Annotated in this window: 52 protein-coding genes and 9 tRNA genes (2 of these 61 only partly in view); 24 read left to right on the forward strand and 37 right to left on the reverse strand. The window is 46.4% G+C overall.

The window, feature by feature from the left end; all coding sequences use genetic code 11:
• The 4 genes from yegD to OM978_RS14075 form a co-directional block, all read left to right on the forward strand.
• A protein-coding gene (gene yegD / locus OM978_RS14060; RefSeq protein ID WP_264342839.1) for a molecular chaperone crosses the window boundary here: on the forward strand, positions 1-527 show its 3' portion. Its footprint begins 778 nt before the window's first position; 527 of the gene's 1,305 nt are visible here — the last part of the coding sequence; its start codon lies beyond the left edge, outside the window; it ends in the stop codon at positions 525-527.
• 165 nt (positions 528-692) lie between these two features.
• Complete coding sequence (locus OM978_RS14065; RefSeq protein WP_264342840.1) at positions 693-2,156, forward strand: DEAD/DEAH box helicase; 1,464 nt, start codon at positions 693-695, stop codon at positions 2,154-2,156.
• A 29-nt stretch (positions 2,157-2,185) separates the two neighbouring features.
• Positions 2,186-2,872: a pseudouridine synthase gene (locus OM978_RS14070; protein WP_264342842.1), complete on the forward strand. Its 687-nt coding sequence runs from the start codon at positions 2,186-2,188 to the stop codon at positions 2,870-2,872.
• Between the two features lie 68 nt (positions 2,873-2,940).
• Positions 2,941-3,354 carry a hypothetical protein gene (locus tag OM978_RS14075; protein ID WP_264342843.1) on the forward strand — a complete coding sequence of 138 codons (414 nt, stop codon included), beginning with the start codon at positions 2,941-2,943 and terminating at the stop codon, positions 3,352-3,354.
• Positions 3,355-3,370: 16 nt separating this feature from the next.
• Here OM978_RS14075 and OM978_RS14080 read toward each other — a convergent pair whose 3' ends face one another.
• Positions 3,371-4,558 (reverse strand): MFS transporter, encoded by a 1,188-nt coding sequence (locus tag OM978_RS14080; RefSeq protein ID WP_264342844.1) that lies wholly within the window; start codon positions 4,556-4,558, stop codon positions 3,371-3,373.
• Between the two features lie 176 nt (positions 4,559-4,734).
• On the opposite strand from OM978_RS14080, the gene OM978_RS14085 reads away from it, so the two are divergent.
• Positions 4,735-6,606, forward strand: coding sequence for a DUF885 domain-containing protein (locus OM978_RS14085; protein WP_264342845.1), 1,872 nt, complete (start codon positions 4,735-4,737; stop codon positions 6,604-6,606).
• Between the two features lie 56 nt (positions 6,607-6,662).
• On the opposite strand, the gene OM978_RS14090 is transcribed toward OM978_RS14085, so the two are convergent.
• A complete protein-coding gene (locus OM978_RS14090; RefSeq protein WP_264342847.1) occupies positions 6,663-7,976 on the reverse strand; it encodes a hemolysin family protein in 1,314 nt (437 codons plus the stop codon).
• A 150-nt stretch (positions 7,977-8,126) separates the two neighbouring features.
• Between OM978_RS14090 and OM978_RS14095 the strand changes: the two genes are divergently transcribed.
• The 3 genes from OM978_RS14095 (at position 8,127) to OM978_RS14105 (ending at position 10,063) form a co-directional block, all read left to right on the forward strand.
• On the forward strand, positions 8,127-8,912 hold the full coding sequence (locus tag OM978_RS14095; protein WP_264342849.1) for a CLCA_X family protein: 786 nt from the start codon (positions 8,127-8,129) through the stop codon (positions 8,910-8,912).
• Positions 8,913-9,004: 92 nt separating this feature from the next.
• A complete protein-coding gene (locus tag OM978_RS14100) occupies positions 9,005-9,262 on the forward strand; it encodes a hypothetical protein (protein WP_264342850.1) in 258 nt (85 codons plus the stop codon).
• Positions 9,263-9,367: 105 nt separating this feature from the next.
• Entirely contained in the window at positions 9,368-10,063 is a 696-nt protein-coding gene (locus OM978_RS14105) for a 2OG-Fe(II) oxygenase (RefSeq protein WP_264342851.1), read from the forward strand.
• A 386-nt stretch (positions 10,064-10,449) separates the two neighbouring features.
• Here the strand turns inward: OM978_RS14105 and OM978_RS14110 are convergent.
• From OM978_RS14110 to OM978_RS14200, 19 genes are all read right to left on the reverse strand, one after another.
• Positions 10,450-10,539: transfer RNA gene (locus tag OM978_RS14110), tRNA-Ser, on the reverse strand.
• Positions 10,540-10,644: 105 nt separating this feature from the next.
• Positions 10,645-11,703, reverse strand: a complete 1,059-nt coding sequence (gene nadA / locus OM978_RS14115) for a quinolinate synthase NadA (RefSeq protein ID WP_233009499.1) — start codon at positions 11,701-11,703, stop codon at positions 10,645-10,647.
• A 78-nt stretch (positions 11,704-11,781) separates the two neighbouring features.
• Positions 11,782-11,857 (reverse strand) — tRNA-Lys (locus OM978_RS14120).
• Positions 11,858-11,878: 21 nt separating this feature from the next.
• Positions 11,879-11,954: transfer RNA gene (locus OM978_RS14125), tRNA-Lys, on the reverse strand.
• 17 nt (positions 11,955-11,971) lie between these two features.
• A tRNA-Lys gene (locus OM978_RS14130) sits at positions 11,972-12,047 on the reverse strand.
• Between the two features lie 27 nt (positions 12,048-12,074).
• Positions 12,075-12,150, reverse strand: a tRNA-Lys gene (locus tag OM978_RS14135).
• Between the two features lie 325 nt (positions 12,151-12,475).
• Positions 12,476-13,336, reverse strand: a complete 861-nt coding sequence (gene ybgF, locus OM978_RS14140) for a tol-pal system protein YbgF (RefSeq protein ID WP_264342852.1) — start codon at positions 13,334-13,336, stop codon at positions 12,476-12,478.
• A gap of 21 nt (positions 13,337-13,357) precedes the next feature.
• Positions 13,358-13,864 carry a peptidoglycan-associated lipoprotein Pal gene (gene pal, locus OM978_RS14145; RefSeq protein ID WP_046520642.1) on the reverse strand — a complete coding sequence of 169 codons (507 nt, stop codon included), beginning with the start codon at positions 13,862-13,864 and terminating at the stop codon, positions 13,358-13,360.
• A gap of 42 nt (positions 13,865-13,906) precedes the next feature.
• Positions 13,907-15,256, reverse strand: a complete 1,350-nt coding sequence (tolB, locus tag OM978_RS14150) for a Tol-Pal system beta propeller repeat protein TolB (RefSeq protein ID WP_264342854.1) — start codon at positions 15,254-15,256, stop codon at positions 13,907-13,909.
• Between the two features lie 4 nt (positions 15,257-15,260).
• Positions 15,261-16,106 carry a cell envelope integrity protein TolA gene (gene tolA / locus OM978_RS14155; RefSeq protein WP_264342855.1) on the reverse strand — a complete coding sequence of 282 codons (846 nt, stop codon included), beginning with the start codon at positions 16,104-16,106 and terminating at the stop codon, positions 15,261-15,263.
• 61 nt (positions 16,107-16,167) lie between these two features.
• Positions 16,168-16,599 (reverse strand): protein TolR, encoded by a 432-nt coding sequence (gene tolR, locus OM978_RS14160; protein ID WP_046520639.1) that lies wholly within the window; start codon positions 16,597-16,599, stop codon positions 16,168-16,170.
• The gene (gene tolQ, locus OM978_RS14165; protein ID WP_319633873.1) at positions 16,599-17,219 is read right to left on the reverse strand and encodes a protein TolQ; all 621 of its coding nucleotides are present in this window, start codon (positions 17,217-17,219) and stop codon (positions 16,599-16,601) included. The genes tolR and tolQ overlap by 1 nt, the downstream gene beginning before the upstream one ends.
• A 37-nt stretch (positions 17,220-17,256) precedes the next feature.
• Entirely contained in the window at positions 17,257-17,682 is a 426-nt protein-coding gene (gene ybgC / locus OM978_RS14170) for a tol-pal system-associated acyl-CoA thioesterase (RefSeq protein WP_413690723.1), read from the reverse strand.
• A 901-nt stretch (positions 17,683-18,583) separates the two neighbouring features.
• Complete coding sequence (ruvB, locus tag OM978_RS14175) at positions 18,584-19,594, reverse strand: Holliday junction branch migration DNA helicase RuvB (RefSeq protein ID WP_233009493.1); 1,011 nt, start codon at positions 19,592-19,594, stop codon at positions 18,584-18,586.
• A 23-nt stretch (positions 19,595-19,617) separates the two neighbouring features.
• On the reverse strand, positions 19,618-20,241 hold the full coding sequence (ruvA, locus tag OM978_RS14180) for a Holliday junction branch migration protein RuvA (protein WP_127024496.1): 624 nt from the start codon (positions 20,239-20,241) through the stop codon (positions 19,618-19,620).
• Between the two features lie 26 nt (positions 20,242-20,267).
• Positions 20,268-20,789 carry a crossover junction endodeoxyribonuclease RuvC gene (ruvC, locus tag OM978_RS14185; protein WP_046520634.1) on the reverse strand — a complete coding sequence of 174 codons (522 nt, stop codon included), beginning with the start codon at positions 20,787-20,789 and terminating at the stop codon, positions 20,268-20,270.
• The gene (locus tag OM978_RS14190; RefSeq protein ID WP_264342860.1) at positions 20,789-21,529 is read right to left on the reverse strand and encodes a YebC/PmpR family DNA-binding transcriptional regulator; all 741 of its coding nucleotides are present in this window, start codon (positions 21,527-21,529) and stop codon (positions 20,789-20,791) included. The genes ruvC and OM978_RS14190 overlap by 1 nt, the downstream gene beginning before the upstream one ends.
• 100 nt (positions 21,530-21,629) lie before the next feature.
• Positions 21,630-23,405: an aspartate--tRNA ligase gene (aspS, locus tag OM978_RS14195; RefSeq protein WP_264342861.1), complete on the reverse strand. Its 1,776-nt coding sequence runs from the start codon at positions 23,403-23,405 to the stop codon at positions 21,630-21,632.
• Between the two features lie 152 nt (positions 23,406-23,557).
• A complete protein-coding gene (locus OM978_RS14200; RefSeq protein ID WP_264342862.1) occupies positions 23,558-26,377 on the reverse strand; it encodes a transporter substrate-binding domain-containing protein in 2,820 nt (939 codons plus the stop codon).
• Between the two features lie 96 nt (positions 26,378-26,473).
• Here OM978_RS14200 and OM978_RS14205 point away from each other — a divergent pair, with 96 nt between their 5' ends.
• The 8 genes from OM978_RS14205 to OM978_RS14240 all read left to right on the forward strand — a co-directional run bounded on the left by OM978_RS14205 (position 26,474) and on the right by OM978_RS14240 (position 32,960).
• On the forward strand, positions 26,474-27,313 hold the full coding sequence (locus tag OM978_RS14205; protein ID WP_264342864.1) for a DUF72 domain-containing protein: 840 nt from the start codon (positions 26,474-26,476) through the stop codon (positions 27,311-27,313).
• Between the two features lie 64 nt (positions 27,314-27,377).
• A complete protein-coding gene (gene cmoA, locus OM978_RS14210; protein ID WP_264342865.1) occupies positions 27,378-28,118 on the forward strand; it encodes a carboxy-S-adenosyl-L-methionine synthase CmoA in 741 nt (246 codons plus the stop codon).
• The gene (cmoB, locus tag OM978_RS14215) at positions 28,115-29,080 is read left to right on the forward strand and encodes a tRNA 5-methoxyuridine(34)/uridine 5-oxyacetic acid(34) synthase CmoB (protein WP_264342867.1); all 966 of its coding nucleotides are present in this window, start codon (positions 28,115-28,117) and stop codon (positions 29,078-29,080) included. The genes cmoA and cmoB overlap by 4 nt, the downstream gene beginning before the upstream one ends.
• 15 nt (positions 29,081-29,095) lie before the next feature.
• Positions 29,096-29,986 carry a LysR family transcriptional regulator gene (locus OM978_RS14220; protein WP_264342869.1) on the forward strand — a complete coding sequence of 297 codons (891 nt, stop codon included), beginning with the start codon at positions 29,096-29,098 and terminating at the stop codon, positions 29,984-29,986.
• Between the two features lie 15 nt (positions 29,987-30,001).
• The gene (locus OM978_RS14225) at positions 30,002-30,409 is read left to right on the forward strand and encodes a hypothetical protein (protein WP_264342871.1); all 408 of its coding nucleotides are present in this window, start codon (positions 30,002-30,004) and stop codon (positions 30,407-30,409) included.
• Between the two features lie 130 nt (positions 30,410-30,539).
• Positions 30,540-31,583, forward strand: coding sequence for a phosphoribosylformylglycinamidine cyclo-ligase (purM, locus tag OM978_RS14230; protein ID WP_264342872.1), 1,044 nt, complete (start codon positions 30,540-30,542; stop codon positions 31,581-31,583).
• 8 nt (positions 31,584-31,591) lie between these two features.
• Positions 31,592-32,242 (forward strand): phosphoribosylglycinamide formyltransferase, encoded by a 651-nt coding sequence (gene purN / locus OM978_RS14235; protein WP_264342873.1) that lies wholly within the window; start codon positions 31,592-31,594, stop codon positions 32,240-32,242.
• Positions 32,223-32,960, forward strand: coding sequence for a DUF3108 domain-containing protein (locus tag OM978_RS14240; protein ID WP_264342874.1), 738 nt, complete (start codon positions 32,223-32,225; stop codon positions 32,958-32,960). The genes purN and OM978_RS14240 overlap by 20 nt, the downstream gene beginning before the upstream one ends.
• A gap of 27 nt (positions 32,961-32,987) precedes the next feature.
• Here OM978_RS14240 and OM978_RS14245 read toward each other — a convergent pair whose 3' ends face one another.
• Complete coding sequence (locus OM978_RS14245; protein WP_264342875.1) at positions 32,988-33,752, reverse strand: class II glutamine amidotransferase; 765 nt, start codon at positions 33,750-33,752, stop codon at positions 32,988-32,990.
• A 160-nt stretch (positions 33,753-33,912) separates the two neighbouring features.
• Between OM978_RS14245 and fadE the strand changes: the two genes are divergently transcribed.
• Positions 33,913-36,375 carry an acyl-CoA dehydrogenase FadE gene (gene fadE / locus OM978_RS14250; protein WP_264342876.1) on the forward strand — a complete coding sequence of 821 codons (2,463 nt, stop codon included), beginning with the start codon at positions 33,913-33,915 and terminating at the stop codon, positions 36,373-36,375.
• 222 nt (positions 36,376-36,597) lie between these two features.
• On the opposite strand, the gene OM978_RS14255 is transcribed toward fadE, so the two are convergent.
• The 4 genes from OM978_RS14255 to OM978_RS14270 all read right to left on the reverse strand — a co-directional run bounded on the left by OM978_RS14255 (position 36,598) and on the right by OM978_RS14270 (position 36,987).
• Positions 36,598-36,674, reverse strand: a tRNA-Pro gene (locus OM978_RS14255).
• A gap of 20 nt (positions 36,675-36,694) precedes the next feature.
• Positions 36,695-36,770 (reverse strand) — tRNA-His (locus OM978_RS14260).
• A gap of 34 nt (positions 36,771-36,804) precedes the next feature.
• Positions 36,805-36,881 (reverse strand) — tRNA-Arg (locus OM978_RS14265).
• Between the two features lie 29 nt (positions 36,882-36,910).
• Positions 36,911-36,987 (reverse strand) — tRNA-Pro (locus tag OM978_RS14270).
• Positions 36,988-37,230: 243 nt separating this feature from the next.
• Here OM978_RS14270 and folD point away from each other — a divergent pair.
• Positions 37,231-38,088 (forward strand): bifunctional methylenetetrahydrofolate dehydrogenase/methenyltetrahydrofolate cyclohydrolase FolD, encoded by an 858-nt coding sequence (gene folD, locus OM978_RS14275; RefSeq protein ID WP_127024535.1) that lies wholly within the window; start codon positions 37,231-37,233, stop codon positions 38,086-38,088.
• Positions 38,089-38,152: 64 nt separating this feature from the next.
• On the opposite strand, the gene cysS is transcribed toward folD, so the two are convergent.
• On the reverse strand, positions 38,153-39,532 hold the full coding sequence (cysS, locus tag OM978_RS14280) for a cysteine--tRNA ligase (RefSeq protein WP_264342877.1): 1,380 nt from the start codon (positions 39,530-39,532) through the stop codon (positions 38,153-38,155).
• A gap of 193 nt (positions 39,533-39,725) precedes the next feature.
• Here cysS and OM978_RS14285 point away from each other — a divergent pair, with 193 nt between their 5' ends.
• The 4 genes from OM978_RS14285 to OM978_RS14300 all read left to right on the forward strand — a co-directional run bounded on the left by OM978_RS14285 (position 39,726) and on the right by OM978_RS14300 (position 42,525).
• Positions 39,726-40,220 carry a peptidylprolyl isomerase gene (locus OM978_RS14285; protein WP_233009477.1) on the forward strand — a complete coding sequence of 165 codons (495 nt, stop codon included), beginning with the start codon at positions 39,726-39,728 and terminating at the stop codon, positions 40,218-40,220.
• Positions 40,213-40,962 (forward strand): UDP-2,3-diacylglucosamine diphosphatase, encoded by a 750-nt coding sequence (lpxH, locus tag OM978_RS14290; RefSeq protein WP_264342878.1) that lies wholly within the window; start codon positions 40,213-40,215, stop codon positions 40,960-40,962. The genes OM978_RS14285 and lpxH overlap by 8 nt, the downstream gene beginning before the upstream one ends.
• 19 nt (positions 40,963-40,981) lie before the next feature.
• On the forward strand, positions 40,982-41,749 hold the full coding sequence (gene miaE, locus OM978_RS14295) for a tRNA isopentenyl-2-thiomethyl-A-37 hydroxylase MiaE (protein ID WP_264342879.1): 768 nt from the start codon (positions 40,982-40,984) through the stop codon (positions 41,747-41,749).
• A gap of 176 nt (positions 41,750-41,925) precedes the next feature.
• Complete coding sequence (locus OM978_RS14300; RefSeq protein ID WP_264342880.1) at positions 41,926-42,525, forward strand: Yip1 family protein; 600 nt, start codon at positions 41,926-41,928, stop codon at positions 42,523-42,525.
• An 87-nt stretch (positions 42,526-42,612) separates the two neighbouring features.
• Here OM978_RS14300 and purF read toward each other — a convergent pair whose 3' ends face one another.
• The 10 genes from purF to fabB all read right to left on the reverse strand — a co-directional run bounded on the left by purF (position 42,613) and on the right by fabB (position 55,487).
• Positions 42,613-44,127, reverse strand: coding sequence for an amidophosphoribosyltransferase (purF, locus tag OM978_RS14305; protein WP_264342881.1), 1,515 nt, complete (start codon positions 44,125-44,127; stop codon positions 42,613-42,615).
• Positions 44,128-44,147: 20 nt separating this feature from the next.
• Entirely contained in the window at positions 44,148-44,636 is a 489-nt protein-coding gene (locus OM978_RS14310) for a CvpA family protein (protein WP_233009472.1), read from the reverse strand.
• Between the two features lie 59 nt (positions 44,637-44,695).
• A complete protein-coding gene (locus OM978_RS14315) occupies positions 44,696-45,439 on the reverse strand; it encodes an SPOR domain-containing protein (protein ID WP_264342884.1) in 744 nt (247 codons plus the stop codon).
• Positions 45,436-46,716, reverse strand: a complete 1,281-nt coding sequence (folC, locus tag OM978_RS14320; protein WP_264342887.1) for a bifunctional tetrahydrofolate synthase/dihydrofolate synthase — start codon at positions 46,714-46,716, stop codon at positions 45,436-45,438. Before folC ends, OM978_RS14315 begins: the two co-directional genes overlap by 4 nt.
• 9 nt (positions 46,717-46,725) lie before the next feature.
• Positions 46,726-47,598 carry an acetyl-CoA carboxylase, carboxyltransferase subunit beta gene (gene accD / locus OM978_RS14325; RefSeq protein ID WP_264342889.1) on the reverse strand — a complete coding sequence of 291 codons (873 nt, stop codon included), beginning with the start codon at positions 47,596-47,598 and terminating at the stop codon, positions 46,726-46,728.
• Positions 47,599-47,744: 146 nt separating this feature from the next.
• Positions 47,745-48,551 (reverse strand): tRNA pseudouridine(38-40) synthase TruA, encoded by an 807-nt coding sequence (gene truA / locus OM978_RS14330; protein ID WP_264342891.1) that lies wholly within the window; start codon positions 48,549-48,551, stop codon positions 47,745-47,747.
• Positions 48,552-48,732: 181 nt separating this feature from the next.
• Complete coding sequence (locus OM978_RS14335) at positions 48,733-51,645, reverse strand: FimV/HubP family polar landmark protein (protein ID WP_264342893.1); 2,913 nt, start codon at positions 51,643-51,645, stop codon at positions 48,733-48,735.
• Positions 51,646-51,974: 329 nt separating this feature from the next.
• Positions 51,975-52,994, reverse strand: coding sequence for an aspartate-semialdehyde dehydrogenase (locus tag OM978_RS14340; RefSeq protein ID WP_264342895.1), 1,020 nt, complete (start codon positions 52,992-52,994; stop codon positions 51,975-51,977).
• Positions 52,995-53,014: 20 nt separating this feature from the next.
• Positions 53,015-54,142: a 4-phosphoerythronate dehydrogenase gene (locus OM978_RS14345; RefSeq protein ID WP_264342897.1), complete on the reverse strand. Its 1,128-nt coding sequence runs from the start codon at positions 54,140-54,142 to the stop codon at positions 53,015-53,017.
• 130 nt (positions 54,143-54,272) lie between these two features.
• Complete coding sequence (fabB, locus tag OM978_RS14350) at positions 54,273-55,487, reverse strand: beta-ketoacyl-ACP synthase I (RefSeq protein ID WP_264342899.1); 1,215 nt, start codon at positions 55,485-55,487, stop codon at positions 54,273-54,275.
• Positions 55,488-55,651: 164 nt separating this feature from the next.
• Here fabB and mnmC point away from each other — a divergent pair, with 164 nt between their 5' ends.
• Positions 55,652-57,505 carry a bifunctional tRNA (5-methylaminomethyl-2-thiouridine)(34)-methyltransferase MnmD/FAD-dependent 5-carboxymethylaminomethyl-2-thiouridine(34) oxidoreductase MnmC gene (mnmC, locus tag OM978_RS14355; RefSeq protein ID WP_264342900.1) on the forward strand — a complete coding sequence of 618 codons (1,854 nt, stop codon included), beginning with the start codon at positions 55,652-55,654 and terminating at the stop codon, positions 57,503-57,505.
• A protein-coding gene (locus OM978_RS14360) for a response regulator (protein WP_264342901.1) crosses the window boundary here: on the forward strand, positions 57,502-57,671 show its 5' end (the start). It continues 445 nt past the right edge of the window; 170 of the gene's 615 nt are visible here — the first part of the coding sequence; its start codon is at positions 57,502-57,504; its stop codon lies beyond the right edge, outside the window. The genes mnmC and OM978_RS14360 overlap by 4 nt, the downstream gene beginning before the upstream one ends.

Consider the following 57,671-nt stretch of genomic DNA (forward strand, 5'->3'; position numbering starts at 1 on the left):
ATGGCAAACCTTTGCCTGGCGCGCTGTTCAGCGATGCAGTGAATATTATCGATATTCATGCACAGGAGCGGTTTTACGCTGAAAAAACCTACGATGAACTGCTGGATTTAAAAGATTTAGCGGCTGAACCACAACTTTTAAACCGCTTTGTGCAGGTGTATCAGCAGCATTTAAGTTATTACCTGAATCAAAAAGCTGAGCAAGCCAAAATCGGACTGACCGAACATGCCGCAGTGGATGTGTTGCTGGACCGTATTGATCAGGGTCTTTTGCAAAACCTGTCGCAACAACAGCTGATGGATGCTTTGTATCAGGAATTATCTGGCATCAGTAAGTTGATTCAGCAGTGTTTACACAGCGCAGGCGTAAAACCAGACAGTATTTTTGTTACAGGGGGCGCATCTGCTGTGCCTGGCGTACAACAAATGCTGCAGCAGTTATTGCCTGATGTGCCGGTGATCCGTGGTGATCAGTTTGGCTCTGTTGCTATGGGCTTAAGTAAACTAGCTTCTCTTCGTTTTGGTTAAGGGCGATTTGGCTCACAGGGTCACTAAATCAGCTTTAATTCCACTCAATTCACTAAACTGCACAAAAAACCAACAATAGCGCTGGTCGCACTGGCGCTTTCCCGTTACAATGCGCGGCTTTTTGCGTGGGCCAATTGGGGTTCGCGCTTTTATTTGAGAAATTTAATGTCATTTTCTGCTTTGGGTTTAAACCCTGCTTTGGTTGAGGCCGTACATCAGGCCGGTTATACCCAACCTACCCCTATTCAACAACAGGCCATTCCTGCTGTGTTACAGCGCCGTGATCTGTTGGCTGCCGCTCAAACCGGCACAGGCAAAACAGCCAGCTTTGTATTACCTATACTGCAAATTTTATCAGCACAGCCTATTCAGAAACCTCGCCCGGTGAAGGCACTGATTTTAACGCCAACCCGTGAACTGGCGGCGCAGATTGAAGAACAAATTCAAAAGTACGGTAAAGAATTAAGCCCTAAATTAAAACACCATGTGGTGTTTGGTGGCGTCAGCATTAACCCACAAATGATGGCTTTACGTGGTGGTGTGGATATTTTAACCGCCACTCCTGGCCGTTTATTGGATTTATTAAGCCAAAACGCGTTAAAGCTGGACCAGGTGCAAATGCTGGTTCTGGACGAAGCCGACCGTATGTTGGATATGGGCTTTATCCGCGATTTGAAAAAAATTCTGGCCTTGCTGCCAAAAGTACGTCAAAACCTGTTGTTTTCAGCCACGTTCAGCAATGAAATTAAAGGCTTAACTCAGGGCCTGCTGCAAAACCCGCTAATGATCCAGGTCACACCGGAAAATACGACTGTTGAAAAAATTGAACAGCAGGTATATTTGCTGGGTAAAGGCCAGAAAACTGCCGCTTTATGTCAGTTAATTACTGAAAACAAATGGCAACAGGTACTGGTATTTATGCCAACCAAACATGAAGCCAACCGTTTAAGTGAACAGCTGACCTTTGCTGGTATTCCATCTGCAGCTTTGCATGGCAATAAAAGCCAGAATGCCCGTACTAAAGCTTTGGCCGACTTTAAAGCCAACGAACTTCAGGTGTTAGTAGCGACCGACGTTGCTGCCCGTGGTATCGATATTTCCCAGCTGCCTTATGTAGTGAACTTTGCATTACCACGTTCACCAGCAGATTACGTGCATCGTATAGGTCGTACTGGTCGTGCCGGTAAATCTGGTTTAGCCGTGTCTTTTGTCGCACCTGATGAAGTACCACAGTTAAGACAAGTTGAGCGTTTGATTGGTATTAAACTGCCAAGCCAGAGCATGAATCCGGATCCGTTACCGGATGCTGTGACTGCTATTGCGAAAGCACCACGGCCGCCTCGTCCTGTGCGTAAGCCACAAGGTGAAAGCGCGAACAGCAATAAACCACGAGCCAATGGCGGACAAAAACCAGCCTCAGGTCAAAAACCTGGCCAAGGTCAGAGCCAAGGCCAAGGTCAAAAAACAGCGCAAGCGCCAAAGCCTCCACGCCGCTTTGAAGCACCAAAAACACCAGGTATTCAGACTCAGGCAGCCGGTCATATGGCCACACCTGCGGCTGAACATAACAACGGCAACGGTCAACGTCGTCGCTTTAAACCAAAGCCTAAAGCCACCACAGCGGCTTAAGTGACTTGGGTATACCAGGTAAAAGGCGGATGAAAATTCGTTTAGCCAAATACCTGGCCGACCATGGCCTTTGTTCAAGACGAGCCGCATCGAGGCTGATTGACGAAGGCCGGGTTTTGGTGAATCACCGCCCCGCCAATCATATTGATCATGTAGACGCTGACGACCTTATTCTGGTTGATGAGCAACCTTTTGCTGCTATCACTGAAAAACATTATCTGCTGTACCACAAGCCTGTCGGAATAGACTGCAACCTCAATCCTGAAAAAGCCGACAGCTTGTATCATCTGCTGCAGCAATTCCCTATGCGGCTGTTTCCGGTTGGACGACTGGATAAAGACTCCTGTGGTTTAGTGCTGCTAACCAATGACGGCGAACTGGCACAACGTTTGTTGCACCCTGATTTTTATCACGAAAAAACCTATCAGGTGACAGTGGATAAAGCCCTGACAACCCTGGCTTTAGAGCAACTGGCGTCCGGTGTTAGTTGGACAGTCGGCCCTCATAGCTATCAGTCCCGTCCTTGTCAGGTGACCCAACTTAGCTCCAATCGTTTTGAAATTGTGCTGACCCAGGGCTTAAACCGGCAAATCCGCTATATGTGCCGCACTCAAGGTTTTAAAGTGCTGCAGCTAAAACGTATTGCTCTTGCCAACTTTAGCCTCGCCAATCTGGCTGAAGGTTGTTTTCAAACCGTCAGCCTGAGCGCAGACTAAAACGGGTTATCAATATCCATTTTGTGTTGTAGAGTGAGTCTTCATAAAACTACTGAAAAGGAAACAAAATGAAGAACTTAGCACTCTGGGTCTTTACTGCTTTCTGCTGCGTTGCTTTACCCTCAATAGCCTCGGAGCCTGCATCACTGCAAGGCAGCTGGACACTCAAATCTGCGGTTTACACCAAAGCCGATGGCACTGTGATCAACTTGTCAGGCGAGGATCTGAAATCAGTGAAAGTCTTGTCCAAAAGCTATTTCAGTTTTGTCACAGTCAATAAAGACGGCAGTTTCAGTAGCGCCTTAACAGGCACTTACCAGTTGAAAGGCAATAACTATCACGAAACGCCACAAACAGGTTCAGTCGCCAGCATGCTAAATAAAACCTATGAATTTAAAGCCAAAGTTGAAGGCGATCTCTGGCATCACAGTGGTATGGAAGATGGAATGAAAATTGAGGAGGTCTGGGTAAGACTGGATTAATCTGGCACGGGCTAAATTAGCCTGACTCAGCCTTTGCGCTACGTTTTAACCAAAGGCTGAGCAACAAAGTCAGCATAAACATCAGCAAGGAGCCAGCCACTACCCCATTCCAGCCCCAATGCTGCCAGAATGGCGATAAATACAAACCACCAGAGCTAGCGCCCAGATAATAAAACACCAGATACAAAGCGCTGGCACTGGCTTTGGCTTTAACCGCCTGCTGATTGACCCAACTGCTGGCCAGCGAATGACAGAGGAAAAAGCCAAAGGCACTGATAAAAAAACCAAACACAATCAACGTCAAGGCATTAAAAGCCGTCAGCACTGTGCCCAGCATCATAATGGCTATGCCCAGCGCCATACCTAAAGCAGGATGAATTCGCTGCCCCACTTTGCCGGATAAAGCAGAACCTACAGTGCCGGTTAAATAGGTAATAAATAACAAACCTATCCAACCGCTTGATAACAAATATGGGGCATCAGATAAGCGGAAAGCCACAAAAGTGTACTGATTTAAAAAGATAAAAAAGTTAAGGCCACCAATAAGATAAGTCAGCAACAAGGTTTTCTGGCGTAAATGAAACCAGTTGTCCGACATGGCTTGTTTTAGCTGAAACGGCTGCTTTTGAAAATAGCTGGATTTAGGCAGATAACGCCAGACCAGATAAGTACAGAGCGCACTACCCAGCCCCATAGGCCAGAACACCCATTGCCAGTGATTCATTTCAGCAAACCAGCCTGACAACAAACGCCCACTTATGCCGCCCAACGAATTGGCACTGATGTAATAGCCGACGGCCACCACCATGGCCGTTTTACTGAACTCTTCGCCCATATAAGCGATAGCAATAGCAGGTAGTCCACCTAAACAAAAGCCCTGCAAAGCTCGCAGCACTAAGAGTGAGTGGTAGGATTCGACCTGAGTCAGCGCCAGCGTGCTCAGCGCCATACCGCCCAGACTCCAGAGCAATAAAGTACGCCGACCATAAGAATCCGACAAGGCGCCATACACCAGTAAAGACAAGCCTAGAGCCAGCGTGCCTATGGCATAACTCCAGCTGGTTTGTAGTGGTGTCAGCTGAAATTCACGGCTTAACAGCGGCAATAACGGTTGCAACATATGCAGGTTGGCAAACACAAATACAGCAGCCAGACAAAGCGCAAAACTGGCAGCGTAAAAAGCAGGAGTGTTTTTTTCAATCATAGTGTTCGTCAACAACATTGAGCCAGAGAAACGACTCCCCAAAGATGGCTAAGTATACCGCGAACAAGCCAATTTTTACTTTGTTTTACCGCAAATGCCTGTCGTACTGCTGAAATGAGCTCAGGCAAAGCGTAAGATAAGCCACACCTTACGCACTCAAACCACAAGGAAAAACTATGCGTCTCTCTTTTCTGGCTCTGACCATCAGCGGCCTGTTATTGACCGGCTGTAACGATGCCCCAAAACAAGTTGAATCAACCACAACAACCACACCAGTCGCAGCTGTTGTTCCGGCCACTCTAACTGCAGATCAACTGTATCAGCAGGCCACCCAAATACTGTTTCAGGCTCGCGCCTTAAATGCCTCAGCTTTGGGTTTATCTGAAGACGTAGTAGGCAAAGCCTTTAACACCGAACTGGAAAACTATAGCGCTGAAGCCGAAAGCCAACTTCGCAAAAATCTGACTGCTATTGCGACCCAACTTGCAGCACTTCCGGTGCCAGCAGATGCTGTTGATGCTGAAAACCAAGCTGTGATGCTAAATATTATGCAGTACTACGCGGGCAGCAAAGAGTTTCCGCAAGGTTATATCGACTCCTGGATGGGACACTCGGCTTTTGTCGTCAATCAGATCAATGGCCCCACTATCGATATGGCTGGCGCATTACAAAACTCTCATCCAATCAGCAATGAGCAGGACGCAAAAAACTACTTAAGCCGCTTGGAGAAATTTGGCGCTGCGTTAAAAGCTGTTGAACAGCGTTTTGTCTCTGACGCTGCAACTGGTTGGATAGCACCTAAAGTACTGCTGGAGAAATCACTGCCTATTTTGGATGGTTACGCCAGTGGTGAAGTGACAGAGCATGTGCTGTACAAAGATTTTGCGAAAAAACTGGATGGTCTGAAAGATTTAACTGCAGAAGCAAAACAGCAGTATCTGACCTCAGCCGCCCTTTTAGTACAAAAGCAAGTGCAGGCGGGTTATCAGCAACTCGCTGCAGCAGTGCGGGCTGAACTGCCAAAAGCCAGAATAGAGTCTGGTATTTGGGCTCAACCTGATGGTGAGAAGTTTTATGCATATTCAGTTAAACAGCTGGGTGATACCAACCTGACACCAGAGCAAATTCACCAGATAGGTTTGGATGAGGTGGCCCGTATCAGTCAGGAAATGGACAGTATCTTAAAGTCTGAGGGTTATAAAGACGGCACTGTCGGCGCTCGTATGACGGCACTGAATGGCGAAGCACGGTTTTTATATGAAGATTCAGACGCTGGCCGTCAGCAGGTGCTGGATGACCTAAATAAATACATAGCTGAAATTAATCTGCGGATGCCGGAGCTTTTTGCCACTAAACCGCCTTATCCGGTGGAAGTACGCCGTATTCCGGTAGAAATTCAGGACAGCGCTGCTGGTGGCCAATACAGCTCTCCAGCCATTGATGGCAGTAAACCTGGTATTTATTGGATTAACCTGCGCGATATTAAAGCCAATGCCAAATTTGATTTAAAAACCCTGACCTACCATGAAGCCAATCCGGGCCATCACTGGCAGGTTGCTTTGAATTTAGCTCAGGAGCATTTGCCTCTGCTGCGCCGTGTTGCGCCATACAACAGTTATGTAGAAGGCTGGGCTTTGTATTCAGAGCTGGTTGCTAAAGAAATGGGCATGTACAAAGATGACCCTTTTGGTGATTTAGGCCGACTGAAAGCCGAGTTATTCCGCTCTGTGCGCTTGGTCGTAGACACTGGCATGCATGCGAAAAAATGGACCCGTGAACAAGCTATAGCCTATATGGCAGAAACCACTGGCACCACAGAGTCTGATGTAGTGTCTGAAATCGAACGTTATATGGCATGGCCTGGTCAGGCTTTGGGCTACAAGCTGGGTATGTTGAAGATTGTGGAATTGCGCGCTTATGCGAAAGAGCAGCTAGGCGACAACTTCGATATTAAAGCCTTTCACGATTTAGTTTTGTTAGGTGGCGCTGTGCCTATGTCGGTGCTGGATACTAAAGTGAAAAACTGGGTGGCCAGCCAGAAAGCATAAAACTAAATTGGGGCAGAAGTTAGATTCTGCCCCAAAGCTCTTCGTTTTTTAAGCCTTTAACCGCCAGCCTGCTCACCTTGCTCTGCCACTTTGACTTTAGTCACCAGTAACTGGTCAATTTTGTAACTGTCGATATCGACCACTTCAAACTTGTAACCCTGGAAGATCACAAAGTCAGTGCGCTTAGGGATTTTACGCAGCATATACATCATAAAACCGGCAATGGTTTCATAATTCTCGTCGTCCGGAAAACTGTCAATATCAAAGACTCGCATCACATCATCCAGCGGCGTTAAACCTTCCACCAGCCATGACGCTTCATCACGCTGTACTATTTGCTCTTCGTCCGAATTGACCAGCTCACCCATGACGATGCTCATCACATCTTTAAGTGTCACCATACCTACGGTTAAAGCGTATTCGTTCAGCACCACAGCAAAGTCAATGCCACTGGATTTAAAATGCGCCAGCACCTCATACAGTGACAAGGAATCAGGCACTATTAAAGGGGTATGGATCATGCCTTCTTTGAGTAAATTAATAGGCTGCTGATGCAACACCTGCATCAGAATATCGCGACTGTCGACATAACCCACCACTTTATCCAGACTGTCATCGCAGACAATAAATTTGGCGTGTGGATGTTCGGCGATTTTGTTTTTGATGCTCTCGGCTGTTTCTTTTAAATTAAAATAAATTAAGCTTTCGCGCGCCGTCATGGCGGACGTGACAGTGCGGGAGTCCATATCAAATACGTTCTCCAGCAAAGTGCGTTCCTGCTGTTGTAAGACACCAGCCTGAGCACCTTCATCCATCATGGCCACTATATCTTCAGGCGTAATTTGATCGATACGTTGCATTGGCACGTTAAAGAGTTTAAAGACCAGATTCGCCAGGCTATTAAAAAACCAGACCAGAGGTTTAAAAATAACCAGCATCAATAACACAAGGTTCACCACCGAAATGGCTACTTTTTCCGGCGACAACATCGCCAGGCGTTTTGGCATTAAATCGGCAAACAAAATAAACAAGGCGGTGACAAAAAATACCGACAAACCAAAGGCGATGCCTTCATTAGCCGGGCTTTCAAAAAATAAATTCAGCAAGCTCAGGATGTAAGGTGTAAATGCAGCTTCACCTAAAATACCCCCTAAGATAGCCACAGCATTTAAGCCAATCTGGGCTATGGTGAAAAAGCTACCGGGGTTAGACTGCAGCTGTAACACCAGGGCTGCGCGCGGTTCACCGTCTGACGCCAATTGTTTTAAGCGAATTTTGCGTGAAGCAGCTAAGGCTATTTCAGACATGGAAAAGAAGGCACTGGCACTGATCAGCAGCAACATAATCAGTAAATTTTCTAGCAGGGACATAAAATCACTCTTTGTTTCAACAGGCTTTGCATAAGCGAAAAGCCATCAGGTTTTAATGAAAATCACTATACCGCCCATCAGTATACGACTTAAACTGTGTTTTCCCAGCATAAGCGCTTAAAAAATGTTTAAATTTGAACCAGTTACCCTATGGCTGATTTAATACCCCGCATACAGCAAGCCTATTTTCGTAACGGTCCGCAGCACAGATCCGGCGCCGACGTCAGCTTTTTGGATATAGTAAAAATTTTTGGTTTCCAAAGCATTAAAATTGGCCGCTGGGTCACAGCCGCCGAACAGCAACTGGCTGCTAACCTGTTTTTTGACGCTTTATCTGACCTGATGCTGCTGTTACAGGTGCCGGAACAAGTGATTTCACTGAACCAAAGCCTAAGCCTTAATTTTGGTATAGGTGGTCAACAAGGCAGCTGTGCTTTTTATCAGCCTCAGGGGCGTTTATTGGCTCTGGCCAAAAATGCCGGCGGAGGCAGTCTGGCGCATGAGTGGTTTCACGCCTTTGATCATTATATTTGCAGCAAATTATTTACCGATGAGCTTCCTGCTTCCGCTTTTGCCAGTTCCAGTTGGCTGAATAATGCGGCAGTTTCCCCTCACCCGCTGAATCAGTATCTGGATCAAAGCTTTGCGGCGCTGTTTTTATCCGTCAGTGGCTCGGAACCGAATAACTACGTCAAAACTTCTGCCGCCTTTGATCAAAGCCATGGCATTTATTATTACGCCAAACCGGAAGAACTGGCCGCACGGGCTTTTGAACATATGCTGCAACAGCAACAGCTTAAAAACAGCTTTTTAGTCAGCGGTACCTTAAAAAGCAAAGCAGCTAAAGCGGGTTTATACCCGGACTCCGCTTTGTCTACTTTATTAGCCCAACACTGGCTCGGCTATTTTTCTTTGCTGGGCCGCGCACTGCGTTAAGTTCTGTTGTCCGTAAAAGCCATGGCACAAAAATTGAAATGCATCATGTACTCAGCAAATACTGACGGTATTTTGACCAAAGGAGCGTAACGATGAACACAACATGGCGCACAGAGCAACTACGTCGTTTGAATCAGACGATGAAAGCGATAGAGATATTGGCGGAACATCCCGATTTGGCGGTGATATACCAAGGCAAAGCCTGGGTTTACCGTGACTTACTGGAGCTATCTGTCAGAATATTCAGGCTGGCTCAACAAGAAGGTTTTGATGTGCAGGCTTTTGAAGTGTGGTTTGCTAAAGATGCGGAACTATTTGCACATTATGGTCTGGAATGGCGGGTGGGTTGAGCAGGTACTACCTTATTCATCATTCATGATTTGCTCAGTAAGCAGACTACAAAATATTGTATCATCCGGCCATTGAGATAGTATTCCCCCTAAGTGGTCATCTTTATGTGGCTGAATAAACAGCAAATTATCCCTTCAGCCCTCCGGGCTTACCGAAAGGCTTTAGTGCGATCAACACCGCATCATGTCGTAATTGATGGTTTATTTGATCCAACCAAACTCGACGAAGTTGCTGATGTTTTACAGCAAGAACAACAGTGGAAAACGCAAAAACACAGCTACTCAGCGCTCTATGTGAATAATGAGACATGGCAAGAAACGCCTGATACAGAACGTTTTGTACAGCGGGATCTTTGGCAGCGCCCTCTGCAAACTCCTGAAGACAGCAAGTCAACTACTGCGCTGGCATTTCTACAATTCTTACGTGGTGACGAATTTATGTCGTTGTTATCTAAGATTTTTGATGTGCGAATCACGGACATCAATGTAGCCGAGCCTGAAATTAACACTAACTTTTTTCGCTTAAGCGCCAGAGATTTTGTTAATCAGCATGCGGATGACTCACCGGGCCGGGAGGTCTGTATGCTGTTGTATCTCAATAAAGACTGGCAACAGGGTGATGGGGGTGAACTGATTTTTATGGGCGAAGCAGATAAACCCATTGCTATAGCGCCTGTCTACAATCGCTGCGTATTGTTTGATCCTTCATCAGAAGGTTCAGAGCATTGGGTCAAGGCTTTGGCTAGCGAAGCTGATGCTGTGTATCGTTATAACCTGACTAGTTGGTATTGGTCGGAGTGATGTGTTTGGCAAAAGTAAGGGGGCTAACCTAATCCTCAATCGAAGGTTTAAATGAAAAAGGCCCACGCTTTTGGCAGCTCTGAGGGATTGCCAGCACCATCCATGGCGCGGGCCGCGCTGAAGCGCGTCCAAATTCGCTCCGGGCGAATTTGTCGAACATAGGGTTCGAACCAAATCCTCACTCTCCGGTTTAAATGAAAAAGCCCCGATTTTGCGTGCCGAGGGATTGCCAGCACCATCCATGGTGCTGGCCCTACGGGCCGCGCTAAAGCGCGTCCAAATTCGCTCCCGGCGAATTTGTCGAACTAAGGGTCCGAACCAAATCCTCGCTCTCCGGTTTAAATGAAAAAGCCCCGAACTTTCGTCCGGGGCTTTTTCATTTAATCTGGCGGAGAGAGAGGGATTCGAACCCTCGTTAGGGGTTAACCTAAACACACTTTCCAGGCGTGCGCCTTCAGCCACTCAGCCATCTCTCCGAGGCTTGCTACAGCAAGCGCGGCTATCCTATTGAAAATCACCGCGCCGTGCAACAGTTAAATACAGAACCACTTTCTTTTGCTGAAATTTTCAGCAAAACCTTACTAAGCGTTACCTTTTACCGGCATTTGCGCTGATTTTGCGAAGTTAAGCATTCTGTCCAGCGGGATTAACGCCTGTTCGCGTAAATCAGCATCAACAAAGATCTCGTGACCTTCAGACTGCAGCAAAGCGTCCTCAATCGCCTTCAGACCGTTCATCGCCATCCAAGGGCAATGAGCGCAGCTGCGGCACGTTGCGCCGTTACCGCCCGTTGGAGCTTCAATAAAGGTCTTATCTGGCATAGCCTGTTGCATCTTGTAGAAGATGCCGCGGTCTGTAGCCACGATAAAGGTGTCGTTTGGCATGGTCTGGCTGGCTTTGATCAACTGACTGGTAGAACCTACCGCATCGGCTAAATCAACCACGTTGGCTGGAGACTCAGGGTGAACCAGCACTGCAGCGTTTGGATATTGCTTTTTCAGCTCCACCAGCGCTTTGGCTTTAAACTCATCATGCACAATACAAGCGCCCTGCCATAACAGCATGTCGGCTCCGGTTTGTTTTTGTACATAAGCGCCCAGGTGACGGTCCGGGCCCCACAGAATCTTTTTGCCTTCGCTGTCTAAGTGTTCTACGACGTCCAGGGCGATAGAGGATGTCACCACCCAATCAGCACGGGCTTTTACAGCAGCAGAGGTATTTGCGTACACAACGACAACACGGTCAGGGTGCTCGTCGCAGAACGCGCTGAACGCATCTGCAGGGCAGCCTAAGTCCAGTGAACAAGTGGCTTCAAGAGTTGGCATTAATACCGTCTTTTCCGGGTTCAGAATTTTGGCGGTTTCGCCCATAAACTTTACGCCGGCCACTATTAAGGTTTTAGCTGAATGCTTATTGCCAAAACGCGCCATCTCCAGCGAGTCTGACACACAACCACCTGTCTCTTCGGCCAAAGCCTGAATCTCAGGGTCTGTGTAATAGTGCGCAACCAATACAGCATCACGTTGCTGTAATAAAAGCTTGATACGTTCTTTGTAGGCAGCTTTTTGATCCGCATTTAACGGCAAAGGTTTTTTCGGGAATACAAAGTCAAGTTCGTTGAAGTGCAGTGCTTGATCCATAACGGCCACCCGGTTTTGAAAAGTGCGGCATTATACACAAAAACTTTAGCAGGAAACACAAGGAAGGTAACGATTGCATGGTGGGTCATGATGGATTTGAACCATCGACCAACGGATTAAAAGTCCGCTGCTCTACCAGCTGAGCTAATGACCCATGCAAGGAGAATCGAGAAAGTGGTGGGTCATGATGGATTTGAACCATCGACCAACGGATTAAAAGTCCGCTGCTCTACCAGCTGAGCTAATGACCCAAACAGGGGTATCGAAGTGGTGGGTCATGATGAATTCGAATCATCGACCAACGGATTAAAAGTCCGCTGCTCTACCAGCTGAGCTAATGACCCATTTCGATACCAAAGTTTGCGCGGGAGTGGTGGGTCATGATGAATTCGAATCATCGACCAACGGATTAAAAGTCCGCTGCTCTACCAGCTGAGCTAATGACCCCTGCCGCGGACGCATATCTTACTTATTTAAATTTCCAGTGCAACCAAAAATTACCAGAAAGGCCATTTTCTTTGTTCAACTGCTTAAAATGCCAGCACAAAACGAAAGGCAGCGGCGAAAATAAAAACAACAGTGTTATTTCTGTACAGCAAAAGAGTCTTTATTCGATAACCGCAGCAACGGCCAGTTTCCCTGAGTTGCTCTGATCCCAGCTTACTTTTTTCAAAGTCCGCAAACTTCTAGCGACTTTTTCAACCTGACTTATACGCCATACATAAAAAAACCCCGGTATATACCAGGGCTTTTATTCAGCACAACAAGTCGCTTACAGAGTCTCTAACTTGGCCTTTGCTGCTTTTGCAGGCTTAGACTGAGGGTATTTGCTGACTAAGAGTTGATAAAACTGCTTGGCTGCAGCTGTATCGCCTTCTCTTTCTGCCAGTTGACCCAGTTTAGATAAAGAATCAGCAGCTTTTGCTGACTGCGGATACTGAGCAACAACACGTTCAAACTGAGCTTTGGCTTTCAACAGTTCGTTTTTGGTAAAAAACAACTGGCCTAACCAATAGTAAGAGTTTGGTGCGTAGCTGGAATCCGGGTAAGTACGGACAAAATTTTCAAATGCAGGGATAGCTGCATCGTAGGCGCGATCTTTCAGCACCAAATTCACCGCACTTTCATAAGCATCACTTTCCGACGGGCTGGAAGAGGCTTCAGCGCCACCTGCATCTGTGGTTTCAGCAGTTACAGGTTCAGCATTCACCACAGCAGCAGGATTGCCTATAGGCGCCTGTTCAGCTGATGTTGTTGGTGTGCTTGTTGGTTGTGTCGGAGTGGTTGGAGTTGCACCTGAACTGGCGCCTGCGCCCATTCTCCGGTCAATTTCCTGATAAATATTGCGTTGTTGCTGCAATATTTCTTCTAATTTGTAGGAATGCATTTCAGTGATGCCACGCAATTCAGACACTTCGTCTAATAATGCGGACACTTGCTGCTGCATAGCAACCTGAGCATTGGCTCTGGCCTCAACAATACGTTCCAGTGCAGCTATACGGTCAGCCGTGGAGGCGTATTTTGGAGTCTGGATAGCGCCACCGCCAGCGCGGGACAGATCGGCTACAGGAGCCGGATCTGCCCACGAGGCAATGCTGATAACAGAAAGCGCAGTAACTAAAGATTTTTTCACTGCTTTGCTTCGTATCAGTTATTAGTAAACTAAAACAGCGCGACGGTTTTTAGAGAAAGCGCTTTCGTCGTTACCTTCAACAGCTGGTTTCTCTTCGCCGTAGCTAACTACTGACATTTGGCCAGCAGCAACGCCCAGGTTAGCTAAGTACTGAGTCACAGCTTGACCGCGACGTTCGCCTAACGCGATGTTGTACTCTGGAGTACCACGAGCATCAGTGTGACCTTCAACAGTTACAGTGATGTTAGTGCGAGCGCGTAAGAAAGCAGCGTGAGCTTCCAGAACAGAAGCGAATTCTGAACGGATTGCTGACTGGTCGAAGTCGAAGTAAATAGTGTTGTCTTGACGCAGAGCTTCTAATTGCTGACGCAGCAATTCTTCAGCTGACAGGCCTTGTTCAACCACTTGGTTAGTGTTTGCACCAGTGTTTGCATCAGTAGCAGCTACTTCATCAGTTGAGCTACAAGCAGCTAAAGTTAACACTGGCACTGCAACTAACAAGCCTTTTAAAACTTTGTTTAAGTTCATAATTGTTGTCCTTAGTAAATCAATTAACCAAATTTTCGTTTTTTATAAAAATGGTGACCAAGCCGGAGATTTAACTCTGCCGTTTGCTGCCGGTAACCGTGCTTTAAAGCGCCCATCCATGGATACCAGTGCCAGTACTTGTGACGAACCGTACAAAGTACTATAAATTATCATTGAGCCATTCGGCGCAATGCTTGGTGACTCGTCCAGATAAGTGCGAGTCAACACCTGTAAATAGCGACTCTCAACATCCATGCGGGCGATATTATACTGGCCATTTGTTCTGTTGACCATAACAATACCACTTCCATCTGGTGTATAAGAGGCAGCTAAATTCATTTCTCCCTCAAATGTTACCCTTTCAGTAACACCTGAAGCTACATTTACGCTATAAATTTGTGGATTACCACCACGTTCTGAACTGAAAATCAGTTTAGAACCATCTGGCGACCAGGACGGCTCGGTATCGATTCGTCTGTGGTTCGTCAATTTAGTTAGCGCTTTTGTTGCAATGTCCATTACATAAACTTCAGCATTGCCATCTTTTGACAACACCATGGCCATTTTCCGACCATCCGGCGACCACTTAGGTGCGCCGTTAATACCTTTGAAACTGGTTAATATACTGCGACGGCCAGTATAAATATCTTGAATGTAAATTTGCGACTGACGTTTCTCGAAAGTTACATAAGCTAATTTAGTACCATCTGGTGACCAGGCCGGAGACATTAAAGGCTCTTTTGCTCTTAATAATACCTGCTCATTTTCACCGTCGTAATCAGCTACAACTAATTGATATTTAAAGTCTGCTTTGTCACGTACTAAGACATAGGCTATTTTAGTTAAAAAAGCACCACGTTCACCAGTTAATTTTTCATAGACGATGTCACTGATGCGATGAGCATATTGTCTGAACTGGTCGCCACTGATGGTCGTTTCACGTGCATCCAGAATATGACTCAGACCTGTGGTCAGTTGGCCACCAATAATGGCAGAAGACGAACCGCCGCCTGAGGCACCTTTAAATACGTCAACCAATTCAAAACGCACAGCGTATCTGTTCACGCCTACTTCACGGATAGTACCGGTAACAACAGCTTCAACACCTTGTTTCATCCAGCGCTGATAATCAATTTCTTTGCTGTTGGTTGGTTGCTGTGGCATACGGGTTGCTGCAATAGGGTTAAATTTACCGCTACGCATCAAATCCGCTGACACAATATCAGCAATACGTTGATTTGGCAGCGTATTGCCTTCAAATTTAAATGGCACTATAGCGACAGGGCGGGCACTGTCTACACCATCTGTGATGACAATCTCTAAACTGGCATACGATTTTGCACTTAGCACCAGGGCGAATGCCACCAGGCTTTTTCCTATCAACTTCAGCATATTGTTATCTCAGTTCCGGTCTTAAAGTAGGTGTAATGTCTTTCAACGCATCATATACATCAGGATCCGGTGACATTGGGAAGTTACCAGCTTTCTGTACCGCACGGACAGCTGACTCACACAAAGCTCTGTCGCCACCCAGCACAGTTGTTGCTGTCACAAAGCCATTACTGGCTAAACGAATATTCACCCGACACTCTTTGCCACGCATTGTATCGTCAACAAACCAATTTTGTTGGATTTTTGCAACAATCATCGCCAGGTAGCGTTGCTTCTCGGTCAGGATCTGACCAGCCTTCGCTGCTCGGCGTGCTTCTGCTTCTTCTTCCAACTGCTCAGCTAACATTTCTTCTGCAGCTTCGCGTTCACGATTTTCTTTTTCGGCTTTGGCTTTTTCAGCTTTCTCTTTGGCTGCTTTCTCTTTAGCGGCCTTCTCTTTAGCTGCTTTTTCCTTTTTCTTCTTCTCTATCTCTTGCTGCTTTTTCTTTTCGTCATCTTTCTTTTTCTTCTCAGCAGCAAGCTTTTGTTGTTTCTCTTTTTCTACAGCCTGTTTTTTCTTTTCTTCAACAGCTTTTTTCTCTGCGACTTCAGCTTCTTTTTTCTCTTGTTCCTGCTTCTTCAGGCGCTGCTCTTCAAGGCGTTTATCACGCTCTTCCTGCTGCTTTTTCTTTTCCAAATCTTTTTTGCGCTTTTCATCAGCTTTCTTTTTCTGCTGATTTTTTTCCTTCAGTTCATCAAACTGAGACTGGTCGACCGTAGTGGCGTTTAACGGTGCACTCAGGTCTCCAGCCATAGGTACAACTAAAATTTCTTCGTTTTTAAAGAAATTAAAGTTAACAAACAGCAACACAGCTATAAAAACGTGTAAACCACCTGAGATGATCAGCGACTTCTTAAACGCTGGTTCCATCTTAGTTTTGCTCCACATCGTCAGTCATTAAACCAACGGAAGGGGCGCCCGCGTCTTTCAGCAGATTTAATAACTGGATAATAGCTGCATAGTTCACGCGGCCATCACCTTTAATAATCACTTGGGTACCTGGCTCTAACTGCAGAGTACCTGCCACTTCCATTTGCATTTCCTGAGCATTAAATGGGCCTTTATTGACACCATCTTTCTCAAAATAATACAAACCACCTTCATCCACAGTGGCCACAAGCGGAGTTTTACCGTCTTTCATCTGCTCTATAGGTTCGGCATCTGACTTAGGTAATTCCACTTTGACGCCTTGTGTAATGATCGGCGTCGTTACCATAAAGATAATCAGCAACACCAACATCACGTCGATATAAGGAACGACGTTGATCTCAGCCACCATACGGCGTTTTTTACGGACGTACATTAGTTGTTTTCTCCGCTGGCCATCGCCTGACGGTGCAGAATGTTAGCAAACTCTTCGACAAAGTTAGCGTAAGCACTTTCCAGCATCTCTACTTTATGAGAAAACTTGTTGTACGCAATAACAGCCGGTATAGCGGCGAACAAACCTATAGCTGTCGCAATCAAAGCTTCTGCGATACCTGGCGCCACCATAGCTAAAGTCGCCTGTTGTACAGCACCTAAAGCGATAAACGAATTCATGATACCCCAGACCGTACCGAACAAACCTATATACGGGCTGATCGAGCCTACAGTGGCCAAAAATGGTAAATGCATTTCCAGACGTTCCACTTCACGGGATAATCCAACACGCATAGCACGTTGAGTTCCTTCCATCACAGCACCGGATTGGCGGCTGCTTTTGTGTAAACGCGCAAATTCTTTGAAACCCGCCTTAAATAAAGCTTCCACACCTGTCACTGTCACTTTGGCGCTGACTTCGTTGTAAAGTTTTGACAGATCAATACCTGACCAAAACTTATCTTCAAACTGTTTGGTTTCTTCTACCGCTGTACTCAGCGCTTTATTGCGCTGAATGATCATGGCCCACGACATCACAGACATGCTCAGTAAAATCAGCATAACCAGCTGCACTACTACACTAGCGTGAAGAATTAAATCAAGAACTGATAGTCCGCCTGTCACCTGATAACACCCCTAAAACATCGCGAGGTATTGCACTCGCTTTCATTAATGATAGTTTTACGCAAGCAATACTAACCTGCGCTGAACAAAGCAATTGTGCATCTGCGTTGTAGATTTCCTGCCAAAATACCAGACTGGCCTTTTTTAGCTGCTTAATCTCACTTTTTACCAACAAAAGCTGGTTAAACCGTCCTGGCTTGTGGTTGTCCATCTGAACACTTTTCACCACAAAACCAATATCCTGACTTAACAATACATCCTGCTCTATCCCTAAGCTTCGGAGCCATTCTGTTCTGGCTCTTTCAAAGAATTTCAGATAGTTAGCATAATATACTACGCCACCGGCATCAGTGTCTTCGTAATATACTCTGATTGGAAAATCAAATACCTGCGACATCATATTTTTTTGTCACCTAAATTGGCCGCTATGATATTGGAGGCCACAGCCGAACTCAACAGGGCGAGCCTCGTCAGAGTTAAAAATATTTTGATTTCATGACATTCTGACGACTCTGAAAACCTATGGGTCAGATATTCTTTAAAAGTTTCCTCTTCACGACAGATGGGGAAAAAAGAGCGACTAATGACTATTTTAACCAATCAGATAAATTTTGCTCAAAAAATAGTAATTCGGAGCAAATATTAGAGCTGTTCAGCTGCCCTTAATTTTCAAGGGATGGCGATATATCAATCACAAAACAAGATTAAAATTCATACAAAATCACCATTTATTCAGATTAAAAAAAGTAATCCGAAATCTCAATTTTTCTAGTTTGAAGTAAATGCACTAACTCCCTAAAATGCACCCGTGTTCTGAGCTAGCGCAAAAGTTCCGGCCCTTGTGCCCCAACTTTAGTGATGAATACTGGTGATGTGATTATCTGTTCGAAGATGGTCATGTTGCTTCTCAACATGTTCCCTGGATTTTGAAGATTTACTTCAACTTGTTGCATTCGCCCGCTAATTTAGCGGGCTTTTTTTTTATTCGCCACCATCCATGACTCCATCCGGCCAGTGGGCAGAGCCACTGGCGCTCAGCCGTGCATTGCCAAACTGTTGGCAATGCTAATTCCGGCTTCGCCCTCCGGGCCATCGTCGTTGCACTCCGATGTTCAAAAAACAGCAGGATAGCTGTTTTTCAAAGCTTTAGCTGCCGAAGGCGAACATCATGGACGATGTGAGTGCAATTCGTTCCTGACGAATTTACTCGGGCTATCCTTGCCCTCACCTTATCAGGCCAGCTGAAGCTGTTCAAAATCGCTCTCGGCGATTTTGTGTTTCCAATGAGAAGGAATCCTTATTTAATTCGATTCTGGCAAATCAAAACCAAAGTGTTTATAGGCTGCTGGTGAGACGATACGGCCTCGTGGGGTGCGTTGGATAAAGCCTTGCTGAATTAAAAAAGGCTCTATCACATCTTCGATAGTTTCTTTTTCTTCTCCTATAGCTGCAGCCAGGTTATCCAACCCTACAGGACCACCACCGAATTTCTCAATGATGCTCAGCATTAACTTGCGATCCATGTAGTCAAAACCACTGGCGTCCACGTCGACCATATGCAAAGCGGCAGAGGCTATTTCAACTGGCACCAGACCACTGGATTTTACCTGGGCATAATCACGCACCCGTCTTAAAAGGCGGTTAGCAATTCGAGGCGTACCACGGGAGCGGCGGGCAATCTCTGTTGCTGCAGGCAATTCAAGCTCTAAATTCAGATAATGGGCTGAACGTAAAATGATTTGCGCCAGCTCATCTACTTTATAAAACTCCAGCCGCTGCACTATGCCAAAGCGATCACGTAGTGGTGAAGTTAAAGCGCCAGCTCTGGTAGTGGCACCTATTAAGGTAAAAGGCGGTAATTCAAGTTTGATAGAACGGGCGGCAGGCCCCTCGCCTATCATAATATCCAGCTGATAGTCTTCCATAGCCGGATACAATATCTCTTCCACTACAGGGCTTAAACGGTGAATTTCATCGATAAAAAGTACATCGTTGGGTTCGAGGTTGGTCAGAAGCGCCGCTAAATCACCGGCTTTCTCCAGCACAGGGCCTGAGGTGTTTTTAATATTCACCCCCATTTCATTGGCTACCACCATGGCAAGCGTGGTTTTACCTAAACCTGGCGGGCCAAAGATCAATAAATGATCCAAAGGCTCACCACGACCGCGGGCTGCTTCGATGAAAATAGCCATTTGCTCTTTGACATGAGACTGCCCTGTGTAATCCGCCAGCGATTTTGGCCGGATGGCACGGTCTATCAGCTCGTCTTCGCGACTGGCTTTGGTATCGATCAGACGATCTGCTTCTATCATGAGAGTTCCTGCTTAAAACGGCATTAAATCATACTGCGCAGCGCGAGTTTGATTAGCTGTTCACTGCTCATATCGGCTTGCTTAATTTTTTGTACTGCTTTACTGGCTTGTAACTGACTATAACCCAAAGCCACTAACGCACTGATCGCATCCTGCTCAGCACTTTCCACCAATTCAAACGAATCGACTTCATCGCCGGCAAGCACTAAGTGGTCGGTGACTGGAGTGCTGATATTCAGCCCCCAGTCTTTTAAACGATCACGCATTTCAATCAATAAACGCTCTGCCGTTTTTTTACCAACACCAGGCAATTTCACCAACGTGCTGATGTCATCGTGCTGTACACAACGGACAAACTGCTGGGCTGACAGACCAGATAAGATAGTAAGAGCTAACTTAGGCCCTATGCCATTGGCTTTTATCAGTTGGCGAAATAAAGCACGCTCTGTGCTGGTGTGAAACCCATATAAAAGCTGTGCATCTTCCCGCACAACAAAGTGGGTGTAGATCACAGCTTCTTTACCAACCTCGGGCAATTTATAAAAACTGGTTAAAGGCAGCTGTACTTCGTAACCCACACCAGCCACATCAATGAGTAAATCCGGCGCCTGCTTTTCTAAAATAACACCACGTAATAATCCAATCACAGTCAAAAGCTCCGGTATTCAAAAAATCAGCGCAGGCGGCCGCGCACCGTTTTGGTAGCCTGCCCTGCCATATGCAATAAACTTTGGTGAGTATGCCCGTGACACATAGCCACGGCAAGGGCATCGGCAGCATCGGCTTGCGGATTGCCTGGCAATTTCAGTAAGGTGCGGATCATATGCTGCACCTGAGTTTTGTCAGCAGCGCCTGTACCCACCACAGCCTGTTTAACCTGACGGGCTGAGTATTCAAACACTTCGAGACCCGCATTTTTCGCAGCCACTATAGCAGCACCACGGGCTTGCCCGAGTTTTAAAGCTGAGTCTGGGTTTCGTGCCATAAACACCTGCTCTATCGCAAAGACATCAGGCTGGGTTTGTTGAATTATTTCGCTGACACCATCAAAAATTTGTTTTAACCGATCAGGTATATCGTTTAGCGTTAAGCGGATACAGCCACTGGCGATGTATTCGAATTTCTGCCCTGTCTGGCGAACAACCCCGTAGCCCGTTAAACGGCTGCCGGGGTCAATACCAAGGATAATAGCCATTAAGGCACTAACGCCATGACGTCATCCGCAATGTCGGCATTGTGGTAGACGTTTTGCACATCGTCGAAATCTTCCAGCATGTCAATGAGCTTAAAAAACTTCACCACATGATCAGCATCTATTTCAGCTTTCACTGAAGGCACCATGGTGATTTCAGCGTCGTCCGCCACTAACTTTGCGGCCTCTAAGGCTTCACGCACATCGTTAAAGCTCTCAGGGCTGGTGATGACTTCAATACTGCCATCCTCATGACTGACCACATCTTCAGCACCAGCTTCAAGGGCTATGTCCAGCACCTGATCTTCAGATAAACCAGGTGCAAAAGAGATGATGCCTTTTTTACTGAATAAATAGCTGACAGAGCCTGCAGTGCCCATATTGCCGTATTTGGTGAAAGCGCTGCGAACATCCGCCACAGTACGTTTATGGTTGTCGGTCAGGGTTTCTACTACGATAGCGACACCACAAGGGCCGTAGCCTTCATACACCAGCTCTTCATAATTGCTGCCGTCCTGCTCACCAGCGCCCCGTTTAATAGCACGGTCTATCGCATCCCGGGTCATATTATTCAAAAGCGCTTTAGCAACTGCAGTGCGTAAACGAGGATTGGCATCGACATCAGGACTGATACGGGCTGACACAGTCAGCTCGCGAATAAGTTTGGTGAAAATCTTGACCCGTTTGGCATCCTGACGAGCCTTACGGTGCTTCATGTTAGCCCATTTACTATGACCAGCCATCAGCATCAAACTCCATTGTAATTATAAAAGTGAAGCGGCCTTAGCCGCTTCAACATACTTCATCATAAGCGCGCAATAAAGAGTTGCGGCACTTCGTCAGTTATTGTTTTTTAACCACCTGAATACCCAGCTCGGCCAGTTGAGCCGGATTGGCTTCGCCTGGTGCGTCCGTCAGCGGACAAGCAGCCGTGGCAGTTTTTGGGAAAGCCATCACGTCACGGATAGAGGTAGCACCTGTCATCAACATCACCAGACGGTCTAAACCAAAAGCTAAACCCGCATGTGGTGGCGCACCATAACGTAAAGCTTCCAGTAAGAAACCAAATTTCTCAGCCGCTTCTTCATCACTGATGCCCAGTAACTGGAATACTTTCGCTTGTACATCCGGGGTATGGATACGTACAGAACCACCACCTAACTCAGTACCGTTGAGGACCATATCGTATGCATTGGATAACAGCGCTCTGTGATCCAGCTTGTCCATTTCGGTCGCCAGGAATTCAGCTGTGTCCAAAGGAGAAGTGAACGGATGGTGTACCGCAGAAAAGCTGCCATCATCGTTTTCTTCAAACATTGGGAAGTCCACAACCCACAATGGTTTCCAGCCCTGAACTGTTAAGCCTAAATCTTCACCTAACTTCAGACGTAAAGCGCCCATAGCTTCACAGACCACTTTGTAGCTGTCAGCACCGAAGAAAATTAAATCGCCAGTAGTCGCCTGAGTTCGGCTTAAAATTTCGCTGATAATTTCAGGCGTTAAAAACTTGGCAACAGGTGACTGAATACCCTCAGCGCCCGCATTAATATCGTTCACTTTTAACCAGGCCAGACCTTTAGCGCCGTAAATGCCAACAAAAGCTGTGTAATTGTCGATGTCTTTACGGGACACTTTTTCAGCAGCGCCAGGTACTTTTAACGCAACAACACGGCCTTTGTTATCGTTAGCCGGGCCTGAGAATACTTTAAATTCCACGTCTTTTACTAAGTCAGCGACATCAACAAACTGCATTGGGTTACGCAGGTCTGGTTTGTCTGAGCCGTATAAACGCATGGCTTCGTTGTACGTCATGCGTGGCATTTTGCCTAAATCGACATCCAGCAGTTGCAGGAACATCTGATGCACCATCTGCTCTGTGACTTCCATCACTTGCTCTGACGTCATGAACGAAGTTTCGATATCAATCTGAGTAAATTCCGGCTGACGGTCAGCACGTAAATCTTCGTCACGGAAACATTTAACGATTTGGTAATAGCGGTCCAGGCCAGCCATCATCAGCAATTGTTTAAATAGCTGAGGCGATTGCGGCAAAGCAAAAAACTGACCTTTGTGCGTGCGGCTTGGCACTAAATAGTCACGGGCACCTTCTGGAGTGGCTTTAGTCAGAATCGGTGTTTCAACGTCTAAAAAGCCATGACTGTCCATAAAGTTACGTACAAAGCTGGTCACTTTGGCGCGGAACTTTAAACGGTCGCTCATCAAAGGACGGCGTAAATCAATGTAGCGGTATTTTAAGCGCTGCTCTTCGCTGTTGTTCTGGTTTGGATCCAGCGGTATAGGCGCTGATTTATTCAGAATAGTCAGGCTGGAAGCATAAACCTCCACTTCACCTGTGGCCATTTCGCTATTAATTTGAGATTCAGGACGGGCACGCACTGTACCAGTTAATTGCACACAGTACTCATTGCGTAAATCGGCAGCCTGAGTGAATAAGTCAGTGAGTTCCGGATCAAAAAATACCTGAACCAGGCCTTCGCGGTCGCGCAGGTCAATAAAAATCAAACCACCTAAATCACGACGGCGGTTAACCCAACCACATAATGAAACCTGTTGACCAATGTTTTCTGCCTTTAATGAACCGCAATAATGGCTACGCATTAACTTATCCTTTCAGTCGAACTGTAATCTGCCTGCGAAAATGAGCGCTAATTATATAGAAAAGACGATTAATGTCACTGCCCTTAGAGCCTGTTGATGTTCCGATGTCGAATTTTATTTGCCGGAGCAGTACTTTGCTTGTAAAACGAGGACTAGCGACTGAACCTATATTGGCTTTTGCCTTGCTGTTTCACCTGATACATCAACTTGTCGGCAGACTTTAATAAAGTTGCCGCATCTGTACCATCATGCGGGTAAATGGCAATACCTATACTGGCTCCAACTGTAGCCTGACAGGCAGACAACATCAGCGGTTCTTGCAGATACAATAAAATCTTTTCAGCCACTATGGCAGCATCATCTCTGTCGACCAGCCCTGTTAATAAAATAACAAACTCGTCACCGCCAAAACGGGCCACCGTATCGGTTTTTCTCACACAATGACTTAACAAAGCCGACAACTTCACCAGCATTTCATCACCCAAATCATGGCCATGTTGGTCATTCACCTGCTTAAAACCGTCTAAATCAATAAACATCAGCGCTAACATTTCGTTATGACGGGCGTGCTGGTGCAATGCCGTTTGCAGACGTTCAATCAGCAAGCTGCGGTTTGGTAGCTGAGTTAAATCATCGTGCCCCGCCATAAATCGCATCTTTTCTTCCACTTTACGGCGCAGATTGACTTCACGACGCAACGAAAAATTCCAGATCAAAAAGCCAATGATCACAACCAGAGACAAACCTGCAATTTGTAACACCAGGGTAAAAACTCTATTCTGATCCAGCCCTTGTTTAATCTCCAGATTCAACCATTTGTCCTGCAGACTTTTCCTGTCAGCATCGTTAATGGTTTTGATGCCTTTATTGAGGATCACCAACAATTCCGGCAAATCTTTGTGCACGCCAAAATAAGAGGGATACACAGGTAAGTCTGTTGGTAAATAAGCCCGTAAATTGACATAACGTGGGTCACGCATGGCGATACCGGAGGCCACCACAGTATCCAACACAAAATCAGCTCTGCCAGCCACCACCATTTCAAGACCCTGGCTTAAGTTGTCGACTTCTATCACCTGGTGCTGCGGAAAATCTTTTTTTAACTGTTTTACAAACTGATATTCACGCATGATGGCAATACGCTGAGCTGGCATCAAGGCCACTTTAGCGTCAAATTGCGCATCATGTTTGCCTATCATAATCCACTGTAAAGTCCAGTAATCCAGACTAAAAGAGCTGAAACTGCGCCGCTCTGGTAAGTCGGAAATATTCGCCACCATCTGCAACTTCCCGCTTTTATAATCTTGCAGCAGCAAGTCCCAGTCTTTGTAAGGTGTCGGAACAAACTGTACATCTAAGCGTTGATTCAACAATTTCAGGATGTCCGCGGTAATGCCCTGAGCTTCGCCTTTTTCATCAACAAACTCCACCGGACGCCAATCGCTCATGACTCCAACGCGGATCTGCTGATGCTGATTTAACCACTGCCGCTCCGCTGTAGTTAATGGCACTTTGTCACGGAAGGTCTGAAAATAAGCCCCGGCCTCTTTACTTAGCCACCGGTTTTCAATCTTGACCATTTCATCCAGACTGATTTGAGAAAAGCCTTGCTGGATATTTTGATACAAGTCATCTTCATTGGTGCGGATCAATGAATACACTGCAGATTCATAACGAATGCCGGGAAATAACTTAAAACTGCCCTGACTACTGCTTTGCACCAAACGCTCCCGTGTAATGACATCAGAAGCTAAAAAACCAGTCAGCTGCTTTTTTAGTACAGCCTCAATCATCTGATCCACAGTAGCAAAAACTTTGATCTTTGCATCCGGAAACTGCTGCTGTAATTGCGGACGAAAGCTGGCCGTGTGTAACAAGCCCAAAGTGGCATTTTTCAGTTGAGCTGCATCTGTCAGATCTGATGCGCTGTCATAGAACAGTGAGGAATAAATGTTATATAAGTGGTAAGCAGGCTTTAAACCTGCGAACTTTTCGGCGTTTTCGACCTGCGCCATTTGTACGTCAATACGACCTTTGCGTAAATAAGCTAAGGAGTCTTCAGACTGATTAGGTACGAAGCTCACTGCTATGCCGGTTTTCTTCGACCATAAACGCCATAAATCTACAAAAATCCCCTGCACATCCCCAATAGAACTGACATGCATATAAGGCTGATTTCCGATCGAAACCCCAATTAATAAGGTATCAGGATCGGTATCTACACTAAGCCACTGCCGTTCCAACTGATCTCTGAAAGCCAGGTCAACCCCAGCTGTAGCGTCCACTAAGGCCTGTAACAACAGCGGTTGATCCTTTCTGACCGCAAAAGTCAGTTCAATTTTCCGTACCGGCACTTTTTTATAGACAGGATACATAGCCATCAGTTGTAAGTAGTCAGCGTAACGGGGAGGTAATCTGTCCAGTCCGGTAAAGGCCTTAATTTCGCCTCTTAATGCCGAGTCGTACATCTGCGATACAGACGAATACCGTTTTAGCACCAGGTCGGCTTGTTGCTGTGTCAGGCTGTCAATATGGGTTGAGCGCTCAACCACTCCCACCAGATGAGGCTTTAAGTCAGATAAATTATGTACTCCGGTTAAATCACGATGCACAAAGACATTACTGAAGATATCCAGATAACTCTGGCCTAACAGATACTGCTGTTCACGATCGACGGTACGGCCAAGGCCACCATGCAAATCGATGGCACCAGAATCCAGCATACTCAAGGTATCTGCCCAGTCAGCCGCAATAAATTCGACCTTCACACCTGCTTGTCTGGCAACTTCCCGCCAGTAGTCCACGACCAGACCTGCGGGCTGACTCTGCTCGTTAACAAACATATATGGATAAGTGTCGCTGGATATGCCTATTTTCAGCGATGCAGGAAGAGCGCTGACCACCGCAGCGCTTTGAGCCTGAGCAGTACAGCCTGTAAGTAACACAAACAACAGAATCAGCTTTTTAATCATGTTCAGGACAGTGATCTTTACCTTGGGTTAAGATGTCGAATACAGCGATAATACGCAACTCATTTATAACAGTACTTTTGACAACGGAAATCGCAGATGCTTTATCTTGGCTGCCCGGTCTGGGCTAATCCTCAGTGGAAAAACCTGATATTTAACAGCAAACTGGAGCCTTCCGAGTTTCTTGCTAACTATAGTAGGTATTTCAACTCTGTAGAGGGTAATACCAGTTTTTATGCCGATCCGTCGGCGCAAACTGTGGCGCGCTGGGCAGAGCAAAGCAGCGAAAACTTTCGTTTTACCTTAAAAGTACCTAAGCGTTTAAGTCATCAATTCCAGCAGTTTCAGACGGAAGAATTACAACTCTGGCTTGATTTGATAGCCCCTCTTGCTGACAAACTCGCCCTGGTGCATTTACAGTTGCCTGCCTTTTTTTCACCGGAGCATTTAAGCTGGCTGAAACAGATGCTTAACACTTTATGCTCATCCTTTTCTGTTGCTGTTGAAGTGCGTCATCCGGTATTTTTTGACAAAGCAGAGCATGAAATTACTCTGAACCGTTTATTACGTGACTTTGATGCAGAGCGGGTGATTTTTGACAGCAGAGCGTTATTTTCTGTACCTGCCACTACTGCAGCTTTACTGGATGCGCAGCGTAAAAAACCTTATTTGCCGGTGCATGCTGTGGCGTTAACTAAACAGCCGATGCTGCGTTTTGTCGGTACGGACGATATGGCCGTGAATCAGCATTATTATCAGCCCTGGCTGGGTAAAATGAGGCAGTGGCTGGATGAAGGTAAAACGCCTTTTTGTTTTTTTCATAGCCCGGATAATTTAACAGCCCCGGTATTGGCGCGGCAATTTGTGATGGATTTGGGGATAGATCACCCAATACTGGCGCCCTGGCCACAGGATCAGACCCAACTAAGCTTGCTTTGATTTCGTCTTAAAGTCGAAATACGTTAAACTATCCGCCAATTACAGGTATGAAGTTGTTCCGCTGATGCAAAAAGATCATATTTACGCTGACCCTCTGGGCCATATTCAGGATTTTTGTTTTGACTCTGCCGTGGTGGATGTCTTTCCGGACATGATCCAACGCTCTGTGCCTGGCTATCAAACTATCATTCAAACCATAGGTAAACTGACCAGCCGTTTTCAGCAGGCCAACAGCAATTATTACGATTTAGGCTGCTCTTTGGGCGCCGCCAGTTTAGCCATGCGCCGTCAGATCACTGAACCTGGTTGTCAGTTGATTGGCGTCGACAACAGTGCCGCTATGGTCGAGCGATGCACCAGCCACTTACAAGCTTTTCGCTCTGATGTGCCAGCCACTGTATTACTGGCTGATATCCGTGATATTCCTATGGAAAACGCCGCTGTGGTCGTCAGTAATTTCACTTTGCAGTTTCTGGCCAAAGAAGACAGAGCCCGCCTGATTGAACGTATCTATAAAGCACTCAAGCCTGGTGGTATTTTTGTATTGTCAGAAAAAATTATCGAAACTGATGCCACAACCCATGAATTGTTGATTGATTTACACCATGACTTCAAACGCGCTAATGGCTATAGCGAGCTGGAAATCAGTCAAAAACGCACGGCTCTTGAAAATGTGATGCGCCCTGACAGCCTGGCCGAACATAAAGCCCGACTGTCAGCCGCAGGTTTTGAACATATCAGTTTATGGTTTCAGTGCTTTAACTTCTGCTCTATGGTGGCCATTAAAGCAGAGGCGCAACGATGAGCCGTTTTCAGAGTTTTTATCAGCAAATAGCAGGCAATAAGCTACTACACTGGCTGGAAACCCTACCCGCTAAATTAAAAAGCTGGGAGCAGGAGGCTTTGCATGGTGACTTTAAGCAGTGGCAAAAAGTACTGGATCACTTGCCTGTTGCAGCCAAAAGCTGTGTCGAATTAAAAAATAAAGTCGAATTTGGCCAGCCTGAAGACTTAAACCATGGTCAAAAACAACGGCTTGAAGTCTTGTTACGCCAGTTAATGCCATGGCGCAAAGGCCCTTTTACGCTGCATGGGTTAAACATAGATACCGAATGGCGCTCCGACTGGAAATGGGACAGAGTTCTGCCTCATATCAGCTCGCTGCAACACAGAACAGTGCTGGATGTCGGTTGTGGCAGCGGTTATCACTTATGGCGCATGAAAGGTGAAGGTGCAGAATTTGTCGTAGGCATTGACCCTTCACAGCTATTTTATTGCCAGTTTGAAGCCATTAAACATTTTAATCCTGACCCGACAGTGCATTTATTGCCGGTCGGCATAGATGATATGCCGGAGCTAAAAGCTTTTGATACGGTGTTTTCTATGGGCGTGTTGTATCACCGTCGCTCCCCTATCGACTTTTTGGCACAGCTGAAGCAACAGCTGCGTCCGGGTGGCGAACTGGTGCTGGAGACGTTAGTCATTGAAGGCGATGAGCAAGCCGTGTTAGTGCCAACTGATCGCTACGCTAAAATGCGCAATGTCTGGTTTATCCCAAGCACTGCAGCTTTGTTACTCTGGCTACAGCGGGTTGGCTTTAAAGACGCCAAAGTAGTGGATTTATCGGTGACAAGTCTGGATGAACAACGTAAAACCGGATGGATGGAAAACGAAAGTCTGATTGATTTTCTTGACCCAACTGATCATAGTAAAACCATTGAAGGCTACCCTGCACCGCTGCGTGCTGTGATAGTAGCTCAGGCTTAAATTAAAGGAACTTCCATGCCGTACCGCCCCAAGTCAACCATGGAACAATGGCGCATACTGCAAGCTGTGGTGGATGCGGGGGGCTATGCGCAGGCAGCCGACTTACTGAATAAAAGTCAGTCATCATTAAATCATGCGGTGGCAAAACTGCAATATCAGTTGGGTGTGGAGCTGCTGGAAGTCAAAGGTCGCAAAGCATTTTTAACATCTGCTGGCGAAGTGATGTTACGCCGCTCCCGCTTATTAACCCAACAAATTGAAGATCTGGAGCTATTAGCCTCTAATATTAATGTAGGCTGGGAGCCAGAAATTCGCATCGCGGTAGAGCTGGTCTATCCAAAGCAAATACTTTACCGCGCTTTGGCAAAATTTCATCCTATCTCCCGTGGCAGCCGCATTCAGATTATTGATACAGTGATCACCGGCTCTACGGAAATGATACTGGAACATAAAGCAGATTTAGTGATTGCGGCCTCTCCGAGTGTACCTAAGGGTTATATTGGTGAACCTTTGGCTGTGATTCAAATGATACCAGTCGTAGGGAAAGATCATCTGTTAGCGGAGCAGCCAAAGCTGGACTTAAATGAGCTCAGCCAGTATTTGCAAATTGTGATCCGCGATACCGCCAGCAAACCTAAAGATGTAGGCTGGCTGCGTGCCGAACAACGCTGGACAGTGAATAACTTTTTTGAAGCCGTAGATATTCTGAAAAACGGTATTGGTTTTTGCTGGTTGCCTGAGTTTTTGATCTGCGATCTGATAAAAGACGGCACCTTGGTGCAACTTCAGATTGCACAAAGTTCAGCACGGGCCGTACCTTTAGCTTTAGTCACACCAAAAGAAGAAACACTAGGACCTGGCAGCCGTCAATTACGTGAGTTGCTGCTAGCCGAACATAAAGTTTAATAGCTAGGGAATATTATGAATAACCAAGAATTAACCGAATTAATGAAAGTCACTGCGCAGGACGCTGTTGTGTATTCAGCTGAAGAGCATCAGGTTCTGCTCGATTTTAGTCTGGACAGTTTGACAAAAGTGGATGAAATACTCAGCGAGCTGTTTTTACGCCAGCAGGAACAACGTCATGCCGATGAGGTGTTGTTTACTTTGTCCAATGTCTTTGGAGCATACACAGGTGAGGTCTTTATTCATCATGTAGGTGGTGAGTGGTATCACGATGAAGCAACACCAGACGCGCCTTACATTTGTGTGCGTTACAACGGCAAGGAGTTTCCTTTTGCCTCTTTGGTTTATCATCAGATTGCCAAAACGCCAAGTGCCAGCTTACGTAATTATGTGGCTCAAGCCATGAATAATGCGATGCAATAATACTGCTTTGTAACAAGGCCAGGCAAGCATTCGAAAATGCAGAGCAGTAAATCCTTTTGTCTGGCGGCGTTACAAGGTAAAATGCCGCCAATTTTTTTGGACCTTCACTTTTTAGTTTTTGGGGATTGCCGTGAGCGAGCAAAAAACGTCGTTAAGTTACAAAGACGCTGGTGTTGATATTGATGCCGGTGAGGCCTTGGTTGACCGTATTAAAGGTGCGGTAAAACGTACAACCCGCAAAGAAGTAATGGGCGGTTTAGGCGGCTTTGGTGCTTTGTGTCAAATCCCTGCTGGCTATAAAGAGCCGGTACTCGTATCAGGCACTGACGGTGTAGGTACCAAACTGCGTCTGGCTATGGATTTAAAACGCCATGACAGCGTAGGTATCGACTTAGTGGCCATGTGCGTCAATGACATTGTCGTATCAGGTGCTGAACCTTTATTTTTCCTCGACTACTACGCGACAGGTAAGCTGGACGTCAATACTGCTGCTACTGTAGTGGAAGGTATTGCCAAAGGCTGTGAGCTGGCTGGTTGTGCTCTGGTGGGTGGTGAAACCGCTGAAATGCCAGGTATGTACCATGGCGAAGACTACGACATCGCAGGTTTTAGCGTCGGTGTGGTTGAGAAGTCTGAAATTATTGACGGCAGCAAAGTAAAAGCTGGCGATCAACTCATTGCATTAGCGGCCTCAGGTCCTCATTCCAACGGCTTTTCGTTAATTCGTAAAGTACTGGAAGTCAGCGGTCAGGATCCTCAGACTATGCTGGAAGGCAAAACTATTGCCGATCACCTGTTAGAGCCTACCCGAATTTATGTAAAAAACCTGCTGGCTTTAATTAAATCCATGCCTGTTCATGCTTTGTGTCATATCACAGGCGGTGGTTTCTGGGAAAATATCCCACGTGTACTGCCAGAAAACACTCAGGCAAAAATCATCGAGAGCAGCTGGCAGTGGCCTGCTATTTTCAGCTGGTTACAACAGCAAGGTAATGTAGAACGTCACGAAATGTACCGCACCTTCAACTGTGGTGTTGGCATGATAGTGGTAGTTCCTGCAACTCACCTCGATGCGGCTTTAGCCCAGTTAAAAGCAGCTGGCGAAAATGCCTGGCATTTAGGTGAAATCAATCAGGTTGCGGCAAACGAAGCTCAAGTTGTGATCCAAGGCTAAACCCATACATGAAATCTATTGTTGTATTGATTTCAGGTAGCGGCTCCAATCTGCAGGCGATTTTAGATGCCTGCAGTGCTGGTTTTATTGCCGGTAAAGTCACAGCTGTCCTGTCGAATAAAGCCAAAGCTTATGGTTTGGAGCGGGCTAAAAAAGCCGGCGCTAAAGCGATAGTGCTTGATCATAAAGCCTATGCCGACCGTGCGGCTTACGATCAGGATTTGATCGCAACTATCGATCAGCATCAACCTGATTTGGTGGTACTGGCTGGTTTTATGCGCATTTTAACGCCTGAATTTGTTCAGCATTATCAGGGCCGTTTACTGAATATCCATCCTTCGTTATTACCCAAATATCAGGGGCTGAATACTCACCAGCGCGCTATTGATGCTGGTGATACAGAACACGGCTGTTCAGTGCATTTTGTGACGGCGGAACTGGACGGTGGCCCTGTGATTTTGCAAGCCAAAGTGCCGGTTTTTCCTGGTGATGACGCGGATACTGTCGCACAGCGTGTACACGAACAGGAACACCGTATTTATCCATTGGTTGTACGCTGGTTTTGTCAGAACCGTTTACAACAGCAGTCAGATAAGGCATTGTTAGATGGCCTTTTATTGTCTGACCATGGATATGCAAATGACCAGGATGATGAATAAATGGCGCCTTAGTGCGTCATTTTTTTTACTCTTTTCAAGCCTCTTATCAGCTGAAGAACCTACAGCTGCCCCTTCTGTTCAATTCTCAGCTTTTGAAGCCAGCTACAATGTGCTGCGCTCAGGCAAAAAACACGGTGAAGCCAAACGTTATCTGAAAACGACAGAACAAGGTTATGAACTGGGTTACAGCAGCGATATCAGTTGGCTGATTTTTGAAGATAAACGTTCAGAGCAGTCCTTTTTTACTATTAAAGAGGGCCGTATTCAGCCTAACCGTTATGTGATGCAGCGCACAGGTTCAGGCCCAAACCGTTATTACGAGCTGAATCTGAACTGGGACAGCAAAGAATTACGGGTCGAAAAATCTAAAAAAATTAAAGCCATTCAATGGAATGAACAATGGTTGGATCCCTTGAGTTATCACAACCAGCTGGCTTTGGATTTAAAAGCAGGTAAAACTGAATTTGTGTATCAGGTGCTGAATCGCCACGGTGATGAGCGCAAATACAGTTACAAAGTTGCGGGCGAAGAATGGTTATCCCTGCCCTACGGTAAAGTAAAAACCATCCGGATTGAACGCACTGGCACTGGCCCAGATAAAGAAGTGTTGGCTTGGGTAGCACCGGAGCTGGATTACTTATTAGTGCGGTTATGGCAGGCTGAAGATAAAGTCGAACAATTCGATATTCAGCTGGCGACTTTCAAACCTTCCAATTAAAGCTTTAAACATCCATGAAAGAGCCGCTTATTGCGGCTCTCCTGCTTTAAACAGCTGGGATTGTCCCGACGTCATCACCTGCCATTGTTCATTACAGGTCAGCGGCAAAGTGGCAATAATAGTCACCACATCCTTTTCTGTGGTTTCTTTTGAAAAATCTATGTCCACATCCATATCCGACAATAAAGCCACACCAAAAGGTGCCCTTCTGGTGATCCAATGTAATTTGGTGCTGCAATACGCCAGCAGATAATCACCGTCAGACAGCAGCAGGTTAAATACACCTAACTGCTGCAACGCAGGACATAAAGAGGCCAGGTAATCAAAGGCCAGTTTCATATTCGAAGGAGCAACAGGAAATTTTTGCTCCAGCGCGTTCAACAGATAACAAAAGGCATGCTCACTGTCGGTTTGCCCCACTACAAGGTGTTGCCCGACCGGCAAGGTTTCAAAACTGTGCAACTGACCATTATGGGCATAAGTCCAGTAGCGCCCCCATAAAGTGCGGGTAAAGGGATGAGTGTTTTCAAGCCCTACTCCACCACTGTTGGCCTGACGGATATGCGCCACCACAGCAGTACTTTTAATGGGGTAATCACTGATAAGCCGTGCGATTTCAGATTGATAACTCGGATCAGCATCTTTAAAGGTGCTGACTCCTTTGCCCTGATAAAAAGCCACACCCCAGCCATCTTTATGCGGACCAGTTTTGCCACCACGTTCTCTTAAACCTTTAAAACTAAAGCAGATGTCGGTAGGCACATTGGCTGACATCCCTAATAACTCACACATAGCTCGGATAGCTTCCTATACTTGATGACCTGACGCACTGAAGCTGCAACAAAAGTTGACAGTAAACCAGAGTGCAAAGTAAGGAATTACTTGCATCTTTGCAACAGGCACACTACTCTAAGCCCACAGTGGTCTGACCTCTAGTTCTCAGGAGTAAATTATGGATGTGTTGATTTTTTGGGTAGCCTTGCTTGGCACAGTAGCCGTGCTCGCCTACCACAGAGCAAGTTTAACTATGTTTACAGCGTTGATCGCTGCTTTATTAGCTGTTGCAACCTTCACTGATACAGTGGGTGTGATTAGCTGGATCCTGTTTTTGGTTGTGGCTGTGCCTTTAAATGTAGCCAGCATACGTCAACAGTATTTAACCAAACCTTTGTTAAAACTGTACCGCAAAATCATGCCGGAAATGTCGACCACAGAAAAAGAAGCTATTGATGCCGGCACCACCTGGTGGGAAGGCGATTTATTCCGTGGCACGCCAGACTGGCACAAACTGCACAATTATCCAAAACCACGTTTAAGTGCTGAAGAGCAAGCGTTTTTAGATGGCCCTTGTGAAGAGTTACTGGCCATAGTCGATGACTGGCACACCACACATGAACGTGCTGACTTATCACCAGAAGTGTATCAGTACTTAAAAGACCATGGCTTCTTTGCGATGATCATCAAAAAGCAATACGGCGGCCTGGAATTCTCAGCCTATGCCCAGTCTTGTGTGCTGCAAAAATTAACCAGCAAAAGTATGGTTTTATCCAGCGTCGTTGGTGTGCCTAACTCGTTAGGCCCAGGCGAGCTGTTACAACATTATGGTACCAAAGAGCAGCAGGACCACTACCTGCCTCGTTTGGCCAAAGGTTTAGAAATTCCTTGTTTTGCCTTAACCAGCCCGGAAGCAGGTTCTGATGCCGGCGCTATCCCTGATGTAGGTGTAGTCTGTAAAGGCGAATGGGAAGGTCAGGAAATTATTGGTATGCGCCTGACATGGAACAAGCGTTATATCACATTGGCCCCTATCGCTACTGTATTGGGTCTAGCATTTAAGATGCAGGATCCGGACGGTTTATTAGGCGATAAAAAAGATTTAGGCATCACTTGTGCTTTAATCCCTGTCTCTACTCCAGGCGTAAAAATTGGTCGTCGTCACTTCCCTCTGAACGTGCCATTCCAGAATGGTCCTACTCAGGGTGAAGAGGTCTTTGTGCCGCTGGACTACATTATTGGTGGTCCGAAGATGGCTGGTCAGGGCTGGCGCATGCTGGTGGAATGTTTGTCCGTAGGCCGGGCTATCACCCTGCCGTCAAACAGCACAGGTGGTATCAAAGCTGCTGCGTTGTTAACTGGTGCTTATGCCCGTATCCGTCGTCAGTTCAAGCTGCCTATAGGTAAAATGGAAGGTATTGAAGAAGCCTTAGCCCGTATTGGCGGTTATGCCTATATGGCTGAAGCCTCGACCACTATGTCGGTAGGTTCTATCGACTTAGGCGAAAAGCCATCTGTTATTTCCGCCATCACTAAATACCATATGACAGAGCGTATGCGTCAGGTGACTATTGATGCCATGGATATCCATGGTGGTAAAGGCATCTGTATGGGCCCGAACAACTATTTGGCCCGTGGTTATCAGGGTGCTCCGGTTGCTATCACTGTAGAAGGTGCAAACATACTGACCCGTAATATGATTATTTATGGTCAGGGCGCAATTCGTTGCCATCCATTTGTACTGGCTGAATTACAGGCTGCGGGTTTAGAAGACGAACGCGCTGCTGTGACGGCCTTTGACCGTGCTTTGTTTGGCCATATTGGTTTTAGCATCAGCAACTTCTTCCGTGCTTTATGGTTAGGCTTGAGCAATTCAGCCTTCTCTGCCAGCCCGTATGCAGATGCAACAGCTAAGTACTACAAACAAATGAACAGATACAGCGCTGCGTTGGCACTGATGTCTGATGTTGCTATGGGTACCATGGGTGGTGACTTAAAACGCCGTGAACGTATCTCCGCCCGTTTAGGCGATATGTTATCCATGTTGTATCTGACCTCTTCTGTACTGAAGCGTTTTAACGACGACGGTCGTCCGGCGCAGGATTTACCTTTAGTGCAATGGGCTTGTGAAGACAATATGTACAAAGCTCAGGTGGCTATGGATGAAATGCTGGATAACTTCCCGAATCGTATCGTAGGTTCGGTGTTAGGCAAGCTGTTATTCCCTTGGGGTCGTACTTTGCGTAAACCTTCGGACCAGCTGGATCACCAGGTGTCGCGCATTATGCAAACACCTTGTGAAGCCCGCAGCCGCTTAGCGACCAACGTCTATCTGACGCTGGAACCAAACAATCAAATCGGGTTAATTGAAAAAGCTCTGACTGATATTCTGGCCGCTGAACCTATCTTCGATAAAGTGGTGCATGCAGCGAATAAACGCCTGCCATTCTTCCGCTTACACGAAGTAGCTGCTTTAGGCTTAGAGCTGGGTGTGATCACCGAAGCTGAAGCAGAAAAGCTGCGTGTGGCTGAGCAAGGCCGTCTACACACCATTAACGTGGATGATTTTGACCCACTGGAACTGGCTGCTGATAAGTCTTTGTTTGATAAAAAGCCAAAAGCTAAGTCTGTTGCCGCTTAAGCTGTAATAGATCACAAAGAAGCCTGCCCTGTGCAGGCTTTTTTTTGCCTGTAAAACTACATGGGGAAGAGAGTTAAATAAGGGAAAGCGTAATAGACCAGAAGGATTATTTAACCGGGAGCAGAGGTGCGGATTTTGTGTGTTGTTTTTGGTGTTGCAGCTTTTCAGAACGCCAGAAAGCAAAAAACAGCATTGCTGCTGTTATTGTTTTTAGAGGGAGAATGGTCGGTGATGCAAGATTCGAACTTGCGACCCCTTGGACCCAAACCAAGTGCGCTACCAAGCTGCGCTAATCACCGACATATAAACCAGTCTAAAATGGGGTGGCTGATGGGGCTCGAACCCACGACAACCGGAATCACAATCCGGGACTCTACCAACTGAGCTACAGCCACCACGGTAGAACTTTTAACACTGTACTTGTTGCAATGGCGCGCCCGATAGGACTCGAACCTATGACCCACGGCTTAGAAGGCCGTTGCTCTATCCAGCTGAGCTACGGGCGCCAAATTCGAGGCCGTTAGGCTCTCTTAAATGGTCGGTGATGCAAGATTCGAACTTGCGACCCCTTGGACCCAAACCAAGTGCGCTACCAAGCTGCGCTAATCACCGACTTCGCTACACTACTGCAACGGGGCGGAATATTACAGCCCAACCCTTGGAGCGTCAAACCTTTTTTGCAGCTAAAAAACTGATTGCTTAATATTTGAACCCATTTGCCATAAAAGCGACCAATACGGTGAAAATATGCTGATTTTTTAACTTTTTACGCCACTTAAACTGATCTGCTTGGCCTCTTTAGCGTAGCTGTGCGAAAATACAAATCCTCAGATTTCAGGTCAACAGAGCAGTTTTATGGCAGCACAAATCATAGATGGCAAAGCGGTAGCTCAATCTACCCGTCAACAGGTCGCATTAAGGGTTCAGCAACGCCTTGCGGCAGGAAAAAGAGCTCCGGGCCTTGCGGTAGTACTGGTCGGTATGGATGCAGCCTCTCAGGTCTATGTAGGCAGTAAACGTAAAGCCTGTGAAGAAGTAGGTTTTGAATCCTTCTCTTACGATTTGCCATCAGGCACGACTCAACAAGAGTTATTTGATTTAATCGATACGTTAAATGCAGATAACAAAGTAGACGGTATTCTGGTGCAATTGCCTTTGCCTGCAGGTTTAGACGCTTCGGCCATTCTGGAACGTATCAATCCACTGAAAGATGTCGATGGTTTCCACCCTTACAATATAGGCCGTTTAGCTCAGCGTATGCCTGCCCTTCGCCCTTGCACACCAAAAGGCATCATTAAACTGTTGCAAAGCACTGGCATTCAAATCCGTGGCATGGATGCAGTAGTGGTAGGCGCCTCCAACATTGTAGGCCGCCCTATGGCGCTGGAGCTGTTATTGGCGGGTTGCACTACAACAGTGTGCCATAAGTTCACCAAACAGCTGGAGCAGCATGTACGCCGCGCTGATTTAGTGGTGGTGGCCGTAGGTAAGCCTGAATTTATTCCGGGCGACTGGATTAAACCTGGTGCGCTGGTGATTGATGTCGGTATAAACCGTTTAGAATCCGGCAAACTGGTAGGTGATGTTGAATTTGATAAAGCCAAAGAGCACGCACGTTTTATTACGCCTGTGCCTGGTGGTGTAGGCCCTATGACAGTAGCCTGCCTGATTGAAAACACCTTAGAAGCTTGCGAGCAGTTCCACGATCAATAGTCAGATGCAGCCATAAATGAAAAAGGGGCAGAGCTAAAACTCTGCCCCTTTTTATTGCAGACTATTAACCCCGACGCCAGGTGGTAACACCTGCTTTATCTTCCAGAATAATACCCTTAGCCACCAAAGCGTCACGGGCAGCATCAGCTGCAGCCCAGTCTTTGTTAGCTCGTGCTGTATTGCGCTGTGTAATTAAAGCTTCAATCTCAGCCACATCATCTGAATCTGTACCTGACTGTAAAAAGGTCTCTGCATCGCCCTGCAAAATACCCATCACACTGCCGAGTTTAATTAACAAGCACGCAAGCTGTGAGGCTTTGGCTGGATCTGTAGCTTTTTCTTTGTTGATATCACGAGCCAGTTCAAATAACACAGGCAAAGCCAGAGCTGTATTGAAGTCGTCATCCATAGCAGCACGGAAGGTTTTGACGTAATCGTTATTCATATCGACGTCTGTCGCAGGTTTTACTTCACGCAAGGCGGTGTACAAACGGCCTAAAGCTGAATGCGCCTGCAACAAGTTTTCCGCCGAGTAGTTCAACTGGCTGCGGTAATGGCTGGAGATCAGGAAATAACGCACAGCTTCAGCGTTGTAATCTGCCAGTACATCTTTCACAGTAAAGAAGTTGCCTAAAGATTTAGACATCTTTTCTTTATCCACCTGCACCATACCAGTATGGATCCAGGTATTGACGTACGGTGTGTCATGGGCGCAGCAAGACTGAGCGATTTCGTTTTCATGGTGCGGGAACTGTAAATCTGAACCACCGCCGTGAATGTCAAAATGTTTGCCTAAATGCTTTGCACTCATAGCCGAACATTCGATATGCCAGCCTGGACGGCCTTCGCCCCATGGCGATGACCAGCGTGGCTCATTTGGCTTGGCCATTTTCCACAATACAAAATCCAGTGGATCGTCTTTGGCCTGATCAATCTCTACACGGGCACCAGATTGCAACATGTCCAGATTCTGCTGACTAAGCTGACCATAAGCTTCGTATTTACTGACATCAAACAGTACGTCACCGTCAGAGGCTATATAGGCATAACCTTTCGCCACTAAAGTTTCAATCAGCTCAATAATTTCAGCCATATGAGTGGTGACACGAGGTTCAATATCGGCAGGCATTAAACCCAGCGCGTTAAAGTCATCATGCATAGCAACGGTATAACGGGCCGTTAAAGCGTCACAGCTTTCGCCGTTTTCATTGGCTCGTTTGATAATTTTGTCGTCTACATCTGTGATGTTACGCACATAGGTGACGTCGTAACCGCTGAAACGTAAATAACGGTTCATCACATCAAAAGCCACATAAGTACGGGCGTGGCCAACATGACAGAAATCATAAATAGTGATGCCGCAGACATACATAGAAACTTTGCCAGGCACTAAAGGCACAAAGGACTCTTTTTTACGGGTCAGGGTATTAAAAATCTGTAGCATGGGCTCCTCGGGAAATCATCAAAACGGCAATCACAAAGCGTAACAGTGTAACATCAGCAAAAGCCTTGAGCTATCCTCGCTTTGTCGCTTTGTTACATACCCAAGCGATACTGAACTAAGCATCTTGAAGTTACTTGGGTATAGACGACAGCTGCGGTACACTATCGCCGTTTTTAAGCCATAGGAGATGATCATGGTTAGCTTACATACCAATTTTGGTGTTATTAAACTGGCATTATTTGCCGACAAAGCCCCTGCAACAGTAGAAAACTTTCTGAACTACGTAAAAGAAGGTTTTTATGACAACACCATTTTTCACCGTGTGATCAATGGCTTTATGATCCAGGGCGGTGGTTTCACTCCTGAAATGGAACAAAAAGACCCGGGTAAACCAATCAAAAACGAAGCAAACAACAAAGTGGCTAACAAAGCCGGCACTGTAGCTATGGCCCGCACCAGCGATCCACATTCTGCGACCTGCCAGTTCTTTATTAACGTAGCCAATAACGACTTTTTAGATTTCAGCTCAGAAACTTCTCAGGGCTGGGGTTATTGTGTATTTGGTGAAGTGGTCGAAGGCATGGATGTGATCAACAAAATCAAAACTGTGTCTACAGGACGCAAGTTTGGCCATGCTGATGTACCAAACGATGCCGTGATCATCGAAAAAGCAGAAATCCATGGCTAAAGGCCACAGCCTTTTTATTGCCGATCTGCATTTAAGCGAACAACGCCCGGATATTACCGCGGCGTTTTTGCTTTTTTTACAGCAAAAGGCAGCCAATGCTGATGCGCTTTATATTCTGGGCGATTTGTTTGAAGTCTGGATTGGTGATGATAACCCCTCGCCTTTACTGACTGAAGTTGCTGGCGCTATCAAGGCCCTGTCCGCTAAATATGTGCCCGTCTATTTTTGCCATGGCAACCGCGACTTTTTGCTCGGTAAAAAATTTGCTAAGCGTTGTGGCATGCAGTTGCTTGCGCCTCTGACCGTAGTCGATTTATACGGCACTGCCACTTTACTGATGCACGGTGATTCGCTTTGCACCCTGGACATTGGTTATCAGAAGTTTCGTGCCTGGTGGGACCAAAAATGGTGGCAAAAGCTCATATTGTCGTTACCGCTATGGTACCGGCAACACCTCGCGCGTAAAGCCCGCAGGGTCAGTGCTATGGATAAAAAAGGCAAAACATCGGACATTATGGATGTCACGCCAGATGAAGTACCTAAAGTCATGGCTCAACATCAAGTGCAGCATTTAATTCATGGTCATACCCACAGGCCAGCAGTGCATCCATTGCAAGGTGCCGATGGCAGCGCAGCACAACGTTATGTGTTAGGTGACTGGTACAGCCAGAGTTCTTATCTGGATGTGTCAGCGGACGGCTGGCAACTACACTTCAACGCCCTGCCCCAGGCGTCATCATAAACAGCCTACTGAGATCTTTATGAGTTTTACCGAATTACTTCAGCCCATTCATCAGTTTTTACAGTGTGAAACCCCGGACAGCTGGATAGTCGAAGCGCAGAAACCAGAGCGGTTGGCGGTTTTATTACAGGACCACTTAATCTGTGAATTAAAAGCGGCGCAAACCGCTATGTATCTGCTGCGCCGTTATGCCTGCGACAAAGACAGCTCCTTAACCCTACTAAACTGGCTGAAACCTTTTGAAGACTTCGCTTATCGGTTTGACGGTGATATTCATGGGTTAAAGCAGGCTGAAAAACTGAATAAAAGCATTATTGGCCGTTCTGATTTTGCGTTTTCCGATCGCATTATCGACCGCATGGTGTTGTTAATACGCGAAGAGTTGCACCATTTTTGTCAGGTACTGGAAATAATGCAGGCGCGCGGCATTCCCTATGAAAATATTAGTGCCAGCCGTTATGCCAAGACACTTATCCAAAACTGCAAAACCCATGAACCACAAATTCTGATCGATAAACTGATCTGTGGTGCTTATATCGAAGCCCGCTCCTGTGAGCGTTTCGCTAAACTCGCTGAATGTGTTGATCCGGAGTTAGCCAGCTTTTACACCTCCTTGTTACGTTCAGAAGCACGGCATTTTGCTGACTATCTGGAACTGGCTCAGGTGATCTCCAAATCAGATATCACACCACGAGTGACGTTTTTTGGCAAACTCGAAGCAGAGCTGATTTCAAACCCGGATCCGGACTTTAAATTCCATAGTGGCGCTCCTGCTCCGGCCATTTAAAATAGCATTTTTCCGCCCCTCAAACGCATGTGTCAGTTGACCTGAGACATGCAGCTCTTCTTCACTGTAGATTTTCCGCTCTAAACTTGACGAACGCTGTTCTATTAGCCATAACAAAGGTAAGGGTTTGTTGTGTGGCCCTGTATTGAACAACGTAGTAGCCAAGGATAACAACTATGATTCTAAATCACTTATGGGGACTGTATGCCCATCCGAAAGAAGAATGGCATACGATAGACGCACGTCACGAAAGTTTCAGATACAGCTTAATCCACATCCTGCTCGTCGCCTTAATTCCGTCTATTTGCGCTTATTATTCAGCAGTACATATAGGCTGGAGTATTGGCGTGGGTGAACCTATACGCTTAACTGCAGAAAGCGCCATGATGCTTTCTGTCGCTATGTATGTGGCTTTAATAGGTGGGGTCTTTGCATTAGCCTACCTTGCGCACTGGATGGCTCATACCTTTGGATCTGAACCCACTTATACCCAGACGCTGGAACTAGCCTCCTACACCTCGACGCCACTTTTTATGGTAGGTTTTGCCGCCTTATTTCCTGAACTTTGGTTTGTGATGCTGGTGGGCTTAGCTGGACTGACTTATTCAGTGTATTTGTTGTATGTGGGTGTACCGATACTGATGCATATTCCAGAGGAACGTGGCTTTATTTATGCCAGTTCAGTAGTCACCACAGGCCTCATTCTGCTGGTGTGTGTGATGACTGCCACCGCTATTTTATGGAGCTCCGGTTTCGGCCCTGCGTTTACGCATTAGCTGATTTTCAGATACTCATTTTACAAAAACAAAAGGGGCCAGTTAAAAACTGGCCCCTTTTAATTTCACAAGACTGGCTCTGGCCTATCAGTTGCCTTCGTTATGCAAATCTAAACTTGCAGATAACTCGGCTTCTTTTTTGCGTTTGGACGCTTCATTACGCTGCGCATCCAGACGGTTCAGGTAGGCCTGATCAATATCATTGGTGACATAGACACCATCAAAGACTGAAGTCTCGAAACGTTTCAGTTCCGGATTTTGTGAACGCACGGCATCCACTAAATCTTCCAGTGACTGGAAAATCAAACCATCAGCACCAATGATTTTGCAGATGCTTTCGACATCGTGGCCATGAGCAATCAGCTCATTGGCAGATGGCATATCAATACCGTACACGTTCGGGAAACGAATTTCCGGAGCAGCAGAGGCAAAATACACTTTCTTGGCGCCCGCTTCACGCGCCATATCAATGATTTGTTCTGAGGTGGTACCGCGAACTATGGAGTCATCTACCAGCAACACGTTTTTGCCTTTGAATTCCTGCCAAATAGCGTTCAGTTTACGTTTGACTGACTTTTTACGTTCGCCTTGACCCGGCATAATAAAAGTACGGCCAATGTAACGGTTTTTCACATAACCCTGACGGTATGGCAAACCTAACTCATGCGCAATTTGCAAAGCTGCATCGTTACTGGTCTCAGGAATTGGAATGACCACATCAATATCTAAATGCGCCCATTCTTTTTTGATTTTTTCGCCCAGCTTTTTACCCATAGCCACGCGGGATGCATACACAGACACGTTGTCTATGGTGGAGTCCGGGCGGGCAAAATACACATATTCAAAAATACATGGGGCATAACTTGGGTTTTCAGCACATTGCTGGCTAAACAGCTCACCATCTTCGGTGATATACACAGCTTCACCAGGCGCTACATCACGCAGCACAGTAAAACCATCCGCATCCAAGGCCACGCTTTCAGAGGCGACCATATACTCGGTGCCAAGCGCAGTTTCACGTTTACCCATCACTAAAGGACGGATACCGTTAGGGTCACGAAATGCCACTAAACCATGACCAATAACGACTGCAACCACCGCATAACCACCGCGGATTTTGCGGTGTAGATTAGCAACAGCACGGAAAATATGGTCAGGGTTTACATGCATATCGGCATGAATATCCAGCTCGTGGGCAAAAGCGTTTAACAGCGCTTCTGAGTCTGAGTTGGTATTGACATGACGACGGGCGGTACGGAATAACTCGTCTTTTAATTCTTCAGAGTTAGTCAGGTTACCGTTATGCGCCAGGGCTATACCAAAAGGACTATTGGTATAAAACGGCTGAGCTTCGGCCGTACTGGCAGAACCCGCTGTTGGGTAACGCACGTGGCCTATGCCCATATTGCCAGACAAACGCTGCATATGGCGGGCTTCAAATACGTCTTTCACTAAGCCATTGGCTTTGCGTAAGCGTAAGGTTTTGTTGTCTACTGTCACTATGCCGGCGGCATCCTGACCACGGTGCTGCAACACAGTTAAACCGTCGTACAACGCCTGATTGACCGGATACTTACCTACGATTCCAACAATACCACACATCGATTATTTCCTCGCCACGCTTAGGGTCGCTGCATAAAACTGGAATGGGCTTTGATGTACTCAAAAAACCATTCAATGATAAAACCAAATTCGGGTATTAGTTTGGAGGCTTGCCACCAGTCGGTTTGATCCGCGCTGGTAAAAGCATCCAGGAAAAATAACAACGCACTGACCACCAACACACCACGCAGGGCACCAAAGATCAGGCCAAGTAATCGGTCGGTGCCGGATAAACCTGTCGACTCAACCAAACGGCCAATCAGGTAATTAATTAAGGCACCAAGAATAAGAGTGGAGATAAACAGAACGGCAATAGAGACTGCATTGCGCACCAGCGCGTCTTGCAATTCAGTGAAATACGTTGCCAGATAGGGGTAGTAATAACTGGCAACAAAAAAGGCCAGTATCCAGATAATCAGAGAAACCGCTTCTTTGGCAAATCCCCTGACCAGACTGATCACAGTCGACAGAGAGATAATTGCCAGAATGGCATAATCAATCCAAACCATTTGCTACCAAAGGATGCTTAAGGACGGCGCGCATTCTACCAAAACACGCGCCCGAACACCTAATTATTTTCGATAGGCTTAAAAGCAGTCAGCTTCAGACCCGCAGTTCCTGTCAGTTGCTGCAGTTGAGGCAGTTTTTGTTCCAGACGCTCTTTTTTCAGTTCAGGCCCAACCACGACACTGACCATGGATTGACCTTGTGCATTGGTGGTTGAACGGGTAAAGGTAGTAAAACCGGCTTCCTTTAATTTAGCCACTAAAGCGGTCGCGTTTTCTACTTTACCAAAGCTCCCCACCCTGACTATCCAGGCTGTCTCATTTAACGCTGGATTGCCTTTGAGTTCTGCAGGCTTTTCTGTAGCAGGCGGCACAGCAGTTGTAGTCGCAGTCTGTGTCGTGCTATCTGTTACAGTCACAGGAGCTAAAGGGTTTTCTGTCGGCACTGGAATTGGGTCTGTTTCAGTGCCATCAGTGGGTTGTGCCACCATAGCTGCGCTGTCGGTCGAGGCTTCACTGCCAGCAGCTCCTGCCGTAACCTCTGCAAAACTATTATCAGGTAAAGCCGCATCAGCAGCAGGTTCATTCACTGGTGTCGCCAATAACTCCTGCTGTTTTTCCGCTAATTGCTGTTTAGTGAACACCTGTTCCTGTTGCACTGTGGCAAATTCCGGACGCTCTGGAATAGCTTTAAATTCATCTTTTACCACCTGTTTTTGCCCATCCAGCAAATCAGGTAAAAAAACGATGGCAGCAATAATTAAAATGCTGCTGCCAATTAAGCGATTTTTAAAGGCGCTGGTCATACATCTGTCTCCTTTTGCAGCGCTAGAACTGCCGACACTGTAACAAAAGAGCCGAAAATCACCAATAAATCATTAGCCTGCATGGATAATAGCGCTTGTTGGTAACCCGACTCTAAATCTGAATAACATGAATAACTGCTCTGTGCTGGCAACTGCTGCAACAGCAAACTGGCCTCTGCCCCACGAGCGCCAGGTAAAGTCACCAGATGCCAGTGATCAGCCAAGGCATGAAAAGGAGCCAGACTGTGCTGAATGTCTTTATCTTTTAACATACCCACCAGCAGATGGACCCGAGCATAACCTGCTTTGATGAACTGAAGCTGAGCCGCCAAATAACCGGCCGACTGCGGGTTATGCGCCACATCCAATAAAATACCTGGTGTTTTACTCAGCCACTGCATCCGTCCAGGCAGACTTAATTCGGCCAGAACCTTTGTGGCCTGTTGCTGTGAAGGCAACAAAGCTAAGGCTTCCAATGCAGTAAGAGCTGTCGCTATATTCTGCAGCGGCACTGCAGTCAGAGGTAAAGCCTCTAAACGGCTTTGTACACCTTGCCAGTGAAACCCCGCATCTGTGACGCTGTAGTGGTAATCCGAATTGATGCAAAGCAGTTTGGCTTTAAGATCCTGACTGTATTTCAACACCGACTGCGGAATATCTGTCTCGCCTATCACGGCTGGTTTACCAGCCCGGAATACTCCGGCTTTTTCGCGGCCAATACTTTCTCTATCTGGCCCTAAATAATCCTGATGGTCTAAATCGACTGTGGTCAGAATACTTAAATCAGGCTCAATAATATTGGTGGCGTCCAGTCGTCCACCTAAACCCACTTCAATCAGGCAGAGATCGGGTTGCTGTTGTTTCAGCAAATAAAATGACGCCAGCGTGGTGAACTCAAAATAGGTCAGCTCGATATCGCCACGTAGCTGTTCGATAAAAGCAAAAGCCTCACACCAAAGGGTGTCGGCCACATCTTCACCGTTGATACGCAAGCGCTCGTTAAATTGAAGCAAATGAGGAGAGCTATACACCCCCACAGACAAGCCCTGCACTGCGCAGAGCTGTTCAAGAGTGCGGGCTGTAGTACCTTTGCCATTGGTGCCGGCGATCAGAATTTTTTTACCAGGCAACAGATGCAAATCGGCACGCTGAGCGATGTTAAGCACCCGGCCCAATCCCAATTCAATCTGATGTTGCGGATGTTTTTGTTCTATATAACAAAGCCAATCCGTCAGGGTCTGACAGGATTGGCTTGTAGGCGATAAAAGATTGGTCATAACACCTTATTAGGCGACGCGGTGTTCCTTGGCAGGAGCTGGCCATCGCATGAATTTAGCCACAAGTCGCGCAATTGTATCGCGCATTTGGCGGCGGTCAACAATCATGTCGATAGCACCGTGTTCCAGCAGGAATTCGCTGCGCTGGAAACCTTCAGGTAATTTTTCACGTACTGTCTGCTCGATAACACGTGGACCGGCAAAACCGATCAGAGCTTTTGGCTCACCAATGTTTAAATCGCCCAGCATGGCCAGACTGGCAGATACACCGCCCATAGTCGGGTCAGTCAGCACAGAAATATATGGTAAACCTGCTTCACTCAGTTTAGCTAAAGCCGCGCTGGTTTTTGCCATTTGCATCAAAGACATCAACGCTTCTTGCATACGGGCGCCACCACTGGCAGAGAAACAGATAAAAGGCACTTTGTTTTCAATAGCGTATTCAACACCTTTGACAAACTTGGCACCAACTACAGACGCCATTGAGCCGCCCATAAATGCAAATTCAAATGAAGCAACCACCACAGGCATGCCCAATAAAGTACCGCGCATCACGACCATGGCGTCTTTTTCATTGGTTTCTTTTTGTGCAGCAATAATACGGTCTTTGTATTTTTTGCTGTCTTTAAATTTCAACAGATCCTGAGGTTCCAGCTCTGCAGCCAATTCAACCATACCCCCGGTATCAAGGAAATTGTTTAAACGGTCTCTGGCACTGATACGCATATGGTTGTCACATTTAGGACAAACACCTAAGTTCCGATCCAGTTCTGCCTTGTACAATACAGCGTCACAAGAGGTACATTTAGTCCAGACCCCTTCAGGAATATTACGACGGGATGAAGACGAAGTTCTGGGCAGAATTTTTTCTAACCAACTCATAGTTGTTCCTTGGTATCGCAGCAGGGCTTGAGCCCAAACTTAGTTTATTGTGTAAAAAAGCGCCGATCATGCGGCTAACGGCGCTTATTAAAGCACAAAGCCATGATAGAACCTATAGCTAACTGGTCTTACTTCAAACGGCGGCTTCAGGCAGAGTCAGAGCAAAAACTGTCTGGCAGGAACAGCGGACCCAGTGGCATTTTCGGAATACCAAAGTGTTCCGGGTAATCCACATCCACCAGATACAAGCCTTCGGCTTTGGCCGTTGCTGCAGCTAAAGTCCGATCTTTCGCCGCCAGCAACTCTGCAATCCATTCTGGTTCTTTTAAACCCATACCCACTTGTAACAAGCTGCCAGTAATATTACGCACCATATGGTGTAAAAAAGCATTGGCCTTAATATCCAGTACAATAAACTGCCCTACCCGGCTTAAATGCAGGTGCATCAGATTACGGAAGGGGCTGTGCGATTGGCACTGGATAGCACGAAATGACGTAAAATCATTTTCACCCAGTAAATGGACAGCAGCTTGCTGCATCAGTTCAATATTCAATTCCTGATGATAATGACTTAAACCAGCACCTAAAATCGCGGGCCTGAATTTATTGTTGTAAATGACATAACGGTAACGACGGGCAGTAGCAGAAAAACGGGCATGAAAATCATCCGACACTTCTTTTGCCCAGCGCACTGCTATGCCATCCGGCAGATTGGAGTTGGCGCCCATAATCCAGGCGCGCATATCACGGTGAGCATCGGTATCAAAATGCACGACCTGACCAGTCGCATGGACACCAGCGTCAGTGCGGCCAGCGCAGGATAATTCAATAGTTGCATTAGCAACCTTGGATAACGCAGCTTCCAGATGACCTTGCACACTTGGCACTTCACGTTGCCTTTGCCACCCAAATAAACCTACACCGTTGTATTCGATACCTAACGCAATTCGCATTCTGACTCCCATCACTTAGGGGCAGAAGTATAACTCAGGCATGGAGGGAAACTCACGAGTTTTAAAGGCAACAGCTTATTGTCATGGCAAGAACAGCAGCATGATTTAGTTTTGTGCTCATGGGGGCATGAACAGAATTCAAGAACTGAAGGGTCAGAGTCAAGACTCTGACCCTGTTGATTTAAAGCAGGTCTTTTAAGCTTTGAGCTTCTTGTTTGATATGCTCTGGTGCGGCAGAACTTAGCACTTTGTCGATAAGATGCTCAGCGCCATCTTGCTCACCAATTTCGATATAAGCGCGGATTAAATCCAGATCGGCGGCAAAGCCTTGCTCAGCAGGATCAAGTTCCGGCTCGTGCTGCGCTGCAATGAAATCCTGATAATCCTCCAGCCCCACATCAATAGTGCGTACTGCATTTTGATGCAGTTGTGGCTCGTCTTCTGAATCATCCAGCAGCTTATCCAATGCCAACAATGAGAACTCCAGATCATCGGACTGAGCTTGCTTCAGGACCAAAGGCGGTTCCGCGTCAGTCGCTTGCACTGATGCCTCTACAGGTTCTGGATTTAACTCAGATAACACAACGTCAGCTATCTGTTCATCAGCGAGTCTATCTTCGGTATCAGTTTGTGCATAGTCGGCAAGCAACGCATCAAAGTCAGTTCCATCCAAAGCATCCAATTCAGATGCAATATCTTCGTTTGCCTGCTTGGTTTGTTCTGCGCTATCTGCTGCGTCATCCGAAACCACAAGAATTTCGTCTTCTAACTCATCATCGGTATCATCAACCAACGCAGCTTCATCTGAAAACTCAAGATCCGGGTATTCTTCCAAAACCTTACTAGGATTCTCAACAGACAAGGTTGCAGCAGAAACACGGCTTACGCTTAGATCTTCCTGTAACTCCAAATCTAAATCCGAAACTGACTCAATTAACTCAGGTTCAGCCGCCTGATCTGCTAGCTCCTGCCAGGCTTCGTTTGACTCAACTTCATAGGATTCTTCTTCGTTTACCTCAGAGCCGGACTCTGCTGACAAGCCAGCTTGCTGATCCACTCCCCCCATCAATTCCGCCAAATCGCCATGATCCGCATGGAAATGAGGAGGCATCTCACTCTCTTGCTCTTGTTGTGGTTCGTCCGACAACAGTAAAGCAACATCATCTGGGCTGAGCGGGTAATCATCTTCGTCAAATTCGAGACTGATATCCAACGCTGGTGCAACTTCAGCAGTCACATCCAGCGCCTCTGGAACATTAAATTCGTCCTGTTCGAGCTTACTTAAAGCATCAGTTTTTTTAGTATCTGGCCAATTTGCGGTGCCATCCAGCAGTGCATCAATATCAATATCCCCTTCGTCTTCAATAGACAAAGGTTCTGATCCGGACAATTCCTCATCGGCCAGCGATTCGGCAAACTCGTCAAGTTCAGAGCTATCAAAATGAGGCTGTTCAGGTTTCAAATCAACCAGATCTTCAGCCACCTCTGTTGGATTGTCGAATGCACTGTTCACCGAGCTATCTATTGAACTTTCTGCTAACAACTGTGCTTCAGGCACGTTCTCAGTGACTACCAACTCATCAAGCAGTGAATCAAAGTCGACTTCTTCAACCTCCTCTATTTCATCCAGACTGAACTCATCAGCTTCTGCAGAAACAGGGTTGCCCACATCAAAAGTGTCGCTATCCGGCTCATCGAGTTCAATCTCTTCAATCAGCTCATCCTGTTCATCGTCAGCCTGTTCATCGTCAGCCTGTTCAGGTTGCTTTTGTTTTTGCTCTTCCGCTAATTGTTCAGCGACAGCCTGAGCGAATATATCGTCGGTGTCATCCAACTCTGGTTCTTCATCAAATAAGGCGGATAAATCAGTGCCGGACAAAATGTTATTGGGGTCGAAGTCTTTATCGGCTTTGATCGGCTGATCCAACAAATCATCAAGTAACTCGTCGTCCATAGAACTGGCATCAAGTAAATCTTTGCTGTCCAGTAAGTCATCATCATTCATCAGAATGTCGTCAAACTCGTCTGCTCTGGTATCCAGCAACATATCGTCGTGTAAATCTATAGGCTCATCATCCAGACGTATTCCTTTGCTGCCAGAATCCAGCAAAGATTCATCCAGCGTCATCAGGCTGCTTTCGTCAAAGTCGAAGCTTTCATCCAAAGGAGGTAATGGCGAGCGATAACCAGGCTCTTGCTGTGGTACTGCTGTAGCCGCACTTATAATTTGCTCGGATTTTCTGGTTCGGCGTTTAATCCAACTCAATACAGCAAACAATACAAATAAGGTAGGTAAGGAAGCCAACAGCACCCAAGTCAAACTGCTGGAGGAAATATTTTGCCACAGCTCGGCAAAATTTGTCCCTTGTTGCTCTCGTTCAATCTGAGCTTTTTGTTGCGCCAGCATCTCGGATTGCTGTGCGACTAGTAACTGCAGTTGTTGCTGAATTTCACTGTCTTTATCGACCTGAGATTTCATCAATAGCATTTGATCGGCGAGTTGATCCAGTTTGTCCTTCAGCGCAGTGTTATCCGCTAACACTGCTTCAACTGTCACTTTTGATTCTGCTAGTTTACTCTGCAAATCAAGAAGTTGTCCTTTCTGTAACCCTTCAACACGGTTCAGTTCCTGTTTAATTTCCTGCTTCGCCTTATCTACGTCCTTTTGCTGAGCAGTATTTACCCCTTGTTTGACTTTGGCTGCAGCTGCTGCACGCACTCTGTCAGCCCAGATACGATCGTCTTCTTCCGATTTACGCTGGGCGTCTACAGCATCCACTTGCAGTATTTCATCAACATTAGGAATTGCCAGAAATGAACCGACATTCAGGTGGTTAAAGTTGTCATCAAGGAAAGATTGTGGGTTTTTCAGGTAAATGGCGTGCATCACCTGATAGATGTTTAAACCAGGATGAGGCCGTACTTCTTCGGCAATACGCCATAAGGTGTCATTTGGAGTTAAAGGACCGACTCTGCTGCGGTCTGGATTTTCGGTGCTTTTAGGGCCTTTAAGGCGCACAGTGGTTTCCGCAGTGACGTTAACACTGCAGATCTGCAATAAAATACTGAAAATGAGAAGCCCAACTAAACGCATCGATGATCCTTTAAGGCCGGAGATTATTTTTCTGACACAAAAACACTGCAAGCATCGTTCCATACCCGAATAGTAAACCAGAAGAATGCCACTGGCTATGCTTAAACAAAATCTGCATATCTCTGCATATCGGCTGCAGAATCAATTGCTTTATACTCTTCTTACTTGAAGCTGCAGCTTTGTTGACAGCACTCTATAGCCCAATCACATAAGAAGCCTATGTTCATGGGGTCTATCTCGTTTGTCGCCTAACTGCAACTCCCATTACTTGGTGTATAGAAAACAACAAAGGCTCCACCAGGAGCCTTTGTTTAGTTATTGATCTTGTCTTACAGATAGTCGCGGATTAAATGCTCAGCGATCTGAATACTATTAGTGGCAGCGCCTTTACGGATATTGTCAGCTACAACCCATAAGTTAATGCCATTTTCATGGGAGAAGTCCTGGCGAATACGGCCAACAAATACATCATCCTGACCCGCAGCATTGCCCACTTGAGTCGGGTAATCTGCGTTGTCTTCCATCAAAGTCACACCTGGCGCATTGGCTAACAGCGCTTTGACCTGCTCTACACTGATTGGCATGCGGGTTTCCAGATGCACAGCTTCGGCATGACCATAAAACACCGGCACACGAACCGCAGTAGCGTTTACGGAAATGCTGGTATCACCCATAATTTTTTGGGTTTCCCAGTGCATTTTCATTTCTTCTTTGGTGTAACCGTTATCCAGAAATACATCAATTTGTGGAATACAGTTAAAAGCGATCTGGCGGGCAAACTTGCCGCCTTCTTCTAAAGGACGACCATTGAGTAACTGGGCGGTTTCTTTAGCTAGAGCTTCAACGCCTTGTTGACCAGCACCAGCAACCGACTGATAAGTGGCCACATTAATACGACTTATACCTACGGCATCATGAATTGGCTTTAACGCCACCAGCATCTGAATGGTAGAACAGTTTGGGTTGGCAATGATATTGCGGTTACGGAACTCTGCAATAGCGTGCGCATTCACTTCCGGCACTACTAACGGAATATCAGCTTCGTAGCGGTAGTGAGAGGTGTTGTCGATCACCACGCAACCTGCATCTGCAGCACGAGGTGCATAAGTTGCAGACACGCTGCCACCGGCAGAGAACAAACCAATCTGCACCTTAGTCCAGTCAAAGGTCTCAGCATCCAGTACTTCGATTTGTTTACCCTTAAAGGTGATAAAGCCACCGGCAGAGCGGCTGCTGGCTAAAGGATAAAGTTTATTTACCGGAAAATCGCGCTGTTCTAAAATTTCAATTAAATGCTGGCCTACTAAACCTGTAGCACCTAACACAGCGACGTCGTATTGCTGAGCCATGGTTATTCCCCTTTCATTTGTTACTGGCTGCTAAAACCTAATGTTGTTAAAAACTCAGGCACTTCTTGTCCTGTCAGCCGCACCGAGCTGTATTCACGCCGCGGTGGGTATGACTTTCTAAGCCAGTCAAAACCTTGTGTTTTATTGTCTTGCATCATATAGAAACGAAACAAAGCATCGTCCCGGCGCACATCATATAACAGCCGGGTTAAATTTTGGACATCTAAAAGTCCAAAATTTGAATTTATTTTCAGCTCTGAAACTTGAGGCTCTGGCAGCACTTGCGCCAGGGTCTTTGTCGGGCTTAACCCCAACTGCTGGCAAAATGCCTGATACAGCATTTCAGTACCACGGGCTTTACCTTCAATACTGTGGCCTGCAATATGAGCACTGGCTATATCTGTATAAGGGATCAGCCGTACATCAGGTTCTGGCTCATTAGCCCAGACATCCAGCACCATCGCTCTTTTGTGGCCAGACTGAGCCTCCGTCAATAAAGCGTCGTTATTGGTCACTTCGCCACGGCAGGCATTGATCACAGCACAATCTGTTTTGAGTAGTTTTAAGGTCCGGCTGTTGAGTAAATCCACTGTTGCATCAGGGCCGGTTTTAACCAAAGGCACATGAAAACTGACGATATCAAGCTGGGGTAATAATACTTCAAACGGAATATGCGGAAAATCAGGGTCTGCAGCTGCACGCTGTGGGTCGCAGCATAATACCTTGATAGACAAGGCCTCAAGCGCACTTACCAGCACCCGACCAATATTACCAACCCCTACCACACCGACCGTTTTTTGTTGTAAATTCCATTGGTACTTTTCTGCCAGCACAAAGATGCTACTCACTACATACTCAACCACTGACTGAGCATTACAACCAGGCGCACTACTAAAACCAATACCCCGTTGTTGCAGATAGCTCTGATCGATATGATCGGTGCCAATGGTGGCAGTACCAACAAATTTCAGCTTTGGGCTTTTTGATAACAATTGCTGATTGACCTTGGTCACAGAACGCACCAGCAGCACATCAGCGTCACTAATCTGATCCGCAGTTAAAGTGCGGCCATTGACCAGCGTGACCTCACCTAATTCGGCAAAGAAGTCTTTGACGTACGGCATATTTTCGTCGGCGTATATCTTCATCTGTATCAGTCCACTGTCAGAATGGCGGTATTGTAACGACGCTCAATCCTTTGAGCCATCGGATTTGCTAATTTTTGACTGGCCAATAAAAAACGCTGCACCAGGCAGCGTTTTTTTGACAGAGGAAAAATTAGCCCTGATATTTTTGCATTACTAAGGTGGCATTGGTACCACCAAAACCGAAGCTGTTTGACATCACTGTCGTCAGTTTAGCTTCTGTGGCTTTAGTTACGATGTTTAAGCCTGCAGCAGCTTCATCCAGGTTGCCGATATTGATAGAAGGGGCAATAAAGTTATGCTCCATCATCAACAGTGAATAAATAGCTTCATGCACACCGGCAGCACCTAAGGCATGACCTGTCATAGCTTTAGTTGCGCTGATGGCCGGAGATTTGCCACCAAAGACTTGTTGGATAGCGCCTAATTCTTTGACATCACCGACAGGTGTACTGGTACCGTGAGTATTAACGTAGTCGATTGGACCTTTGACGTCTTTCATCGCCATTTCCATACAACGTACTGCACCTTCACCACTTGGAGCCACCATGTCGTAACCATCTGAAGTAGCGCCGTAGCCAACGATTTCAGCATAAATTTTAGCGCCACGGGCCAGCGCATGTTCCAGCTCTTCAATCACCAGAATACCGCCGCCACCACTGATGACAAAACCATCACGGTCGGCATCATAAGTACGGGACGCCAGTCCTGGCGTTTCATTGTATTTAGTAGATAAAGCGCCCATAGCGTCGAACTCCATCGCTAAAGTCCAGTGCACTTCTTCACCACCACCAGCAAAAATAATGTCCTGTTTGCCTAACTGAATAAGCTCTACCGCATGACCAATACAATGGGCGCTGGTAGCGCAGGCGGAACTAATGGAATAGTTCACGCCTTTGATTTCAAAAGGAGTAGCTAAACAAGCTGAACAGGTGCTCGACATGGTTTTTGGCACTGCATAAGGGCCAACACGTTTCACGCCTTTTTCACGTAAGGTATCTGCAGCTTCAATCTGAGTTTTAGACGAAGCACCGCCAGAACCCACCACTAAACCAGTGCGGAAATTTGACACCTGCTCTGGGGTTAATCCTGCGTCATCAATAGCTTGTTGCATAGAGATATAAGCATAAGCCGCTGCATCGCCCATAAAACGTAAAGCTTTGCGATCGATTAACGCTGCGGTATCAATTTCAATCTGACCCCAGACCTGAGATCTCAGGCCCATGTCGGCAAATTCCTGTGACGCTTTAATGCCTGAGCGCCCGGCTTTTAACGATTCCAGCACTTGCTGTTGATCGTTACCAATGCTGGATACTATGCCTAACCCTGTGATCACTGCTCTTTTCATGCTTGCTCCAAACAAAAAATCGGATGTCTTTTTATCATTGCGGCACATTGTACGGAGTTTCTTTTCGAAACTGGTCCGCTTTCAGCGCACAGCTGTACACTATTATCTATTTATATTGCGGCTAAGTTACAATACCTCATTCTTTTTCGATAGGGTTTGATTCCTTGCAACAGGCTCAAGTTCACTATAACGACGCTGGTACACCGGTTTCCGACCTGTTTGGCGATATTTATTTTTCCGACAATGGCGGCCTGGACGAAACCGATTATGTGTTTTTACATAAAAATCAGTTACCTGAACGTTGGTTTACTCATCCACGCCCATTTTTCCATATCGCGGAAACTGGTTTTGGTACTGGCCTGAATTTTCTTCTGACCTGGTTGCGCTTTCGTCAATATAAAGCCAGTTCCGCCACCTGCCAGCGTCTGTATTTCAGCAGTTTTGAAAAATATCCCTTCAGTAAAGCAGACTTAACCAAAGCCTTAGCAGCCTGGCCCCAACTGGCTGAACTGACCACTTTATTAGTACAGAACTACCCTGTGGCTTTGCCAGGCCCACATCGAATGACCTTTGATGACGGTACTGTGGTACTGGATTTGTGGTTGGGTGATGTCAACGAACTGCTGCCGCAAGTACCAGAGCAAAACAAAGTCGATGTCTGGTTTTTAGATGGTTTTGCCCCCAGTAAAAACCCAGATATGTGGCAACAAAATTTATTTAACCAGATGTTCAGGTTGAGTCACAGAGGCACTACGGCTTCTACTTTTACCTGTGCAGGTTTTGTTCGTCGTGGTTTAAATGACGCCGGTTTTTCTGCCAGGAAAACCAAAGGTCATGGCCAAAAACGCGAAATGTTAATTGCAAGTGCAGAGCAGGCCGCCGAATTGACTGCAGATCAGCCCGACCAAATCACAGTGATAGGGGCTGGTGTCGCAGGTATAAATGCTGCTTTTGCGTTATGGCAAAAAGGATTAAAAGTCCAACTGCTCTGTGCTGATGCACAAGCAGGTATGGGGGCATCTCACAACCGTCAGGGCGCGGTGTACCCTAACCTGCACGCGACTTACGATCTGATGTCCTCTTTAAGTTGCCAGAGCTTTTTATATGCCAGACAGTTTTATGCAACCTGGCTGGGAAAATTAGCAGTAGTAGCTGATTGGTGCGGCGTATTAACACTGGCCTGTAACGACAATCTTGCCAAGCGTCAACATAAAATCCAGCAGCAGGCTTTTGTCTTAAGTGGCTTGTTTAGTCCTGTCACCAAAGAGCAAGCTTCACAAATCGCAGGGCTTGAATTGCCTTATGATGGACTGTTTTTCCCAACTGCAGGCTGGTTATGCCCTCAAGACTATTGCCAGCAGATGGCGAATTGGCTGAGCAGCCAGGGCGTAGAGATTATCTACAATGCGCAGGTGCATCAAATCACAGAGCATGAGCACTATTGTGAACTAAAGACCTTAGCAGGGACCTTGAAAGCAACAACAGTGGTTTTGGCCACAGGCGCACAATTAAATAGCCTTGCTTATCAGGAGTCCTTTCCGCTTCGACAAATTCGTGGCCAGGTCAGTCATCTGCAAAGCCAGACAATGACACCATTAAAAACTGTGGTTTGTCATCAGGGTTATATCACCCCTGCTCATCAGCAAATGCATAGTGTCGGAGCCACCTTTGATCGCAGCAGCGGACACAGTGAAGTGCTGGCAGAAGACAATCAACAAAATCTCGATTTAGTAAACCAAACATTGGGGCAACCTGATTGGTTTGAGGATGTTGAAGTGATGTCTGCCAAAGCAGGTTTACGTGCGACTGTACCTGATCATATGCCTGTGCTTGGTCAGCAAAAGCAGCTTTGGCGTTTTGGCGCTTTAGGCGCACGAGGTTTAACCTGGGCGCCATTATTAGCTGAGGTTTTGGCTTGTAGGATTACGAAAGAGCCGCTACCTTTAACGACATTACAAATGGATGGCATTGATATACAAAGGTATCTTCGCCACAGCGCAGCGGAACAATCCAATTGAACTTACTTTTTGCTGAAGATGATGCACTACTGGCTCAGCTGTTTCAGTTACAGGCTGAAAGTGCGGGCTATCAGGTAGTGTGGGCGGAAAATGGCGATGTTGCGGTGCAGCAAGCTTTAAGTTACCAGTTTGACCTGATTTTTATGGATATTCAGATGCCTGTGCT

The organism is Rheinheimera sp. MM224, from assembly GCF_947090785.1.
Taxonomy (GTDB): Bacteria; Pseudomonadota; Gammaproteobacteria; order Enterobacterales; family Alteromonadaceae; genus Pararheinheimera.

Bases quoted from the DNA above. Each gene is read 5' to 3' on its own strand.
- OM978_RS14065 (WP_264342840.1), top strand. From the start codon at position 693: ATGTCATTTTCTGCTTTGGGTTTAAACCCTGCTTTGGTTGAGGCCGTA.
- OM978_RS14070 (WP_264342842.1), top strand. From the start codon at position 2,186: ATGAAAATTCGTTTAGCCAAATACCTGGCCGACCATGGCCTTTGTTCA.
- OM978_RS14075 (WP_264342843.1), top strand. From the start codon at position 2,941: ATGAAGAACTTAGCACTCTGGGTCTTTACTGCTTTCTGCTGCGTTGCT.
- OM978_RS14080 (WP_264342844.1), bottom strand. From the start codon at position 4,558: ATGATTGAAAAAAACACTCCTGCTTTTTACGCTGCCAGTTTTGCGCTT.
- OM978_RS14085 (WP_264342845.1), top strand. From the start codon at position 4,735: ATGCGTCTCTCTTTTCTGGCTCTGACCATCAGCGGCCTGTTATTGACC.
- OM978_RS14090 (WP_264342847.1), bottom strand. From the start codon at position 7,976: ATGTCCCTGCTAGAAAATTTACTGATTATGTTGCTGCTGATCAGTGCC.
- OM978_RS14095 (WP_264342849.1), top strand. From the start codon at position 8,127: ATGGCTGATTTAATACCCCGCATACAGCAAGCCTATTTTCGTAACGGT.
- OM978_RS14100 (WP_264342850.1), top strand. From the start codon at position 9,005: ATGAACACAACATGGCGCACAGAGCAACTACGTCGTTTGAATCAGACG.
- OM978_RS14105 (WP_264342851.1), top strand. From the start codon at position 9,368: ATGTGGCTGAATAAACAGCAAATTATCCCTTCAGCCCTCCGGGCTTAC.
- nadA (WP_233009499.1), bottom strand. From the start codon at position 11,703: ATGGATCAAGCACTGCACTTCAACGAACTTGACTTTGTATTCCCGAAA.
- pal (WP_046520642.1), bottom strand. From the start codon at position 13,864: ATGAACTTAAACAAAGTTTTAAAAGGCTTGTTAGTTGCAGTGCCAGTG.
- tolB (WP_264342854.1), bottom strand. From the start codon at position 15,256: ATGCTGAAGTTGATAGGAAAAAGCCTGGTGGCATTCGCCCTGGTGCTA.
- tolR (WP_046520639.1), bottom strand. From the start codon at position 16,599: ATGTACGTCCGTAAAAAACGCCGTATGGTGGCTGAGATCAACGTCGTT.
- tolQ (WP_319633873.1), bottom strand. From the start codon at position 17,219: ATGCTGATTTTACTGAGCATGTCTGTGATGTCGTGGGCCATGATCATT.
- ybgC (WP_413690723.1), bottom strand. From the start codon at position 17,682: ATGATGTCGCAGGTATTTGATTTTCCAATCAGAGTATATTACGAAGAC.
- ruvB (WP_233009493.1), bottom strand. From the start codon at position 19,594: ATGATAGAAGCAGATCGTCTGATCGATACCAAAGCCAGTCGCGAAGAC.
- ruvC (WP_046520634.1), bottom strand. From the start codon at position 20,789: ATGGCTATTATCCTTGGTATTGACCCCGGCAGCCGTTTAACGGGCTAC.
- OM978_RS14190 (WP_264342860.1), bottom strand. From the start codon at position 21,529: ATGGCTGGTCATAGTAAATGGGCTAACATGAAGCACCGTAAGGCTCGT.
- aspS (WP_264342861.1), bottom strand. From the start codon at position 23,405: ATGCGTAGCCATTATTGCGGTTCATTAAAGGCAGAAAACATTGGTCAA.
- OM978_RS14200 (WP_264342862.1), bottom strand. From the start codon at position 26,377: ATGATTAAAAAGCTGATTCTGTTGTTTGTGTTACTTACAGGCTGTACT.
- OM978_RS14205 (WP_264342864.1), top strand. From the start codon at position 26,474: ATGCTTTATCTTGGCTGCCCGGTCTGGGCTAATCCTCAGTGGAAAAAC.
- cmoA (WP_264342865.1), top strand. From the start codon at position 27,378: ATGCAAAAAGATCATATTTACGCTGACCCTCTGGGCCATATTCAGGAT.
- cmoB (WP_264342867.1), top strand. From the start codon at position 28,115: ATGAGCCGTTTTCAGAGTTTTTATCAGCAAATAGCAGGCAATAAGCTA.
- OM978_RS14220 (WP_264342869.1), top strand. From the start codon at position 29,096: ATGCCGTACCGCCCCAAGTCAACCATGGAACAATGGCGCATACTGCAA.
- OM978_RS14225 (WP_264342871.1), top strand. From the start codon at position 30,002: ATGAATAACCAAGAATTAACCGAATTAATGAAAGTCACTGCGCAGGAC.
- purN (WP_264342873.1), top strand. From the start codon at position 31,592: ATGAAATCTATTGTTGTATTGATTTCAGGTAGCGGCTCCAATCTGCAG.
- OM978_RS14240 (WP_264342874.1), top strand. From the start codon at position 32,223: ATGACCAGGATGATGAATAAATGGCGCCTTAGTGCGTCATTTTTTTTA.
- OM978_RS14245 (WP_264342875.1), bottom strand. From the start codon at position 33,752: ATGTGTGAGTTATTAGGGATGTCAGCCAATGTGCCTACCGACATCTGC.
- fadE (WP_264342876.1), top strand. From the start codon at position 33,913: ATGGATGTGTTGATTTTTTGGGTAGCCTTGCTTGGCACAGTAGCCGTG.
- folD (WP_127024535.1), top strand. From the start codon at position 37,231: ATGGCAGCACAAATCATAGATGGCAAAGCGGTAGCTCAATCTACCCGT.
- cysS (WP_264342877.1), bottom strand. From the start codon at position 39,532: ATGCTACAGATTTTTAATACCCTGACCCGTAAAAAAGAGTCCTTTGTG.
- OM978_RS14285 (WP_233009477.1), top strand. From the start codon at position 39,726: ATGGTTAGCTTACATACCAATTTTGGTGTTATTAAACTGGCATTATTT.
- lpxH (WP_264342878.1), top strand. From the start codon at position 40,213: ATGGCTAAAGGCCACAGCCTTTTTATTGCCGATCTGCATTTAAGCGAA.
- miaE (WP_264342879.1), top strand. From the start codon at position 40,982: ATGAGTTTTACCGAATTACTTCAGCCCATTCATCAGTTTTTACAGTGT.
- OM978_RS14300 (WP_264342880.1), top strand. From the start codon at position 41,926: ATGATTCTAAATCACTTATGGGGACTGTATGCCCATCCGAAAGAAGAA.
- purF (WP_264342881.1), bottom strand. From the start codon at position 44,127: ATGTGTGGTATTGTTGGAATCGTAGGTAAGTATCCGGTCAATCAGGCG.
- OM978_RS14310 (WP_233009472.1), bottom strand. From the start codon at position 44,636: ATGGTTTGGATTGATTATGCCATTCTGGCAATTATCTCTCTGTCGACT.
- OM978_RS14315 (WP_264342884.1), bottom strand. From the start codon at position 45,439: ATGACCAGCGCCTTTAAAAATCGCTTAATTGGCAGCAGCATTTTAATT.
- folC (WP_264342887.1), bottom strand. From the start codon at position 46,716: ATGACCAATCTTTTATCGCCTACAAGCCAATCCTGTCAGACCCTGACG.
- accD (WP_264342889.1), bottom strand. From the start codon at position 47,598: ATGAGTTGGTTAGAAAAAATTCTGCCCAGAACTTCGTCTTCATCCCGT.
- truA (WP_264342891.1), bottom strand. From the start codon at position 48,551: ATGCGAATTGCGTTAGGTATCGAATACAACGGTGTAGGTTTATTTGGG.
- OM978_RS14335 (WP_264342893.1), bottom strand. From the start codon at position 51,645: ATGCGTTTAGTTGGGCTTCTCATTTTCAGTATTTTATTGCAGATCTGC.
- OM978_RS14340 (WP_264342895.1), bottom strand. From the start codon at position 52,994: ATGGCTCAGCAATACGACGTCGCTGTGTTAGGTGCTACAGGTTTAGTA.
- OM978_RS14345 (WP_264342897.1), bottom strand. From the start codon at position 54,142: ATGAAGATATACGCCGACGAAAATATGCCGTACGTCAAAGACTTCTTT.
- fabB (WP_264342899.1), bottom strand. From the start codon at position 55,487: ATGAAAAGAGCAGTGATCACAGGGTTAGGCATAGTATCCAGCATTGGT.